The sequence below is a fragment of the Lysobacter sp. CA199 genome (assembly GCF_052078715.1).
Classification (GTDB): Bacteria; Pseudomonadota; Gammaproteobacteria; order Xanthomonadales; family Xanthomonadaceae; genus Lysobacter.
Genome location: NZ_JBQJIL010000017.1, coordinates 1 through 56,322, shown reverse-complemented (window position 1 = coordinate 56,322; position 56,322 = coordinate 1). Strand labels below are relative to the sequence as shown.

Here is a 56,322-nt window from a genome sequence, read left to right as displayed (position 1 = left end):
AATAAGCCAGGTGTTCGGCGGCCACCGCGTGGCTGATGTTGCCGATCTCCGGCGCGGAGATGTAGTTGATCAGGAAGCTGCCGATGGACACCTCGGCGCCGACGTAGACGAAGATCGCGATCACGCCGAACAACAGATGCTTCTGGCTCAGCACCTCGCCGAAGCTGTGATGCACCGGGTCGGCGCTCTCGGTGGCTTCCTTGAGCGAGGGAATGCGCATGGCGTAGACGAACACCGCCAGCAGCAGCAAGCCGCCGGCGATGATCATGTACGGCATCTGCACCGCGGCGGCTTCGTGGGCGCGATAGGCGGCCTGTTCGGCGACCGACTTGGCGGCCAGATCGGCCGCGCTGAGCACCGCGCCGGACAGGATCAACGGGCCGATCACGTACGGAAACACTGTGGTGCCCAGCGAGTTCAACGCCTGCGCCAGATTCAAGCGGCTCGGCGCGCCGGCCGGATCGCCGAGCAGGCTGATGTAGGGATTGGCCGAGACCTGCAGCAGGGTGATGCCGCTGGCGAGCACGAACAGCGCGCCCAGGAACAACGGATACGAGGGAATGCGCGCGGCCGGGAAGAACATCGCCGCGCCGATCGCGGCCACGATCAGGCCGATCACGATGCTGTTCTTGTAGCCGAACTTCGCCACCACCTTGCTGGCCGGCAGCGACATCAGGAAGTAGGCGCCGAAGAAGGTCGACTGGATCAGCATCGACTGCGCGTAGTTCATGTTGAACACGGCTTTGAGATGCGGGATCAGCACGTCGTTGAGACTGGTCAGGCCGCCCCAGGTGAAGAAGATGATGGTCACCACCGCCAGCGCGGCGGTGTAGGACATGTCGCGACGACTCATGCGGACTCTCCGGACGGCGGAACGAGCACCTCGCTGCTGCTGCGTGCCTGCAGCCGGACGGGGGCGATGGTGTGGGCGGGCGCCAATTCGGGTTCGCGCAGACGCTTGAGGATCAGTTCGGCGGCCTGGCGGCCGCGCGCGCGCGGATCGACCGCGATCGTGGTCAGGGTGGGCGAGGCGACCGAGGCTTCGGGAATGTCGTCGAAGCCGACCACGGCGAAATCGCCGCCGGCGCGGCGTCCGCGCGCGACCAAGCCCGCCATCAGGCCCAGCGCGACCGCGTCGTTGTAGCAGACCGCCGCGGTCGGCGCGGGATCGCGCACGAACAACGCGCCGGTCTGCTGCGCGGCCTCAAGACGCGTGGGCGCGCATTCCACCAGCCACTGCGGTTCGGGTTCGATCCCGGCTTCGGCAAGCGCTTCGCGGTAACCCTGGCGGCGTTGCCGGCACGAGGAGGAATCACGATGGCCGCCGAAGAACGCGATGCGGCGATGGCCGCGATCGAGCAGATGACGCGTGGCCAGGCGCGCGCCGTGGGTGTTGTCGAGGGCGAGGAAATCCCAGGCGGTGCCGTCGAGCTCGCGGTTGAACACCAGCACCGGCGTGCGTTCGCCGACCTGCTGGCGCACCCGCGCGCCGTCGCTGCCTTCGGCGGGCGAGAGAATGATGCCGGCCGGGTCGTGTTCCATCAGCGAGGTCAGCACCGCCTGCTGGCGTTCCACCGACTCGTTGGTGCTGCCCAGCAGGGTGACGAAGCCGGCCGTAGCCAGCCATTCGTCCACACCCGCGGCGAATTCGGCGAAGAACGGGTTGGACAGGTCGTTGATGACCAGGGCAACGCCGGTCGACACCTTGCGGCGCAGGTTGGCCGCGCCGCGGTGGTAGACGTAGCCTTGGCGCTTGAGTTCGGCCTCGACCCGGGCGCGGGTGTCGGAATGGACCAGCGGGCTGCCGCGCAGCACCAGCGAAACCGTCGCGCGCGACAGGCCGCAGGCGCGGGCGATGTCGGCCAGGGTGACCCGGCCTCGGGGGGCGGGCGCGTCGTTCATCTATGGCACCTCGCAAACGGTGGACGTTCGGGACTCATGGCGGGCCGGGCTCGGAAGCTTTTGGATCGTTCTAAATGCCGTCATCCTGCGGCTTAAGCCCTGTCCCCGCATTCTGCAATGCAGCATGAACGCGGCCTGGGCGCGTGTTAGCTTGCCTGTATTTAGAACGATCTAAAAGTGGCTGTCCCGTCGGCACCCGTGCTGATCGGTGCGCCTGTGCCCAGTTCCCCGCCTTCCCCCAGTTTTGTACCAGACGGAGTGCCTCGGATGACCCTGCCGACCCAGTCCAGCTCCTCCCGTTCCGCGACCCGCGTCCGGCCCTGGCTGCGCCGACTGTGCGCCCTGGCCCTCGCCGCCTGCGCCTGGAACGCGGTCGCCGCCTCGGCCGGCGATGCCGGCCAGCGCGCCTTCGAGGCGGTCGACCCGTTCATCGGCACCGGCGGCGAAGGCCACACCTTTCCCGGCGCGACCGTGCCCTTCGGCATGATCCAGCTCAGCCCCGATACCGAGATCAAGCCGCGCAAGGAGGCCTACGGCTGGGCCGCCGGCTACCGTTACAGCGACAGCAGCATCGTCGGTTTCTCGCATACCCACTTCTCCGGCACCGGCCATTCCGATCTGGGCGACGTGCTGCTGATGCCGATCGCCGGTGAGGTCAAGCTCGATCGCGGTGATTCCAAGATCGCGCGCAGCGGTTACCGCTCCGCGTTCCGCCACGACGATGAAGTCGCGCAGCCCGGTTACTACGCCGTCACTCTCGACGACTACAAGATCCGCGCCGAACTCACCGCGAGCGAGCGCGTCGGCGTGCACCGTTACCGCTACCCGCAAGGCCAGGCCGCGCACGTGCTGATCGACCTGCGCACCAGCCTGTACGACTACCCCGGCAAGATCCTGTGGTCGCGACTGCGCCTGCGCGCGGACGGCACCGTCACCGGTTTTCGCGAAACCCGCGGCTGGGCGCCGGGGCGTCAGCTGTATTTCGCGATGCGTTTCTCGCGCCCGGTCAGCGGCCACAGCTTCAACGACACCGAAGCCGACGTGCTCTACAAGGGCTTTCCGCCGCCGGGCGAAAAAGATCCGACCCGGCGCGCGCAGATCGAAGGCCGACAGATCGTCGGCAGCTTCGATTTCAAGGATGCGCCGGGCAAGGAACTGATCGTCAAAATGTCGATCTCGCCGGTCAGCGAAGACAACGCGATCGCCAATCTCGATGCGGAAGTACCCGGTTTCGATTTCGATGGCGTGCGCGCCAAGGCGCGCGAGACCTGGTCGCAGGCGCTGTCGGCGATCGACGCCGATGCGCCCGCGCCGATGCGCAAGAGCTTCTACACCGCGCTGTATCACACGCTGATGGGACCGAGTCTGTTCATGGACAGCGACGGCCGTTATCGCGGCCCCGACAACGCCGTGCATCAGGCCCAGGGCTTCCGCTATCACTCCACGTTCTCGCTGTGGGACACCTACCGCGCGCTGCATCCGCTGCTGACCCTGGTCCAGCCGGAACAACGCAACAACGATTTCGTCAATTCGCTGCTCGCCTCGCGCCGCCACAGCCCCTACGGCATCCTGCCGGTGTGGGCGTTTCATGGCCAAGAGACCTGGTGCATGGTCGGCTACCACGCCGTGCCGGTGATCGCCGACGCCTACATGAAAGGCATCCGCGGCTACGACACCGCCGAAGCGCTCGACGCGATGGTCGCCAGCGCCAGCTACGGCCCTTACGACGGCATCGCCCAGTACATGGAACTGGGTTACGTGCCGATCGACGAAGAAGGCGAGGCGGCATCGAAGACGCTGGAGTACGCGTTCGACGATTGGACGATCTCGCGCGTGGCCGCGGATATGGGGCGTAAAGACATCGCTGCGCAATTTTCCAAGCGAGCGGGAAATTGGAAACATGCGTTCGACGCGTCGAGTGGCTTCATGCGCGCGCGCAAGCGCGACGGCAGCTTCCGCGAACCCTTCGATCCCACCGCCAGCGGTTACGGGACCGATTACACCGAAGGCAACGCCTGGCAGTACTCGTGGTACGTACCGCAGGACGTCGCCGGCCTGACGAAAGCGCTCGGCGGCGACGCCAAGCTGGTCGAGAAACTCGATCAGGTGTTCGACGCCAAGGTCGATCCGAAAATCTTCGAACACATGGAAGACATCACCGGCCTGATCGGCTGGTACGCGCACGGCAACGAACCCAGCCACCATGTCGCTTATCTGTACGGCTACGCCGGCCAACCCTGGCGCACCCAGGAACGGCTCAAGCAGATCATGGCCAGCCAGTACGCGCCACGTCCCGACGGCCTGGCCGGCAACGACGACCTCGGCCAGATGTCGGCCTGGTATGTGTTTACTTCACTGGGTTTCTATCCGGTCGCGCCGGTCAGCAACGAGTACGCGATCGGCCGCCCGTTCCTGCCGCGCGCCACGCTCAATCTGCCCAACGGCAAGCGCTTCAGCGTGATCGCCGACGGCCTGGACGAAGCCCACACCTACATCGGCTCAGCGACGCTCAACGGCCAGCCGTTGAATCGCAGCTTCCTACGGCATGAGGAAATCGTCGCCGGCGGCGAACTTCGGTTCGTCATGCAGGCGCAGCCGAACAAGCAATGGGCCAGCGATCCGAAGCTGCGGCCTTATTCGATGAGCATGGGTCGATGAGCACGCGTCGATGAGAGGCGCTTCGAAGAGCGGCGTTCGCTAATGGCGCCGCGTCGCAACGCACGGGACTCGCGCCGGCTCAGCGCCGTGCGTGGGTCTAATGCGATGTCGGCCGCGGATGGAACCAGTCGATGCTGATCAGGCGAATTTCGCCGGCGGCTTCCTGCACCAGGCCCAAGCGTCCCGACGGCGAATCCGGCGCGGGGAAATAAGACACGCTGCGCAGCGGCAGGCGGGAATCCAGCAACAGCCGCGCGGCGCCGAAACGGCCGGCGGCATCGCGCGAGAACGCGTACAGCTTCGACGCCGAAGCCTCACGCCACAGGCCGACGAATTCGCCCGCCTGCGTCCCGAGCGCGCCGGCTTCCACGCGAGTGGCCATCACGAACTCGCCGGCCGGCGCCTCGGGGTGCGCCTGTTGCGGGCCGATGGCGAACAAGGCGCGATAGGCCGCGGCATCGTCGCCGGCCGGATGCGGCTGTCCGTCTTCGCCCAGCCGCAGCGCCACCGCGCCGGACAAGTACAAATCCGCCATGCGAAAGGCCTGGAGCTCACGCGCGCAAGCCCCTTGCAAGCGCGAAACATCGCCGAGCTTGAGTTGATCCTTCGCGGCCAAGCTCAGACTGTCGCGCGCGCCCGCGGCATCGCCAGAGCTCAGGCGCAGTTCGCGCAGGGCTGGTGCACCGGCGGAGCACGTGGCACTGGAGGTTTGCTCGCCCGCGTCGGCGCGCGCCGCAGTGGCGCGTTCGCCGGACGCGCACGCCGGCAGGCAAAGGACCGCGGCCACCCCCAGCACGCAGGCGAGGCGCGGCGTTCTGATCGACATGCGGATTCGTCCTGGCCGATCCATCGCCATCACCGCCTCGGCGCGGGCGCGCCTTCGCCTTTCTGCGGCCCTTCGTCGCCCGGTTGCGGCGGGGCCGGCGTGTCGAAGCTGGGGATATCGGCGCTGTAGCCGCCCTGGGTCGGCGCGGTCGGACCGGTCGCCGGCAGAATGGACAGACCGCCGCGATGGGCGATGCCGCGCGCCACATCGTTGGCCAGGCGCTCGTTGGTTTCGTTCTCCTCGTGCGTCAGCGTGTCGTCGCGATGGACATCCGTGTTGGTCTCACGCCCGGCCACCGTCATATGGCCGATTTCGTGCAGGACCAGATAGTTCATCCCGCCGGGAACCCGGCTGTACTTGGTGAGATTGTCGATGTTGTAGCCGATCTGCGGATCGCCGCCGTTGTAATCGGCCTCGCCGCGAGCGGATTTGTTGCGATATTCGTTGTACCCGGTGTGATGGAGGGTGAACTGGGTTTTCGACCACATGTCGCGCAGTTCCTCGCCGCTGACCGTGCGGCCGTCGGCCAAGGTCATGCGAGCCTCATTGGGAATGCCGTTGATGGTGCGGGTCACGTCCCGGATCGAGGCATTGAGCGCGTCGACCGCACGTTGCTCATCGGCGTCCAGCGCGCGACCGACGTTCACGTTAACTGTCGGCGCCGTCACGCTGTCTGCAGGTGCAGGTGCAGGTGCAGGTGCAGGTGAGGACGTCGGTGCGGGCGCAGGTGTCGGCGTCGATGCCGGTGCCCTGGTCTGGGCCGGCGCCTGCGCGACCGTCGCACCCTTGCCGAGCGCGGCGTACTGTGCATTGAGCTCGGCGATCGGCGGCGCCGGCGTATTCAAGCCCACCATCGCGCCGAACCCGGGCACCGTGCCGACCGCGACGATGCGTTCATCGTGCACCTGCGCCCGCTGCAGCCTGTCCGGCCCCAGGATCCCGTTCTGCAACGCGCGCAGCGTGATCTCCGCGGTCTTGTCCTCGGGCACCCCGGGCAACTGCTCGCGCATCGAGGCATACAAGGGATGATTGGCGATCACATCGTCGGTGCGGATCGTGGCCATGAGAAAGTCCTTTATCTCCGATATGGAACTGGACATCGGCGAGGGTGCCGATGAAGCCTGCCGTGGCCGACCGCGCCACCGCTCAAAGTGAGGCCTGATCGATCATAGGACCGCCTTCGGCGAGGCGGCAATCGAGATCGGATGGGCGGTCGGGGCGAAGATGCGTCCGACGGCGGCCCGCGGCGGAGACGAGGCCGCAGCCTGACGATATACTTCCGCGTCTTCGATCCGGGACGCTCAGACCTCTCCGGAGACGCACCCGGCGGCTGTCCCAGCCATGCCGGCGGCGGATCGCACCGCAGCTTTGCGGGCCTATAGCTCAACGGTTAGAGCAGAGGACTCATAATCCTTTGGTTCCAGGTTCGAATCCTGGTGGGCCCACCACTCCTTGCAGAAGCGCGTTTATCTCCCCCTCCGCAGGTTGAGAAAATCCCCTTATTTTCGAGGGTTTCCGCGTAAGCCGTGGTTTCGGAGAGCAGGCGAAAAACGCGATTTGGCGAAAAATTCGCCACCCAGTCCTCTCTCTTCTCCCTACCTGTGGTCTCGGAACCAAAGGCCCATTTTTTTGGGTCTTGTAAATCAATGAGTTACCCGTGGACTTTTTTGCGAGTTTTTCGGCGATCAACAGGTCAACAAAAGCGTAAAACTCGCCTTCGAAACCAGGGGCGCGGGGATGGAGAGTCGTCAAGTTCAATAACGGAAGCAGTTCCGCGGATACCGCAATGGATTGCCAGATGGCACTGAAAGAGCTGACCGGAATCCGACGTAAGCGCGATCGCGTCGCCTGAGCCGATGTCACACTCGCGCCGTGGCGTGCCGGAACGTTTCCACAGAAACCAGCGGGCGGCCTTGACTCCTGCTCGGCACCCGGTACAAGCTGCACTTAGTTTCATCTATTCCTCGGACGCACCCAACGTAGGTGCTCCCGCCTGACCCAATCCTTGACTAGCCCCTGTAGCGGGCATCCAGGTACTTACCGCGCATGACGTGCGGTGAGAGTGTTTACACGGGTCCAACACGGACAGTTCATGCGCCATCCCTGCTGCCGACCTCCTGCCAGTTTGCACCGCCCCAGTCCTGGGCGCGGAAGCGCGTTCCCGCGCCTACGAGCGGCAGCGCTTGGAGACGATCGATGCTGAAAAAGATTTTCTCGATCTTGTATGTGGGTACGGCGTGCCTATTGATGCCGTTGACCATCTGGAAATTCGACTGGCCACTGGGGATCATCCTCGCCTTCGGCGCTGCAATCGTTGTCATGCCGATATTTGCATTGGCACTCTTATTGCTTTCGACGCGCGGCATGAACAATCCGTGGCAGTAGCAGATTCAACCCCTTCCCGATTACCCACAGTATCGTCGCGTCAACGAGCCTCTTGTGTCTCTTGCAGCATTTTCCCCTAAGGACTTTAAGCATGAACACCCAAGCACCGAGCAATTCATCCCCAATGCCCTGGCCGTTGACCTTCGACTCCTTCTCGTTCGGGTCGCGGGTCTACAACACCCTTCGGTGCAGCATCCTATTCAATAACTATCAATTCGCGCTCGACGATGAACTCGACGTTCCTTCTGGGGAGCCCCGTTCGGCCGATTGGAAGGACCATTGGACCGCTTCGCACAACGTATTTTTCGACGATGCGGCGCCCGGCTCTGTCGAAGTCCGGTGGATGCCGCTGGACGGCGTCGAACGCACCGCTGAAATTGACCTTATCGAAGAGGTCGTGCCGAATCGAATTGTGCACCACAACGTCTCAAAGGCCGAGGTCAACGAGGATTGGGCGCGCTTCGACAAGGTTCATCCGGAGCTTCTTATGGAGGTCAACGATCGAGTCATCACGATCTACATGAAAGCGCGCATCCTCACCAATTCCTCCCGAGACCCCGAGCGACCGAACCTCAGAAGTCGCAACGAATTGGTGCAGGTCTGGTCCAAGACGTACTAAGGGAGCGCTAAGACATGGGAGGTCAGAAGAAACAAGTTGTCCATCTTGCTGAAGATGGTCTACCGATTGAAGATGTTTCGCATTTCGAAGCAAACGCTGATCGGCTAGCCAGCTACGACAGAGCTGCCGATGACCTGTACAAGTTCAAGGTCCCCGCCCTCTTTAGTACCAACGATCCTCATTCGCACCTTTTGGTCGGGTTGATGGACGGAACGGGAAATGATGTAAACCAGGACCCACTTCACGCTACCAGCGTTGCGCGCTTCGATGCCCAGATCCAGAAGCTCAAGCGTTCTGGCATTGACAGAATCGACGTTGAGTACATCGCTGGGGCAGGTACACAGACGAACCTTCCGGCATTCGTCTATGACTCGGCTCGCGGAAGTACCAGCCTCGATCGTGCAGAGCGAATGTATGACCGTCTCGTAACGCGTGCGCAAGATATCTACGAAAAAGACCCGCATGCGAAGCTGGCCATCCATCTAGAGGGATTTAGTCGCGGTGCAAGTCAGGTGCCTCTACTCGCACGGATGATTCATGATCGCGGCATTCCGGATCTTAGCCGGCCGGAATACGTGCGTGACGAACGAGGAGTGCCAACGCGGTCATATCCACACTTCCATCAGGAACCAGGGCTTACTCCGATGTCGGTTGGGCTCTACGATCCCGTGCCTACCGGGGTGATGGAAAGGTTTGATCGAAGACTTCCGCCATCCGTCGTGTCGGGGTTTCAGATCAACGCTGCTGACGAGAAACGAAACAAGTTTCCTGTCGACCGGATCATTCCGGAGGGGGCATCACAAGATGGTCGATTCCTGAGTGTGACTGTGGCGGGCGCTCACTCGAATATTGGCGGAAGCTATCTGCGAAACGGGCTTGGTACCAGAAGTCAGAACTTGATGACGGACTACCACAACGCTCTTTTCAGCGAACCGTTGCTGCATCGCCTTCCCGAGTCCTATGACCCTCGTCTCAATGTCGTGCACCGCTCTGAGGAAGGAAGCGTCTTTAAGTACATGGGCCATGCCGCCCGAGATACTCCTGAAGGTGAAGTTCGTGTCCTGGTTCCGGACTACTCGCGGGCCACTCCAGCCGTCACTCCGGCCGGGCAAGTGGTGCATACACCCGTCCACATGCCTGAAGAGCTTGGTGAAGATGTGGCACAAATCACTGAGCGCACACGCCCTGTTGTTCGTTCACTCCCAACCCAGATGGCTGCGCCGCCGGCCGAAGAGGCGATGGCGGACTTGCTGAAGAAGGCTGACGTCGAGGTCAGACCTTACCAGGCTCCCACGCAGATAAGTCCCGGTGCGAAGGTGCTAGCAGCGGCCGGCGTCGCCGGCATTGCAGCGAGTTTGGTGGACGCTAAGGCAAGCGCGGACCGCGTCAGCACACTGCTCTCACAAGACAGTCCACTGGCCGCGCAATCGGAACTGACGCACTACGCCGCGCGCGGCACTGGCGGCTGGATAGGTGGTGCCTCTGCCGGTTTGGTTGCCACCGCGGCTGCGACCGGGCCCGGAGTCGTGGGCTTCATTGTGATCGGCGGTGCAGCCGTAGCCGGCGCGCATGTGGGCGAGCATGTCGCTGAAGTTCTGGATAGTTATAAGACCTTCAAGCAGACCGTCGATGGCGTCAAATGGGAATCCAACGGGCGGCAATGGGTCCGACCGGATTTGGGCGACATGCTCGATGATGGCAAGAACAATCCCATCAAGCAGTCGTTCTCTGCCGATCCGGAAACGGCGGAAAAACTCAATTACAAGGCCAGCAACGTCGCGACGGAACTGGCGATGAGGAAGCTGGAACCGCCGCGCAATCCGTACTCCCAGCCTGCTGCCGAAGGCGATCCAGTGAGTCAGCAGCGGGCGGATTGGGAACGTGATGCGCAAACTGGCGCATGGAGCCGTCGAGTAGTCGAAGGTTACGAGCAACGTGGCGTTCCGATGATCCAAATGTATACCGCCAGTGCCGAGCGTGCGGCCGAGTTGGATAGCGCATCGCAACAGGTGATCCGCGACAACATCGCCAATGGTCCGGTGCCCATGGCGGCTCGCTATCAGATGGTGCACCGGAGCGAAGGCTGGGAACGGTTCGGGGTCATGCCGCCCTCCATTCAATCGGCGCTCTCGGATGACTCGCTAACCGCTTCGGACGGGAAGCTGTATCGCCGCATGGCGGATGGGCAGTGGCAGCGCAACGGTGAGTCCGTGGTGGCTTCCGGGAGTTTGCGTCAGGAATTGGAAAGCACGCGCGCGGTGCTGCAACCGCAGTTGGCTCAGCACGAGCAACAAGTCGCGGCGATTCCGAATCGGCAGCCACCGACCTTGGAGGACATTGAGCGTAAGGACTTGTTGGCGACCCACAACGTCCACAACGTCAATGCAACTCCAGAGCAGTTGGAGGCGACGCTTGAGGCGGTGAGGCGTACCCAGCAGGAATATGGCGTAGCTCCGCTGGCGACATCGCTGCACTTGGGGCTCAACACTGCGAGCGGCAAATTTGATATCAACAGCCCGATCGAGCACGTCGGTCGCGGCGCCGACGGTGCGAACCGTGTCGTTGCCGTCACGAGCGCACTGGAAGTGCAAATGGCGATGCTCGACTTGCGATCGCCACCTCCCGCAACGCCGGAGGCACCGGAGCTGCGGATCGCGAACTTGTCTCCGCAACAGCAAGCAGCCTTGGAGCAGGTCGTTCGCGAAGCGAATCGGTTAGGGCTGAAGCGCGATGATGTTCAGGCCTCAGCGTTGCAAGCGGTGGCCGGTGCGGCGGATGGGGAACCCGAAATTGTCATAGGCGCAATTGATGCAGATCGAGTGCGACCGCAGCCCAAGCCCGAGGCGGCACGCGAACCCGATGCGCCATCGCCCGCGCCAGTCAAGGCCGTGGCGGCCGAGGTGCCGTTGGAAAAGCCAAAGGATCTGCAGCCCGGGCAGGATGCCGAAGCAATGCGGACGCCAACCGAGCCGTTGGGCGTCGCGCAGCGAACCGCCACCGCCCCTCCGATCGATCCTATGACTGCGCCGCCCGTTCGCGATGCGCAAAACGGCCGTACGTTGGACGAACCGGAACCGCCCTCAGCACCGAAACAAGCCGAGCCAGCGCCGGTCGCAGTGGCGCCGGCCGAACCGGTTAGGCCGGACGTACTCATTGCCAAGCCGCCAGAACAGCAGGTGCCCGCGATACAGCCGGCGCCAGACGCGTCGGCGCCAACGCCTCCCCAGGCCGCTCCTCGCGTCGCCCCGGTCGCAGCCGAGGCCACGCCTACGCCGGGCACGCCCACTCCGACGCCTTCCCAGCCTACCCCTCAAGTCGTGCCGGTGGCGGTGGAAGCCGAACCTGCCCCGGATGATGGAACCTTGCGCCGCGGTGACCACGGGCAGGACGTCGAGATGCTGCAGTACCGCTTGCAGCGGGTCGGCTATGGTGGAACAGACGACGCACCCCTACAGCGGAACGGTCAGTTCGACGCAGCGACCGAGCAAGCCGTGCGCCAGTTACAACGCGACAATGGTCTGCCGGAGACGGGGAGCGTTGACCCCGAGACGGTCCATGCGCTTGCAGTTGTGCAGCGGGCGAAGATCGAATCGCAGAAGGTCGACAAAACCGCCGTACAAGCCCCCGCTGCCGAGACGGCCACGAAACCTGCCGAACTAGCGGCCGTGGCCAACGACGAGCGCACTGCCGAAACTACTACGGCATCTTTGACTTCCCCTCTAGCCGACGCGCGCCCGATCGAGACCAGCCGTCGAGTCGAGCCTTCGGCTGCGCCCAGCGAAGCGCACTCGAAGGAGCGACAACCACACTATGCGCAAGTTGGCGACAGTGCGACACCAGCCCCGGCAATGGTTGCACAGGATCTGGCGCGCATGCCTCCTGCTGACCAAGCCATGTTCGCGAAGATTCGCGCGGGTGCGCCCGGGCACGTTTCAGATGAAACGGTGGCGGCGGCGATGCTCTCGGCCAAGCGCGACAATATCCACGATGCAGGTAGCATCGCGCAGGTGGGCGTCGCTAACGGCAAGCTGTGGGTCGGCTCAACCACGCCCGGCTTTCATGGTGCGGTGTCGCTCTCAGAACAGCCGCCCGCGATACAGGACACCCTGCGCGAGACGCAGGCGGTCAATCAGCAACGCGAGCAGCAGCTGGCGCAGGAGACATCACAACGGAATCCGGATGACCCGAGCCGAGGACCGTCACGGTAATCGGAGGGGCGGATGAGTACGACCACCGGACCGCACATGGTCTACCTGCTCGCAGACCAGCGACGCGGTCCGTATGTCGTCGGCGTCGGCGGCCTAATCTCAGAGGTGCTGCAAGAAGTTAAACGGACTCATTTTAGGCGTACAGCGGTCGCCAACGACCCCGGTCTGGCGGCCTTCTGTCTAGTGTGGTTAGAACGAACGCAAACGCATGCCGCCGCCTGCGAACGAGCGGCGGAGATCCGGCGCTGGCCCCATCGTTGGCAACGTCGCTTGATCGAGTCGGAGAATCCAAACTGGTGGGAACGGTCTCAGATGGAAACTGACTTCCCACCCTCGTTTTGGCAATGCATTCCGGAGACGGTTCGTCACGGACAGTCTTCTAAGTAACGCGGGCTGGGTTGTGATCTTTCGGTTGTACAAGAGTGGAAGAACTCCCTTGCCATAGCCTAAACATCGCCCTCATTGGACTGAGGTGTTAGAACGAATGAAAAACTTTCCTGCCTGGTTAGTTCTCGTCCTCCTCATCACCGGATGCGGCCCGCGGCTGGCCGTTGAGCAGGTCACGGTTCAACTACATGGCCAAAGGCCGAATGCGGTAGTTGCTCAAATTGAAGAGAGACTGATAGCGCATGGCTTCGAAAGAGTTGGGGTCAGTCAACCCAACCGCCCGGGATCTCCACTGGAAACGTTCCGATACGAGGCTCCAGGCGACACCTATGCCTCGATATATATCGAGTCTCGAAATTGCGTCAGTTTTGTAACGCTGGTCGACATGGATGTTGAGGATCGTGCCCTGGCAAAAGAGGTGTTTTCCGATGCGATGAGGCACCTCAGGGAAGACAAGAAGCTGACGTACACCATCGGGCTTTGCTCAAATCCCTCTAAAGAAATAATTGACGGCGAGGCGGCGCCGCCAAGTGATGGCGGGGCGAGCACAGTCCGAGCGACTTGATCACGCTACGAACAGTTGCATCGAAGCTTAAGTGAGACCACAGAGGAGCGTTTAAGGATGAACGACGAAGCGAACGCTGTGCGCATGTTTACTGCGGAAGGATGCCTTCACTGCTACTCAAGAGATCCATTCTTGCTTTCGCCCGGAGATCTGCTTAAGGCGGATAGCGATCCAGAGATGCGCGAAGTCATGGAAGGCAGCAACATCTATGTTGTGGTGTGTCGAAGACGAATTCTGATATCTCCGGAGTCTTCATTCGATGGAACAACGCTGACGGGACAATTGGTAGTCATGCGGGACAAAGGCTGGACTGGAGTTCCGTTCAGTTTCGAACTGCCGCCGAATCTTGGATTCACCCCTCAAAGTGCTCGGGCATCTGTCTTGCCATCGGGGACGCACATCGAGCTAATCGACGATATAGCTGGGAAGAAGTATCTACTTGGAGCGTGCCAAATCGCTTCGGGAGCCATTACCCCGTTGACTGAAGACGAGCGCGATCTTCACGTCCTCTATGTCGGACAGTCGCAGGGTAGAAAGAAGGCGCGCATCGCGTTGGATCGATTGCGAAATCACCACACATTCCAGGCGATCCTTGCGGATTTTCACACCTTCCATCCCGAAATGGAGCTGCTCTTGTTGCTCTATCAGTTCGGTAGCTCGCAGAAATTTATCAGCAATGCTGGAGATTTCAGTCTCGACCCGTTGGCGACGCCGGACGAAGATCGCGCCCATCTTGAAAGAATAATGAATGCGCAAGTTCTGCGCAGGGATCGGGTTTCTCTGGTGGAGGCCGCGCTCATAAATTACTTCAAGCCTCACTACAACATAGTCTTCAAGCAGACCGATTTTCGGAGCGACGCCAAGAAGCTAAAGACGTTGCGCGCGGTGCTCAATACAGGATTGACGGGTTTGACCATCGAAATCGGTACCGCGAACATCAACTCGCGTTTGTACAGTGAGGCGCAGCTTTCCGACAACTCAGCCTATGAAACAGCGCTGGAGCTCCGTGATGCGCACGTCGCGAATCCGAGGGGACAGCCGTCGGAAAACGCGGAGGTATTTGAGTTTGTTCATAGAATGGCGCGAACACATATCGCTAAATTTGCGTTGACTACGGAGTCGGAGCGCGAAACTTTCATGCACGGAACCAAGTGGCATGGTGCAGAAGAACGAGTGCCTTTCATTTAAATTCCGCACTGAGCGCGTCAGCTGCGCGATTCGTTCTCTTTGCCGTAGTAGTCCTCACCCGCGCGCTTCTCACCTCGCCAGTATTCGATTTCATCGCCCACACTTTTCGCATCCCGCACCATGACATCGTAGGCATCGCCTCTACGCCAGTCATCGAACGTGCGTTCTTGCAACAGGCGTGTGACTACTGAAGTTGGAAGTGTTTGATCGATGATGCTTCTGTGCCCGAAAGCGAACCAATCCTCGCCCATGTCATCAGGCAGGTTGTCGATAACCCACTCGCCGGTGTAGCGCTCCGGGCTGTATTCCACGTGGTCCACTTCGTCCTGAAGCGTCCAGGTGCCTTCGGCAATGCCGCGTTCTCGACGTTCCTCATAGTCGCGGAAGTGTTCCTCGTAGCTGTAGATAGCGTTCGCATCACCTTTCCAGTCGTACCAGCGGACGCAGATGCCGACCTGGTCCCAGCGCGTCATTGCCTCGATGAGCGCCGCTTTCGTCGGTGCGAACACCCATTCGTATTGATTGAGGAAGCGCTGGCCTTCGGGGCAGGTCATACCATTGGCCACATATGGACGTATCGCCCTCTGCTGCGCCCAACACTCTTCCAATGATGCGAGCGTCGGCAAACGCACGAAAATCGCGTCTTCCGCGAACGGTTGATTCACAGGTAGCGGGATCTCTACCGGCAGGGGTTTGTGAGGAGGGCGGACCATGGAATTGCCATCAATAATCTAAAAGTGATGTTACCGGGTAGCGTCCACCGGTTGCACCCGCAAAACAGCCAAAAATCGGCTATTTCCAAACCGAAATCGCCTCGCGCCTCAGCTTGGTTCGGCTGGGCTCGCCCAATGAAGGCGGCCAATGCGTGGTCCGAGCTCCAAGCGCCAAGACGAATGCCGCGAGCGGTGATGGGTGGCCCATGTTCCGCCAAATGGGCCTTCGACATACAGGAGCTTTCGATGCACCAGTCGGCCCGGCTCACCCCATTCATCCGGCTCGCGCTCCTCCTCGATCACTGCCACCGATGTTTCCGGATCGTATTGGGCTGGGTCGCTTCGAGTGCGCAGCCAGCAGGGATAGCGGGATACACAAATCGGCATGGCGCGATGCTTTGCTGCGTTATCGGACATGCAACTATTTAACCCGAGACTCGGCTGCGGTTGTAGTCAGAGATCTCTGCAAGAATTTGCTCAGCGTATCGGCTGGCCCATGCGGCAACATATCGTGCGGCCGTGTTGCGGCTGAGAAATTCGCGATAGTGCTGACCGGAATGCAGCGCTCTGTGCGTGCCAACCAAGGTGCTCCACTTGCCCGTCCCTGCGCTAATGGACGCCACTGCCGGCTGATCCACGCCGACGATGATGAGCCGCGATTCCGGCACCAACCGCCGGTGTTGCTTCGCGTGGGGCAGGCACCACTGGAAAGGCGGCGACAGCACTGGGAGCCGGTCCAGGTCGGGCGGAATACGAGCGGGCGGGAGCGCGATCATGTCGCAACGATAGGTCTGGGTAGCCAATCGCTGGCTAGTTCCGCACGTACTGCGCCACCCTGGCTAGAGAGCCATCGCGCGACCCCGCCCAATGCGGCGGCGTCGGTGCGGAATGGACGGCTGACGTGCTCCCGCAGACCGAGATGGCGCCGGATAGTCGCGACAGCGGCCGTCTGACCGTGTGCGGGCGCGACGGTGGCGAGCCAAGCCTCGGGGTCGTCATCTGGCACCGCCACAAGGTGGGATGGGAAGATCGAGCCAGAAAAGGGTGCCTCCCAGTGAAAGCCGGGAGGCAGGCGTTGTAAGGGCGAGTTGGCGTTCATAACGCGGACGCTAGATGCCGCCCGTCTCGCGAGCCGAGATTGGACGGCTCGGGTTGAAACTGCGAGCGATCTATTCCTTGCTGGCTGCTGCCTTCTTCCTACCGATCTTCTTGGCCGCCTTCTTGCTGGGTTTAGGTGCGCTGTGTTGCTCCAGCAGCTCCTGAACCTGTGCCTTGCTCAGGCCACGAATCAGCGCAATCTTGTCGAGGAATTCCTGGCGCGGGCGGGTCTCCGTCTGCTCCCAGTTGTATACAGCTTGCGAGCTGGCTCCGATTAAAGGGGCAAAGGCATCACGAGACAGTTCCAGTCGCTCCCGCAATTTTCGGAGCAGCGCGCCGGAATACCGTGACGGTTTATCGGCTCGGTTCGGATCTGCCTTCAACTGAGGACCCGGGCGCGCTCCCTTGGAGAGTTTGCCGACATCGCGTTGTAAATGACTCAATTCTTGCTTGAGCGCCGTGATCACCTTTCGCTGCGCCAATAGCTGTGCGCGGAGTGGATCGATATGCACCCGCATTTCCTTTCGTGCTAGACGGGTGATCTCGTCCTTTAATACAGAAGCTATGTTCGGCATGAGCCCTTCCTTAAGTTAGAAAAATCAGGGTAAACGATTCACTTCCCCGCGCCAAATGGCGGGGTCGGGTACTAGGCCGACGTGATAGAGCTGTTCCTCCCACAGCAGCGGTGGGCTGACGGCAAGCCGGGTAAGACGAATGTCAGGAAGGGTGTCGTCAAGGATCGCCTCGATGATTTGCGGCGCGAGCAGTGTCACGTTGATCATCCGTGCGACATAACTATGGTCGGTCTTTTCTTGTGCGGCGATCTCTTTCATGGAGGCCACTTCACCCGCATCGAGCATTTCGCGCCAGCGAAAACCGCGCGCCAGTGCTTGTTGCATCGCTGATAAATCGGGTGCAGTGCCAGGGACGCCGACCTTGCCGGGATGCATTCTCCTGCGCCCTGATCGCCGACGTAGACGGATGGGAAGTGTGATCGTGGCAGCGCCGTCGCTGGTATAGAAGATACTGGCTTCGCCGTTAGGATGAATCACGTCGGAGGTCATGCGGCCTTCCTATGCAGGTCGTCGGCCAGAAGCCGGAAGCCCAGTGCGTGGAATCGAATCTCTAGACGTTCCGGGGCGACGATGATTTTTTCAATAAGTCGATTGGCGATGAGCTGCTGCTCGTCCGGGAAAAGTGAGTCCCAGATTCGATTCAAGTGCTGCATCGCAACGGTGATCTGTGCTTCATCCAGACCGTCGTCTAGCAAACTCGCCGAGAACCGGATGCTCTGAATCATCTCCGGCGCTTGAAGCGCCCTACGAAACTGCGCGACTACGATGGATTCCAGTTCATCAGCGGGCAAGCGCGGAAGAGGTGAATCCGATAGCTTGCCTCGGTCCAGAAGCTCCTTACTAAGATAGTACCGATAGAGTCGACCGCTGCGCTTTGTGGTGTGCCATGGAGTGAGCGCAGCGCCGTCCGAATCGAACAGCAACCCTCTCAACAGAAAGGTCACGTTGGCCCGAGAGTGATTCGCGCGTGTATGCGCGTTGACCGCGAGTACCTCTCGGGTTTGCTGCCACAGCAGCGCGTCAATGATAGGAGGGTGCGTGTTCTCGAATTCCGAATCGTGATGCTTAAGATGCCCAAGATAGGTTCGGTTGTGCAGGATCTTGTGGATTGCCCCCTTGTCTAAGACCTTGCCGGGGGAGTGCCGACCCGCAAGGCTGGTCCACGCCTTATTCCGGTACCCGGATTCCCGTGCTTCTTCCGCGACTTTCTGGAGCGAGCGGACATCTCGAAAGCGACGGTACACCCATCGAACTAGCTCGGCTTCTGCTTCGTTGATCACGAGGCGACGTTCCTTCACGTCGTATCCCAGCGGCGGTATGCCATGCATCCACAGGCCTTTTCGTTTGCTGGCGACAAATTTGTCCCGGATACGTTCGGAGGTCAGCTCTCGTTCGAACTGGGCGAAGGTCAGCATGATGTTCAGCACCATGCGTCCCATTGCGTCGGTCGTGTTGAAGTGCTGGGTCACAGCGACGAACGTGACGCCGAATTCCTCCATCACCTTGAACAGCTCAGAGAAATCGAATAGTGAGCGCGTAAGACGGTCGATCTTGTAGGTGACGACGATATCGATCTTTCCGGCACGGATATCCGCCAGCAGACTCTGAAGCGCTGGACGCTCCAGATTGCCGCCGGAGAAGCCCGCATCGTCGTAGAAGTCGCTGACTTGTACCCAGCCTTCCGAGCGGCGACTGGAGATGTACGCTTCGCCCGCGTCTCGCTGCGCGTCGATCGAGGTGTAGGCCTGACCGAGCCCTTCCTCGGTGGATACGCGGGTGTAGACGGCGCAGCGCTGTCGTTTCGATGGCGTGATGTTCATGCGGCGAGCAATACAAGTCGCGCAGGCTTCGTCTCACACTCGACTACGAGCACGTCATGCTTGTAGAAGTAGCGGAGCAACTGCTTGATGTCGGCCTCGCCGGTAGCCAGTCGCCCCCACTCGCATACGGCGATGACGTCGATTTTACGGGCAGCCACATCCAGCAGCAGGCGATGGAAGTCTGGCCGCACCTGCGTGTTTGCACAGAACCCATTGTCAACGTAGATGGTCAGGATGGGCGGCACGTCGGCACAACGTCGCAGGGTGTCGGCAATAACCGTTTTCTGAAAGCCGATAAGGTCGATATCGTTCCACAACGTCTGGCAGTACACCGCGACTCGCAGCGGCTCGCGCGGATCGGTGGTCGGGATGATGAAAGGGTCCATTACGAGTTTTCCTGGGTAGACGGATTGCGCAGTCCGAAGAAAGCGGGGCCGGACCAACGGGTGCCCGTGATCTTCCGGGCGATGACCGACAAGCTGCGGAACTGGCTGCCGGCGTACTCAAAGCGGCCGTCCTCCAGAATTTTGACGGAGTGCAAAACACCTTGATAGCGTCGAGTCAGTACAGCACCAGTACGAAATGCGGCGGCCTTCTTGGGTTGAATAGTTCCGGTTTCGAGCAAATGCCGAATTCGTCGTTCGTTGGATCGAAGCAGTGCCGCATGGTGCTCGCGTGCGGCGTCTTCTTGAATTCGGTGGGTCAACCGGCGCTCGACGTACCGGCGATTGTTGATGCCAGGGTCGCGTCCGAACAGATTGTTCCAAAGCGCTTTGAGTTCGTTCCACTTGAGGCCCTCCAGCGCCGCAATTTTCGCGGCCACGCTGCCGGGCGGGGTAGTTGAGCGATTCACGTCTTTCTCCGTTGGGGTTTGAAGGTGCGGTCATACACCCTCAGTTCGGAGGCGTTATCAAGGTCCACGGGCTCGCTATCGGAAACTTCCGGCTGCATGCGCATGCGAACCAAAGTGCAGGCAAGCAGGCACGCGACATCATGCAGTCGCGGGTGGACAGTGCAATCGGGATCTTCAATGGTTGTCATCGTTAGCTCGTTCTTTGAAGGAGCGAGAGGGACCGGCGCGTGAGCGCGGCAAGGCTTCCTTCCTGATCCACACGTCGCCCTTTGCTGTGTCGATGAAGCGAAACAGCTCAGGCGAGAAAGCTTGCGTTAGGCTCGTGTAATTCGCGTCATAGCCAGCTTGGCGCATCAGGTTTTTCCAGTTCACCGCTCGGTGCCCGGCCTTATGCGCTGCCGCAAGCAGACGCATGAATTCCTTCTGATTGCGTCGAAGTACAAGTACTTCGTTGCCGATGGTCAGCCGATCATTCGATGGGTCCAGGTCGAACCAAAGCGGGTAGGGCGCCGTGACGGCGTTTCCCAGTCGACGAAGATCAAGCCAGATGCCCTCGGTTTCCATGCGCGCCACTTCATCGATCGCGAAGATAGTGCGGTTCGTGTCGGCGAGCTTCTCGTTGATCAAGGGCGACGACGACAGGAGGATCTGTCGCCCAGTCGATTCTTCTTGGAGCTTGGACACAATGGGAGGCAGCGGCACATGCCAGCCTGCGCGAAGCAGATAGACCGGCACCTCGCCAGCCGATGTCGCTGCGTTAGCCAGGCGCCAGAGTCGGCGTTCCACCAGCGTCTGCGGAACCTTGTCGGGTCCTCCGAGGCGACGGGCGAGCACGTCCGCCAGCCAATCGAGTTTGATCTGCGTTGACATGTACTCAGTCGTAAATTTCACGCGACCGCCGCAGGCGACGCATTTCACGTCGCCTTCCTGCCACCCGTAAAGCTGCAGCGCGAACTCATGGCCGCAGTCCATGCACGTGATTTGCCGGGTACGCTGGATGGCCGACAGCGCACCCAACGTGACGAAATTGCTCATGGCCTCGCCGTCGTAAGGCAGCAAGGCGTCCGCCGGCTCGGATTCGAACCAGCTCAGGTATCGGTAAAGCACGATTTGTCCTTCGAAAAACTTAGGCAAAAGCTGCCCGTCAGGCCGGAAAGGCCTGGATACAGGTGCAGCGAATTAGACGACTCAGCGAATCAGCGAATCGCTAGATCCGGTATCGGTCGTCCCATCTGCGGGTTGCCATCTCGATGGCAAAGATCAACAAGATCGATGTTGCTCCGTACGTTCGGAGCGAAGGAGCGGCGAAAGCGCTGAGTAGATTCAATCGAGTAGGTCGCCGTCGAGGCGCGTTGAAACAGTCCGTTGTGCATAAATAAGGGCCTTTGGGGGGAAGCCGCTTCCAGTTAATTTTGCGTTGCTGAATGAAGCCTAGCCTGTGGCCGAAGCTGTGCGCAATATCACTTGCGCGTCCGTTGACACGTGATGCGCGATAGGGCTGATTCGGTTCATGCTTCGTTTGGATTGAGGACGTTTTTTGCAGGAGAGAGCTAGCAATCGGCTCCGATTCCTCACTGCACCTCATCGAACCCCACAAAATCTCTATCAAACTTCTAGCGCTAGCAATCGAAGCGCGATTGCTCATGCATTCCTCATGCATTGCTAGCTCGTTACCCCATTACATTGCTCACTGCATTCAACCGACGCTTCCTGCACGGCATGACACGCCGAAGACAAGGAGCATCACTGTGAGCAGTAGCTATTTCTCCCCCGAGGAGTTGTCGGCGCATTGGAGCGTGCCGACGAAGACCTTGGAGCGCTGGCGTTGCGAAGGCATCGGGCCGCGATTCTTCAAGATCGCGGGCCATGTCCGGTACCGGCGTGACGATGTCGCGCAGTACGAGTCCGCATCCATGCGTTCCTCCACGACGGACCGCGCCGCGCAGGTGTTGGCATGACGCCGCTGGAACATTGCGTAGCGCTTCCTGCATCCGAGCTTGCCGAACTCCCGCCCGAGCAGTTGCTTGATCTCAAGAAGCAGGCCGCTGATGCCGTGGCGATCGCCAAAGCGAATGCCGAGTTGATCGACCGGGCCGTCGATCTTCGCTATGGCCGCCTGGCCGCTACGGCTCGACTCACCGCGGGTAAGGATGCGGGCACCGTTCACCTCACCGATGGTGCGATCCGCATCAGCGTTGAGATGCCCAAGAAGATTGAGTGGGATCAAGCCCGACTCGCTCGGATCGTGGAACGAATCCGCGCTGCTGGCGAAGACCCGGCCGAGTTCGTGGAGGTGACGTACCGAATCAGCGAAACCAAATACACCGCGTGGCCCGCCACGATGCGCTCGACCTTTGATCTCGCGCGGACTCTGAGCACGGGCAAGCCGACCTACCGGTTGAGCGTAGCGGGTGGTGAAACGTGATCGAGTTCGCAAATTGCAAGTGGAGGCCCTGATGCTGCCTATCATCACTGCCGATCAGCGCCTGGCCGAGGTCCGCGGCGTAAAAGGTGTGCTCGTCGGTCGCTGGGGTCTGGGCAAGACCTTCCAGCTATGGACCTTGGATGCCGAGTCGACGCTGTTCGTGGACATCGAGGCCGGCGACCTGGCGGTCAAGGACTGGCCGGGCGACAGCTTGCGTCCGCGCACGTGGGAGGACTGCCGCGACATCGCCGTGCTGCTCGGTGGGCCGAATCCCGCCCTGCGCGACGGCCAATCTTTCAGCGAGGCCCACTACGCGCAAGCCTGTCGTCGTTACGGCGACCCTGGCGAGCTAAGCAAATACCGCACCGTTTTCATCGACTCCATCACCGTGGCCGGGCGGCTGTGCCTGCAATGGTGCAAAGGCCAGCCGCAGGCGTTCTCGGAAAAGACCGGCAAGCCGGATACGCGCGGTGCCTACGGACTGATGGGCCAGGAGATGGTGGGGTGGCTGACCCACATCCAGCACACCCGCGGCAAACACATCTGGTTCGTGGGCATCCTCGATGAGCGCACCGACGACTTCAACCGGAAGGTCTACGAACTGCAGATCGACGGTTCCAAGACCGGTTTGGAACTGCCGGGCATCGTCGATGAGGTGATCACGCTGGCCGAGATCACCAGTGGGGACGGGCCGCCTTACCGCGCGTTCGTCTGCCATACCGCCAATCCCTGGGGATTCCCCGCCAAGGACCGATCCGGTCGCCTCGACTTGGTCGAGCCCCCGGACTTGGGTCAGCTAATGCGCAAGCTCGGCGCGCCCGAAGCGGCAGCGCCCAATCCCCCTTCCATCCACTAATTCGCAGGAATCCTCATGTCGGTCTGGAACAACTTCAACGACGCCGAGAGTCCGGCGTTCTCGCTCATCCCTAAAGGTTCGTTGGTCAAGGTCCGCATGACCATCAAACCCGGCGGCTACAACGATCCGAACCAGGGGTGGCTGCACGGCTGGGCCACGCGCGGCGATACCGGCGCCGTGTATCTCAACGCCGAGTTCGTCGTGCTGGAAGGCAAGTACGCGCGCCGCAAGCTGTGGACGTTGATCGGTCTGTACAGCGCAAAAGGTCCGACCTGGGGCCAGATGGGCCGCAGTTTCATCAAAGGGGCACTCAATTCTGCGCTCGGCCTTCACCCCGACGATATGAGCGCCGCCGCGCAAGCCGGCCGTTGCATCGAGAGCTTCGCCGATCTCGACGGCTTGGTGTTCGTCGGCAAGGTCGATTGGGAAAGGGATGGTTACGGTGAGGACAAGGCAGTAATCAAGATTCCGATCATGCCCGACCACCCAAATTACAAAGAAGCGATGGGTGCGGTAGCGCCTACGCAGGGCGGGATTGGCGCACACGCGGCCCACGTGCCGGCGCACGCGGCTCAAACCGCACCGGCTTCCGCGCCGGTGGCCGGTCGACCGACGTGGGCGCAGTAACGGGGAGCTCCAGCCATGCCCCAAACCGTACTCCAAGATCGGTATCCGAATCGCGATGGAATCTTTACCGATCTGCGTTCGCTCTCCGCGGCTGATGTGGATGTGCAGATCCGATTTCATCAGGCGCTTGCGGTCCAGCATGAAGAACAAGTTGAAGCGTTGATCGACTACCGGAATCGCGTGTTCTACAAATCCCGTCATGGCAGATGACGGCGTGTTGGGGCTGCGGACGTCCCGCGCGCGGATTCGGTCATCTGGACCTTCGCCGCCGCATCGGTGATCCGCGGCGGGCACCGTATCGATGGGCGTTCTGCTCTATCACTTGTCAGAACGCCTTCCACCAACTCTACGACACCCGACGCCGGAGCGATCCGGCGGCGATGGAGGAGCTTTTGCCTGTGACACATCCACTTTCACATGAAGCCCAGCGCGCGTGTCTGCGAGCGTTGGCATCGGTCGCCGAACGAATTGGTTTCGACACTCCACTGGGCCACTACAACCAAGCACAAGCGACTGAAGTGATCGAGTCCGTTACGCAGGCATGCGAGGCGGCGATCCGAACGCAGTCAAACCCGGCCGCCTACAAGGTCAAGCCTCCGCTTGACGGATTCGAGAACGACTCAATTCCGTTTTGAGTTTTGGCGACAAACCCATGCTTGATTTCAATACGCACGATCTATCCGAGCATGTCGGCGCGCTTATCGACACGGCGATGGAGCGCGAGGCGACGTACCTGCCACCCCGCGCTTACCTCGGTGCATCCAGTCTAGGTGAGGACTGCGCTCGCCGCCTCCAGTTCCAATACTTCAACGCGCCAAAGGATGCTGGCCGGCACGTGCCCGGTCGCGTGCTGCGCGTATTCGCGCGCGGCCATCGTGTCGAGGATTGGATGGTCGAATGGTTACGCCTGGCCGGCTTCGATCTGCGCGACCGCAATGATCAAGGCGAGCAGTTTGGCTTCGTTGCCGCCGGTGGGCGTGTGCGTGGACATGCCGACGGCGTCATCGTTGCCGGCCCCGACAGCTTCACGTATCCCATGTTGTGGGAAACCAAGGCTGTCGGTGCAAAGACCTTCCGCGAGTTGCAGAAGAAGCGTCTTGCCGCCAGTCGGCCGGTCTACGCGACGCAGATCGCGCTGTACCAAGCGTACCTCGGACTGCATGAGCACCCGGCGTTGTTCACCGCAATCTGCACCGACGACATGTCGGTTTATGCAGAGCGGGTCACCTTCGATCGCGGTCTGGCGCAGCGCGCGTCGGATCGCGCCGTAGAGATTCTTCGCGCGTGCGATGCCTCCGATTTACTTCCCCGCGTCTCCACCACGCCAACCCATCAAACCTGTCGCCAATGCCCCTGGCAAGACCGCTGCTGGTCGCTGCCTTCCCCCGCCACCCTCCACTGAACTAGAGAAATTGCATGAGTACCCTCGCTGAACTCTTTGGACTCGACGCATTAGCAAGTGCCGATGATCTGCAGCAGGCCGCTGTGATGCTGCCGGAGATCCGGGATTACCACGCCGTCCCGGTGTCGGTCACCCCCGAGATCGCAGGCCACTGGCTGCGGCGCAATGCCAGCAACCGTCCTATTCGCAAGAAGGCTGTCACCCAGTACGTCAATGACCTGAAGAGCGGTCACTGGCAGCAGAACGGAGAGACGGTCAAATTTGGCCGTTCCGGACGCCTGCTCGATGGACAGCACCGAATCGCCGCCATCGCCGCCGCGGGTGTCGCCCAACCTATGCTCATCGTTACCGGCATTGCGGATGGGGCGTTCGATACGATCGACACCGGCCGTCGCCGTACCAGCACCGATGTGCTGATCATCGAAGGCATCGGCGTGTTCGAAGCCAAGATTGCTGCCGCGGCACTGCCCATGATCATTAATTATCGGCGCGGTCTGGCACCACACAGCTCCACGCGGTATCCCAACCACGAACTGCTGGACTGCTGGGCGAGCCAGCCAGAGGTCCGAGCCAGCAGTCAGTTCGTCACTAAGCTGCCGCACCGGATGATTCCAGTCAGCCAGTCAAAAGCGATGTTCTTGCATTGGGCCTTCGCACGTCACGATGTCGCTGCTGCCGACCAGTTTGTGGAAGGCTTGTTCGTGGGCGATCGGCTGGACCGTATGGGCGCAGTGTTCCATCTGCGCGAGCGGCTGCTGCTGGATCGCGTGGAACGACGCAAAGCCGAAGACGGCGCTCAGTTGCACGCCTGTATCAAGGCCTGGAACGCCGAGCGCGCACACAAGCGCGTGCGTGGATCGCGGGCATTGTTTCCTTCGTCCGACGAAGCCTTTCCGGAGGTGTCGCCGTGAGCTACGAATTTCATCCGTTATGCCTAGCCCTGCCAGATATGAACAAGGATCAGTTTCAGCAGTTGGTAGCGGACGTTCGAAGCAACGGGTTACTGCATCCGATCATGCTGCTGGAAGAACAGATCCTGGATGGGAGGCACCGCTATCGAGCTTGCTTGGAGTGCGAGATTGAGCCCCGCTTTGTAGAGTTCAATGGCAGCGATCCGCTTAGCTTCGTAATCAGCGAGAACGTGGCGCGTCGTCATTTGAACGATTCCCAGCGTGCAATGGTGGCTGCGCGGCTGGCTAACCGAAGCGTGGGGGGTGATGGCCATTGTGCAACGTTGCACAATGGTGTGGTGACTCAGACTCAGGCGGCACGACTGCTGTCGGTGTCAAAGCGCAGCGTCGTGAAGGCCGCGCAGGTAAAGGAGCACGGGACCGAGCCACTCATTGCCCGGGTCGATGCCGGTGCAATCTCAGTAAACGAAGCGGCCAAGATTGCCGAGCTAAATCCAAAAGCCCAAGCACGGCTAGTCGAAATCGATAACCGAAAACTTCGTCATCGAGAGCTGACGGCGTCGTTGAACCGCAGCGCAAGTCGAACGAAGACGCCGCGTGCGGAGTTCATGGAAACCGTGCCGGGAACCGCCTTCGTGCGCGATACGCTGAACAGACTGGACCAGATCACCAATCAACTGCTCGGAGCGGAGGGAAGTGCAGAAGCCTTCGCGACCCGGTTCTTGAGTGAGTTCGACTGGAACGAGCCGATCTTGCTGCAGCGGCTCGCTCACGCGCGTCGTGGCATCGAAGCCGTCGCCAAGCTCGAACAGGAACTGGAGCGGAGGTCGAAAGCGGCATGATGGATTTCAATGACGCCAACGCTCCGACGGACCACTCGGAGCCACAGCGACCATCGCGCGACGCGGTGCGCATGCTGTTGCTGCAACGCCTGGACGGCATCCTCCCAGCCTTGTACCCCAACGGTCGAGCGCGCCGCGGCCAGTTCAATATCGGCAATGTCCGCGGCGCGGCCGGCGATAGCCTGGAGATCGCTCTGGTAGGCGACAAGGCCGGGCTATGGAATGACCATGCCACCGGCGAGGGTGGTGACATTTTTGACCTGATCGCGGCGCAGGCTGGACTAGATGCGCGGCACGATTTCGCCGCGGTGCTCGACCGCGCCGCCGAGCTCGTCGGCCATGTGCCAGCGGTGCCTGTGGATACGCCCACCAAACGACGGCGGTCGGAACCGACCCTGGACGATCTCGGCCCGCACACCGCGCGTTGGGACTACCTGAGTGCAGACGGCGAGTTGATCGCATGCGTCTACCGCTACGATCCGCCCGAGGGCAAACAATACCGGCCGTGGGACGCGAAACGGCGCAAGCACCAGGCACCGACACCGCGTCCGCTTTACAACCAGCCCGGCATCACGGCGTCGAACGAAGTTGTGCTCGTGGAAGGCGAGAAATCGGTCGACGCGCTGACCGATCGCGGTACGTGCGCGACGACGTCGATGAACGGCGCGAATGCGCCGATTGAAAAGACCGACTGGTCGCCGTTGTGCGGGAAGCATGTGCTGATCTGGCCGGATAAGGACAAGCCCGGCTGGGAGTACGCGATGCAAGCGGCGCAGGCGGCGTTCCAAGCCGGGGCGGACTCGTGCGCAGTGCTGCACCTGCCCGAGGAAAAGCCATTGGGGTGGGATGCAGCCGACGCCGCCGAGGACGGATTCGATATCGACGGCTTCTTGCGTGCGGGCGAGCGTACCTTCCTGTCGCCCGGCAACGACGCCGCGCCGCCCTCGATCAACTTCGATGGCTTGGACTGGAGCAGCGACGACGGCCTCGGCCTAGCCTTCACCCGCCACTACGCCGACGATTGGCGCTACTGCGCGGCCTGGGGCCAGTGGTTGAGCTGGACCGGCATGCGCTGGAACCCGGATCGAACCCTCGTCCTGCAGCACTTGGTGCGTGGTGTCTGTCGCGCGGCGCAGGTGTTTGCCGACAAGCTGTCGCAGCGTTCCAAGCTGGCGTCGGCGTCGACGGTTGCTGGCGCCGAACGCCTGGCGCGCAGCGATCCCCGCCACGCTTCCTCGGCCGAGGATTGGGACCGCGACCTGTGGGCATTGAACACGCCGCTCGGCATCGTGGATTTGCGCGACGGGGAGTTGCGTCGCCATGCTCGCGGCGAGCACATGACCAAGCTGGCCACAGCCAGCCCCAAGGGAGCCTGCCCGACTTGGCGTCGTTTCCTGGACGATGTGACCGGCGGTGATGTCGAACTCGCGGCTTACCTGCAGCGCGTAGTCGGGTACTGCCTGACCGGTGTCACCCGCGAACATGCGCTGTTCTTCCTCTACGGCACCGGCGCCAATGGCAAGTCCGTGTTTGTGAACGCCCTCGCCACGATTCTGGGCGATTACGCCACGAACGCGCCGATGGAAACGTTCATGGAAAGTCGCGGCGAGCGTCACCCGACGGACCTGGCTGGATTGCGGGGTGCGCGCTTTGTCGCCGCGAGCGAGACCGAGCAGGGGCGGCGTTGGAACGAATCCAAGCTCAAAGCAATCACCGGCGGCGACAAGATCAGCGCGCGCTTCATGCGTCAGGATTTCTTTGAGTACATCCCGCAGTTCAAGTTGGTGATCGCGGGAAACCACAAACCCGCCATTCGCAACGTGGACGAGGCCATGAAACGGCGACTGCATTTGGTGCCGTTCACCGTCACCATTCCGCCTGAGCGGCGTGACGGTCGCCTCACTGAAAAGTTGCTGGCCGAGCGCGATGGAATCATGGCTTGGGCAGTCGAAGGTTGCTTGCGATGGCAGCAACTCGGCTTGCGCGCGCCGCAGTGCGTCATTGACGCGACCGACGAATATTTCGAAGGCGAAGACGCGTTAGGTCACTGGATCGAAGAACGTTGCTACGTGCATGCACAAGCCAGAGCCAGCACCGCCGACCTGTTTTCCGACTGGCGGGAATGGGCCGACATCAGTGGAGAGTTCGCCGGCTCCATCAAGCGTTTCTCTGATCTGCTGATGGCGAGGCAATTTGAAAAGCATCGGGGTGGTAAGGGCGTTCGCCAGTTCATCGGGATCAGTCTGAAACCCAAGGCGTTAACTCAGTTCGGGGGCGCGAGCCATGAATGAAATCAAACAGTTGCAGAGTGAGGTGACAGGTGAGACAGGTGTGCTAGTTCCCCCTTATGTGTGCGTGCGCGCGCACACACGCGTATCAACCGGCAAGCCAGTCACATCCGTCACCCAGCCGGTAGACATCGATTCGCCGCTCATCATTGCGCTCGACCTGGGCACGTCGTTGGGGTGGGCCATTCGCCTTTCCGGTCAGGCTATGAGTGGCACCGAGCACTTCAAGGTCGGCCGCTTCGAAGGTGGCGGCATGCGTTACTTGCGCTTCGTGCGCTGGCTCGATGATCTTTGGCGCTTCGCCGGTCCACCCTCCACGCTCTACTTCGAGGAGGTGCGCCGGCACCGCGGTGTCGATGCAGCGCATGTCTACGGCGGATTCTTGGCGCAGCTCACCGCATGGTGCGAGAGACATGCCGTTCCGTATCAGGGCGTGCCAGTCGGCACGATCAAGAAATTCGCCACAGGCAAGGGAAACGCTGATAAAGCAGCGATGATCGAAGCGGCGAAGCGGCTAGGCCATGAGCCGGCCGACGACAACGAAGCCGATGCGTTGGCGCTTCTGCATTGGGCCATCACCCAGGAGCAGGCCCGTGTCTGAGTGGACGATCCAAAGCGTCGCCGACCGATTCCACGAAGCCGCGGTCACTGCACGTAGGCTGCCACCGGTTCGCGTGCAGGGCTATGCCTCGTACTGGCCCGACATTCAACGACAGTCGTGGGAGGGCTATGCCGATGAGCGCATCGTCCTGCGCTTCGCCGCAGCGCCAGCAGCAATCGATCGGTTCGGCGAGACCGTGCGGTGGCTCAAGTGGCTGGACGAGGACCAACGCCGCCTAGTCTGGCTGCGGGCGCAGCAAGTTCCGTGGCGCGAGATCTGCACGCGGACCGGTCTGATTCGCAAGACTGCGTGGCGCCATTGGCAGCACGCGTTGGTGCTGGTCGTAGCGCACCTCAACGGGCCGCTGCCCCATTTCGCTGAGTCGTTACCGGCACGATCGGAAGCGAAGTCGATATGACTTTGTGCCATTGGGGGTAAATGAGGGTAATTGGGGGCCAATGCGAAGATTGGCGATGTCCCACTAACCCCGGTTTTGCCCTAGCCTAGTCGGTATGCTGATCGTGGTGCATCGGTTCTCTCATAGGCGCAGCGCTGACATCCAATTCACCGGGCAGATCCAGGAGCTCTAAGCTCACCCAGGTCAATCCGAAGTGATTGAGATGACGCTCCAGAACGCAAGTAAGTCGATACGCGTCGGCCCAGAAGGACGCTTCAACGCCGACCTGCGAGCGCCCCACTATTTCGATGCCTGAGCATTCCGGAATTTCTCTCAGTGCAAGCGTTACAAGCTCGCCGATTGCCGCTTCACCCTGCTTGCGGCCATTCCGCTGAATCGTTACTCGGTAGCGTTGCTTGAGTGAGCGGGGAGAAGCGGGCGCTTGCATGGTGTCTCTGTTCAAGTTTGAGGGCATCGGCAGTTCCCACGGATTGCAGCCAGAGCTGGTCGAAGCTCCTAATGACATCGCGCAGCAAAGTTCACTCCGCGCAAGTAAGTCCATGCCGATTTAGGTGACATTCGACAGCATCGAAATGCTGAACCCTGTAGCTATATTCGATGCGGATCGCATCCGCCCGAGCAAGCAGAACCACAACACATGTTGCACTCGGCAAGGTTCTCATTGCAGCCAACGCAGCTTCTCGCACAGGCGCTGTGCAGTGCTCATCAATCGATAGGCGTCTGATAATCAGCTTGGGCATATCACTTGCCTGCGGTGCCTGTCGTTACACAAAGCCTAGCAAATTAGTAGAGAAATAAGCATTTCCAAAATACGCGTAAATGGTGCGGTCGCGTGACGGTTGTCGAAGATGTTTGCTGCGCTTCGATTGCGTTAAATGAAATGTGTTCTGCGCCGCATGGCGATGTGCGCGAGGTGCCCTTTGTACTACCTCGTGACAACATGCCTAAACAATCTTGTTCCAAAGACGACATCTGCCTAATCCAGTTGGGTACGCGCATCACTGAGCGTTGCTATGGCTCCGATTATTTCGGGTGGCGACACAGGTCCTACGTGCGGCGCGCCGACAGACCGCCGCCACTGCATCACCTCTCAGCCGCGCGGCCCACACGCGCCGACACAGCGCGCGACGCGGCAATCGGCGGGTCCTTCCCCGGTTCGAATCCCTGCGGGGGGCCAAGCCGCAAAACCTCGCTAGCGTCAATCTTTTTGTTCGGGTTTGCAGTCCCTGCAACCCGGTTCGCACTCGGATATCCCTTGAGCCTTCAGATCGAACAGCGCCCGATCGAGGCGCTCATTCCGTTTGCGCGCAATGCACGCACGCACTCGGACGCGCAGGTCGCGCAAATCGCCGCCAGCATCGTGGAGTTCGGCTGGACCAACCCGATCTTGGTCGACGGCGACAGCGGCATCATCGCTGGCCACGGTCGGCTGCTCGCCGCGCGCGTTCTCAAACTCGCACAGGTCCCGGTGATCGAACTGGCCCACCTGACCCCGGCACAGAAGCGCGCCTACGTCATCGCCGACAACCGACTGGCTGAGAACGCCGGTTGGGATGAGGAACTGCTGCGGCTCGAACTGGCTGAGCTTCGCGACGCGGAGTTCGATCTTGACCTGCTGGGCTTCACCGAAGACGAGTTGGACGACCTTCTGATCGATGACCAAGCCGGGCTGACCGATGACGACGAAGTTCCTGAGCCGGCCGAGCATCCGGTCTCGCGCCGCGGTGATGTCTGGATCTGTGGTGGCCACAAGGTGCTGTGCGGCGACGCCACCAGCGCGCAGGATTACGCCGTGCTGCTCGGCGACGAACTGGTGGACATGACCTTCACCGATCCGCCGTACAACGTTGATTACGCCAACAACCCGAAGGACAAGCTACGCGGCAAGCATCGCCCGATCCTCAACGACAACCTCGGAACAGATTTCGGCGCGTTCCTCCAAGCCGCCTGCCAACAGATCCTGGCCGCGACCAAAGGCGCGGTCTACATGGCGATGTCCTCGTCGGAGTTGGATCGTTTGCAAGATGCGTTTCGCGCAGCGGGCGGTCGCTGGTCCACCTTCATCATTTGGGCCAAGAACAGATTCACGTTGGGTCGCTCCGATTACCAACGGCAGTACGAACCCATCCTTTACGGGTGGCGTGATGGCAACGATCGCTTCTGGTGCGGCGACCGCGATCAGGGTGATGTCTGGTTCATTGATCGCACCAGCAAGAACGATCTGCATCCGACCATGAAGCCGGTGGCGTTGGTCGAGCGCGCGATCCGCAACAGCAGCAAGAGCCGCGATCTGATCCTCGATCCGTTCGGCGGATCGGGAACGACACTGATCGCTGCCGAGAAGACCGGTCGACGCGCACGGCTGATCGAACTGGACCCTAAGTACGCCGACGTGATTGTTCGGCGCTGGCAGGATCACACCGGCCAAGCCGCGATGAGGCAGAGCGATGGAGTCTTGTTCGATGCGGCTGCACCAGCCGAAGAAAACACCGTCGCTGGGGTCGAATGACCCTACCGGCGTACTACAACGAGATCGACCCCTACCTGTGCGACTGGCTACGCAGCCTGATCACCGCGGGCTTGATCCCGGCCGGCGACGTCGATGACCGCGACATCCGATTTGTTTCCGCAGACGATCTGCGCGGTTACGGCCAATGCCACTTCTTCGCCGGGGTCGGGGGTTTCGCCTACGCTTGCCGGCTCGCAGGCTGGCCCGACGACGAAGAAATCTGGACGGGCGGCTTCCCGTGCCAGCCCTTCAGCGTCGCGGGAAGACAGCGCGCGCAGGCGGATGACCGTCACCTCTGGCCGGAATTGCATCGGCTTATTGCATGCGCGCGACCCGCTGCATTCCTGGGCGAAAACGTTACTGGCCTCGTCGCGCTGGCACTCGACGGAGTTCTGTCTGATCTGGAGGGCGAAGGCTACGCCAGCCGGGCGGTTGTTGTTCCAGCTTGCGCCGTCAACGCCCCGCACCGACGCGACCGAGTCTGGATTGCCGCTCGGCGTTTGGCCGACCGCGGTGGCGAACGACGACAACAAGACGCCTGCCGGGCATCTGGCGATGAAACAGCGAATGCCAGGCGGGCCGCGCCAAACGATCACCAGCTTGCAGGTGGCAGTGAAGGCGGTATGGCCGACCGCGACGGCGAACGACGCGGAGAAGCGCGGCGACTTTGCGGCCGAGCGGCGCAACGGCCTGCCGGGGGTGGCGAAGGCGGTATGGAGCACGCCGCGCGCGAGCGACGGCGCGAAGGGCAGTCCCGGCCAGCGGTTCGGCAGCGGGGCCATGCTGCCGTTGCCGGCGCAGGCAGTGTGGGCGACGCCAACAACGAGGGATCACAAAGACGCATCGAGCATTGGCAGCGCACCGGAGAATGCGCTGCTTGGGCGACAAGTCAAACCCTCGCCGGCCGGCGGATACCTGAATCCGGAATTCGTCTTCTGGCTCATGGGATACCCGCCAGAATTCCTCGCCTGCGCGCCGCCGGCAACGCGATCGTCCCGCAGGTCGCCGCCGAGATCCTTCGCGCCTTGCGCCGCTGACGCTGCGCTTGCGCGCAGCGCCAGGGTGGACCCGCTTCAGTCTGTGTCGGTGAAGCCGGCGTAGCGCGCGTAGTCGTAGCCATCCGGCCGGATATACAGGTCAATGCGGGCGGGTGCGCGCACCACAATGCATTGATCACCATTCCCCTTGAAGCTGGCAATCCAGTCCTGTGTGCTGGTTAGATCGCGCACATACGCGTCGTACTCAGCGGCTGTCATAGTCTTGATCGAAATGACCCGCACGCGCTGCTCGTCGATGTAGTACCCGCCGTGCTCGCGCAGCATCGCGCGCAGGCTGGTCGGCTTACGCGAGAATCGAACATTAACTAGGTAGGGCCTGCAAATCGTGAGGGTCATGACGCGTTCCGTGGTTGGTGTGGCGTCATGAACGCTTCATTCCAGACGGAAGCCAAGCAACTGATCGCGCTGTTCTCGCACTGAAAAAAAGCCGTTTAGGTGTCGGACAAGAACGATAATTCTCAGAACGAAAGCGGCGCGCATGATCTGCGCGCCGACTCGTGATCGAACCGTTAGGCAGGCTCAAGCCACCCGGTTTTCGGATTGAAATTTAGGGCTTCACCCGCGCGTATCGGCGTTGCATCCCCCCAGCAGAAGTCGGTTGCGTAGGCTCTGCGATACAGCACTGCTCGTTCCGCCTGCGCGGCGGTTAGACCACAGGCGATGAAGTAATCCCGAAGCTCTTCGTCGCTCGCAGATTCATTGTTGCTGAGTTGGTCTTCTATTAGGATCAACAGAACTTCGGGCAGCGATGCGAGTACCGGGTCGGGGCCTGTTTTTTCGTTCTGGATCATGGTGTGGTCTCCGTGTTGGGAGCCCATGAACGCTTCAATTCAAAGGAACATCAAGCGGAACAGCGGCGATGGACTCGGCCAACAGCTGAAGATTCGTTGGCGCGGACAGCCGTCGTTTATGGTCGAATCCAAAGAACCAAATCCCGACCAACGATAAGTTCCCATTCGCATCGGGGTGCAGATAAAGCGTGGGGCGCTCCGGTGTAATCACAGCCACATATCGTTTCTGACCCAGTGCGTCGACCGCGACGAAATCGCTCGGCCATGGTCGCCGTTCCGATAAGTGGCGGACGAAATCGTCATACGCGTCCGGTCCATCCAACTGGACGACCGCGCCAATGACGCCATCTTCGTACCAGAACACGGCTTCGTCAGACAGAATCCACGTCAACTGGAACGCGGTGGGCGGCGGCAGGCAGACACGCAGGGTCAGAGATTGACCTACGGTAAATGAGCTGAGAAAGACTTCGCGCAAGGCGACAGCCTCCATAGCTTTGCGGGCGTTGCGTTTCATAGGATGTCCTCTTAGGGCGAAGCGGCCGGGCGGTTGCCCAGCCGCGCTGCATCACTCTTCTTCGTCGGAGGCGACTTCGGCTACCACCGCTTCCTCGGCCTTGATCCGGTAAATGCGGTCTTCTTTGCCGCTCTTCACGCTGATCAATTCGTATCCTTTCTTCTTTAGCGTGCCGGCAAAGAAGCCTCGCACCGAATGCTGCTGCCAGTCGGTTACGGCCATCACTTGCGGGATGGTCGCGCCTTCAGGCCGAAGCAGCAGGGCGATTACTTGGTCGATGCGGGTTTCCTTGCGCTGCTTCGGCGGCGCGGTGGGTTTCGCTGTGACCACGGCCTCGTTGTCTTCTTCATCGTCGTCCCCTTCGGCATCCGCTTCGTTATCGACATCGCCCGCGTTCTGGTTCTGATCATCGGCGTTGGCTTCCGCCCCGGTGTCGACTTCGTCGCTACCCTCGCGTTCCTCATCGTGCACATGCCTTGCGGCATGCGGCTTTGCCCCCACCGCTTCGTAGCCCGCCTCGGTGAGCGCGTAGCCGGTACCTTGCGATTCGACCAGCCCGTGGACCAGCAGACCGCGTGTGACCGCCGAACGCGCGCCGCCCTTGAGGTTGTCGGGGAAGTTCTCGATGCGGCCTTCGGTCTCGACGGCGAGGAGGATGAGCGCGCGCTGGTTGTCGGTAAGCTGGGTCACGGTTATGTCCTAATGATTGAGGTTTTGTTTTTGGAGAGGCGCGCCCCGCAGGGGCGAGGCGCGCAGGCCGGTTAGCCGGCGAGCACTTCGTCGATGGCTTGTTGGACGTTCACCTCGCCGTTGGCGATGGCGAGCATCAGGTCGTCGTTGAAGGTGTTCAGGACGAGGTAGGCGCGGCGTTCGAGTTCGTGCTGCGCCGCCGCGTGCCAGTTGTGGATGCCGCGCAGCTGCATCAGCGCTGCGCGGTTATGCCGCTTCATTCCGCCGAGGTAGTCTTTCAGGGCTTGCGTTTGGTCTTGCATGTCTGGCCTCCGTGGCCGCTGTGGTGTGGGGCCATGAACGCTTCCTTCCGCAGCGAAGCCAAGCGGGTTCACCGATAAAGAACGTGCGTTCTCAAACGCAGACAGGTGTCGGACAGGAACCACGCGAAGAAACGAAAACGCCCCCGCATAGCGGAGGCGTTCGGTTGATTCGCAGTGGAGAATTAGCGTTATCCGGCGCCGGACTCGGCGCATACCTCGGTCATCGCCTGCCGGGTATCGATCATGTCGAAGGCCATCTTTTCCAGAAGGTCAGAGGGGAAGGCCCGAAGCGCTCGGGCAGCGCGTCGTTGCAGTTCGATCATCGCGATCTCCCGCCAATCTTCCAGGGCGATGAGTTCGGCGAACGAGGTTTCGTTGGCTTGCCGGACGCTACGTAAGCACGTCTTCAAGCGTTCTAAGCTGGCTTCGTTATCGTCGTGCATCCTGAGTCTCCGTTTTTTTGTGGTGCAATGAACGCTTCCTTCCACAAGGAAAGCAAGCAAATAGCTCATTCTCATCGGTCGCGGTGAAGACTGTCGGCGTCTTAAACAGACCGAGCGAGTTGTCCCAGAAGGCGAATCATTGGCTTGGCTTCTCGGCGGAAGGAAGCGCTCATGTGCTCGCCGCAACGACGCGGCGAACTTGAGAGAGCAACGATGGCGAATATGTCTTACTGCCGATTTCAGAACACTGCGCTACACCTGAAGGTGTGCGAGGAAGTCCTGGAAGATTTGGCCGATGGCGATCCCGAGCGGCTCAGTGAGGAGGAGTTGGAGGCGGCGAAACGGCTGGTTACCAGTTGCCTCAACATCGTCCAGCTGTTGGCTGAGCGTGGCTCCTTGGAATTCGAATCGGACATGGACCTTGCAACGGTAGTCGAGGAGTTGAACGAAGCCGCAAAGTAATGAGGTGAGAGCGACTGCCCCAGCGTCCAGTGGACGCTGGGGCATTTCCTCTTCCTCGCCCCCCTGCGAGCCTGTCTGCGTGCTGTCCACGTTCCAGGACGGGCACAAATGTACTTGCGATGTTCCGGTACCGAAGCGTTCATGACGCCGCCGCAACAACGCGGTTTGACAGGGACGAGCCGATGAATCAGAGCATCATGATTTCCGACGCCGAGCTTCGAAGCTTCAGCGATTACGTGGAACGGATACTGCGGTCTGGCCATACATTCTCACAGCCCGACGCACGCTTAACTTTGTTCGCCTGCTATGGCTTGGCCAGCATCCTTGCCGAGCGCACGGATACGATCAAAACGCGCCGCCTCGACCCGGAAGTCGTTGGGCGACTGGTGAGCGAGTGCCGTATAGAACTGGCCTCGGTGGAACGTGCCATCGATCAGACCGGTAGCTGGCATGCGAAGCGCTGGGTTCCGAGCGAGATGTGCGAGGACGAGACGACATTGCGCTGGCTGCATGACGAGATTGCGCGCTGCTTTGATGGACTGGAGCCGGAATACGCGGGCTTGCCGGTGCATCAACTCAACCGAGCGGTGCAACAAGCCCGGCTGATGCAGATATGGGACGTAGCGGACGCCAAATACCAACCTAGCCTGCGCGCGGCCATTCGTCATTTGGAGCAGGCGATTATGGCGGCGATGTGCGCGCCGCGTAACTGACCGCCGCTGCGTGAGAGCGCACACCCTTGCTCCCGATGGGAGCAGGGGTGTTCCCTCTTCCTTTCACCTGATCTGCGCCGAAGGCCGGCGGTCGCGGAGGCTGACCCGAATCGAACCTTGACGTGGGAATTTCAATTCGTGCTTACGGCCGCCATCGCGGCGTGTCGGACACCGCCGTGCGTAAGGCCATTGCTGCCGGCCGCATCACCGCCGAGGCGGACGGCACCATCAACGCCGCGCGCGCGGATGCCGAATGGACCGCCAGTACCCGCACGCCGGATGCGCCCCTGGCGGCGTCGGCCCGGCCGGCGCGAGCACGCCCAGCAACGAGGTCGGGCGCAGACGACGCCGTCGCCGTAGCGCCAACCAGCGCGGCAGGTGGTGGCAATACCTACGCTCAGGCCCGCACCGCCAATGAGGTACTCAAGGCCCAGCACCACAAGCTGCGCATCGCGCAACTCAAGGGCGAGTTGATTGACCGCTCTCAGGTGATGGCGCAGGTCTTCGCGCTGGCTCGCGCTGAGCGTGATGCTTGGTTGAACTGGCCGGCGCGCGTCAGTTCGATGCTCGCCGCTGAATTGAACATTGACCCGCATGTCATGCACGTCGCGCTGGAGCGCGGTGTGCGACAGCACTTGGCCGAGCTCGGCGACTTCAACGCGCGATTGGATTGACCCTTGTACGACGGCTTTGACGACGTTGCGCGATTCTGGCGCGACGGCCTGACGCCCGATCCATTCCTCGATGTATCCGATTGGGCGGACCGCGACCGGGTCCTGTCCAGTACGTCCTCGTCGGAGCCGGGCCGCTGGCGCACCGCGCGTACCCCGTACCTGCGCGACATCATGAATGACTTGTCGCCGGCCTCGGCGACCGAGCGTGTCGTCTTCATGAAGGGCGCGCAGGTCGGCGGTACCGAGTGCGGAAACAATTGGATTGGGTACGTCATCGCCTGCGCGCCGGGGCCGATGATGGCCGTGGCGCCCACGGTCGAGATGGCCAAGCGCAACTCGAAACAGCGTATCGATCCGCTGATCGAGGAATCGCCATCGCTGCGCGCGCGCATTGCGCCCTCGCGCGCGCGGGATGCCGGCAACACGATCCTCGCCAAAGAGTTCCGTGGCGGCGTGCTGGTGCTGACCGGAGCAAACAGCGCGGTCGGTCTGCGATCGATGCCGGTGCGCTATTTGTTTCTGGATGAAGTGGACGGCTATCCGCGCGACGTCGAAGGCGAGGGTGATGCGGTCGCGCTGGCGGAGGCCCGAACCCGTACTTTCACGCGTCGCAAGATCTTGCTGGTCTCGACGCCGACCATTGCCGGTGCGAGCACCATCGAGCGCGAGTATCTCGCGTCCGACCAGCGACGGTATTTCGTGCCGTGTCCGCATTGCGCGGAGATGCAATGGCTCCGATTTGAGCAGCTGCGGTGGACCTGGGGCGATTCGCGCTCCGCGCGCTACATCTGCGCCGGGTGCGAGCAGCTCATCGGCGAACACCACAAGACCGCGATGCTGGCCGGTGGTGAGTGGCGAGCGACGGCGCCGCAGAACAAAGGCAAGACTGCCGGTTACCACCTGTCGTCGTTGTACTCGCCGGTGGGCTGGCGCAGTTGGGCCGATATCGCGGCCGCGTGGGAAACCGCGCAGGGCTCGGCGACTGCGCTCAAGGCATTCAAAAACACCGAGTTGGGCGAGACCTGGGAAGAGGAAGGCGAAGCGCCGGATTGGGAGCGGCTGCAGGATCGTCGGGAGGACTACCGCATTGGCACCGTGCCAGCGGGCGGTCTGTTACTGGCCGGCGGCGCCGACATCCAGAAGGACCGCATCGAGGTCTCGGTATGGGCGTTTGGGCGCGGTCGGGAGACCTGGCTGGTCGAGCACCGCGTGCTGATGGGCGATACCGCTCGCGCTGCGGTCTGGAATGAACTCGGCGCGATCCTATCGGAACACTGGACCCACGCCAGCGGTGCTTTGCTGCCGCTGACCCGCCTGGGTTTGGACACCGGCTTCGCGACGCAGGAGGCCTATGCGTTCGCGCGCTCAGCGGGCGATCCGCGCCTGCTACCGATGAAGGGCGTTGGCAGCGGCGCGGCGTTGATCGGTACGCCGACCGCCGTCGATGTCAGCGTGCTGGGCAAGCGTATCCGTCGCGGCCTCAAGCTGTTCGCTATCGCGGGTGGCATCGCCAAGCTGGAGTTCTACAACGCGCTGCGACTATCGATCGAGATCGGTCCGGACGGGCAGCCGGCTTTTCCGGCGGGCTATGTCCATCTTCCAAAGATCGACGGCGAGTTCTTGCAGCAGCTGACCGCCGAACACCTGATCACTCGCCGCGATCGCCACGGCTATCCGCAGCGGGTATGGGAGAAGCGCCGCGACCGCAACGAGGCGCTCGACTGTTACGTGATGGCGCGCGCCGCCGCGATGCAGGCCGGCGTCGATCGCTTCGAAGACCGCCACTGGCGGGAGCTGGAGCGGACCTTGGGCATGCAGGCGTCCGAGCCGCCATCCGTGTCCGGACCACCATCGCCGTATCCCTCTCAACAGGCCGCCCCACCAGGCGGTCTTTCCGTTTCTGATCCACGCCGAGGGCGTCGAGTCATTTCGAGCCGCTTCATGCGCTGATCCAGTCCGCAAACCAGCGCGGTCGCATAGTGCTTATGGGCATCGTAGAGTTAGAACATCGCATTCACGGTAGCCTCTAATGCCGCAAGACAATATTGACGACTTCAATCGTGTGGCCGCCCATATCTTCGGCCGACTGTATGCATCCTTTCCTCTCCGAATCTCGCTAGAACCGCAAGAGGGAGCATTGGCACCCCGCTTCGCCGAATCTGATCCTAAGGCAATTCAAATGGAGATCATCTCGCGACAGCACGCTCTTTGGCGGATCTATTTCGATACTGCTTTGTTCCTGCTCGAAGAGGGATACATACGAGGAAATGTGACCGGAGACAGCGTCGTACTTACGGAATGTGCACTGACCGTCAAGGGATTGCTCGCGCTTCAACGAATGCCCGAAGCACTGATCCAAGAGAAAGAGAAGACTCCTGGAGATTGGTTAGTCAGTGTTGCTAAGGACACTGCAAAAGAAGTTCCCAAGGCGTTAGTAAGCGGAGTGATCAAGGCGGTACTTGCCTAGCCTGGGTAATTCCACTTCCGGTTGCCGCTAGCACCATTTAGACCGGTCATAAAACCACTGAACGAAGCCGCCCTTGAGGCGGCTTCGCCGTATCTGCGCGTCCGATATTTACATGAACGAACTACCTTATACCCACGAACAACTACAGGCACTGCGCAACGCTCTCGCGCGCGGCGAACGCCGCGTCAGCTTCGGCGACCGCCTGGTCGAGTACCGCAGCGTCGACGAATTGCTGGCCGCGATCCGCGAGATCGAAGCGGCCCTGGCCGGCACCGAAGACCAACCCCGGCGCCCGCGCCGACTTTTGACCACCACCAGCAAGGGATTCTGATGAGTTGGTGGTCGCGCGTCCGAACCGCGATGTTCGGCGGCTCGCCCGTGCATGAGGTCGCAGGTCACGGCCGGCGGTCGACGGCATGGCAGCCCAGCAATCCCGGTGCGATCGCAGCGCTCGTAGCGACCGGCGATGCGCTGCGCGTTCGCTCGCGCGATCTGGTTCGCCGCAATGCCTGGGCGAATGCCGCGATCGAGGCGTTCGTAGCCAATGCAGTCGGAACCGGCATCAAACCGCAATCGCTGATTGCCGACCAAACCCAGCGCGAAGAGTTGCACGTGCTGTGGCGCGACTTCGTGGACGAGGCCGACGCCGCCGGGCTGACCGATCTGTACGGCTTGCAAGCACTGGGATGCCGTGCACTGCTGGAAGGCGGCGAATGCTTGGTGAGATTGCGCCCGCGCCGCGCCGAGGACGGCCTGGCCGTGCCGCTGCAATTGCAAGTGCTGGAACCCGAACACTTGCCGCTGACCCTTAACCGCGAGGAGCCCAACGGCAACGTCATCCGCGCCGGAATCGAGTTCAACCGGCTCGGGCGGCGGGTCGCGTATCACCTTTACCTGTCGCATCCGCAAGACGGCTCGATGGCGCCGATGAGCCGGCAGGGGGGACTGGACACCTTCCGTGTTCCCGCCGCCGAGGTGCTGCACATCTTCCGGCCGCTGCGTCCGGGGCAGATCCGTGGCGAGCCGTGGCTGGCGCGCGCGCTGGTCAAGTTGAACGAGCTGGACCAGTACGACGATGCCGAGCTGGTGCGCAAGAAAACAGCGGCCATGTTCGCCGGCTTCATCACCCGCGATGGCCCAGAAGACCCGCTGCCGGGCGATGCACCACCGGACGACCACGGCAATGCGCCGCTCGGCTTGGAGCCGGGCAGCCTGCAAATTCTGGAAGCGGGCGAGAGCGTTACATTCGCCCAGCCGGCCGATGTCGGTGCCAGCTACGACGCGTTCCTGCGCTCGCAATTCCGTGCGGTCGCTGCCGCGATGGGCATTACCTACGAGCAGCTGACCGGCGATCTGACTGGGGTGAACTACTCGTCCATCCGCGCCGGGTTGCTGGAGTTCCGGCGTCGCTGCGAGATGGTCCAGCACTCGGTGCTGGTGTTCCAGCTGTGCCGGCCGATCTGGAACGCGTTTGTCGATGCTGCGGTGCTGTCGGGTGCGATCGAACTGCCCGGCTACCGGCGCCGTAAGCGTCAGTACCGCGCCTGCAAATGGGTGCCGCAGGGCTGGAGCTGGGTAGACCCGGAGAAGGAATTCAACGCTCTGATCCTGGCAATTCGCGCCGGCCTGATCAGCCGTAGCGAAGCCATCGCGAGTTCGGGATACGACGCCGAGACCATCGACCGCGAAATCGCCGCCGACGCGCAACGTGCCGACGCGCTCGGTCTGGTCCTCGACACAGATCCCCGCGTTGTTGCGCGCAATGGCGTGAAGCACGCCCCACCGCCGGTCGAAGAGCCGGCCTTAGATGCGAAGTCTACCGAATGATCGAACTGCCTCATCTGGCGGCGCGTGTGTTCAACACGCCGCTGCTGATTCAACGCGCCAAGCTGGAAGTCATCCTGGGCGTGCTTACTCCGAAGTTTGAGTTGCAAACACTGCCGCCGCCGCAGATGGGGCCGCCCACGCCGACACCCTCGTTGGCGACCGAGCAAGGTATCTACGTGCTGCCGATCCACGGCACGTTGGTACAGCGAACGGTGGGATTGGACGCGCTGTCCGGTCTGACCAGTTATCTCTCGATTGCGCGCCGCCTCGATGCGGCCCTGGCCGACGACTCGGTGCGCGGCATCTTGCTGGAAATCGATAGCCCCGGTGGCGAGGCGGCCGGGGTGTTTGATCTGGCCGACAAGATCCGGGCGGCGAGTGCCGTCAAGCCGATCTGGGCGGTGGCAAACGACGCAGCGTTCTCTGCCGCGTACGCGCTGGCGAGTGCCGCGAGTCGCCTGTTTGTTACGCGAACTGCAGGCGTTGGCTCGGTCGGCGTCATTGCGCTGCACGTCGATCGATCGCAGTCGGACACGAATGCTGGACTCAAATACACGCCCATCCACGCGGGCGCGCGCAAGAACGACGGAACACCGCACTCGGCGCTGACGGACGAAGCGCGCGATTCGATCCAAACCGAGGTTAACCGTCTCTACGAACTATTCGTCCTGACCGTCGCAGACCAACGCGGCTTGAGCGCCGAAGTAGTACGCAAAACCGAGGCCGCGCTCTACTTCGGTCAGGACGCCATCAACGTCGGCTTGGCCGACCGCGTCGGCACGCTCAGCGATGCCGTGCAGCAGATGCACACCGAACTCGACGCCGCCGCGCGTCCAATCTTCCTGGAGAACCCCACGATGTCCCAATCCGAAGCGACGGCGCCCGCCGTCAATACCGAAGCCGTGCGTGCACAAGCCCACGGCGATGCGCTGGCGATCGCCGAGTTGTGCGAACTGGCTGGTCAGCCGCAGTTGACCGCGACGCTGCTGGCCGAAGGCGTGACCCCTACGGTTGCGCGCCAGCGCTTGCTCGCGGCGAGGGCCGAGTCGCCGGAGATCACCAGCCATCTGTCGCCCACCGCGCCGTCGGCGTCGGCGCCGCAGTCCCTGGACGAGAACCCGCTGATCCGCGCCGTCAAGGCGCGTGCGGCGCTGGCCAAGAAGGAGCGTTGAGATGCGACTGACCACCTATCCCCCGATCCGAGAAGGTTTGAACCTGGGCGATCTGCTCAAGTTCGAAGCTGACAACCTGTACTCGCGCGATCGCGTCATCGTTGCCGGCAATCAGACGCTGTCGCTTGGTCAAGTGGTTGGCCGACTCACGGCCAATGGCCAGATCGCGGCCCTCAATCCCAGCGCGACGGATGGCAGCGAAGTGGCCGCCGGCGTTGCGATCGTTCCGATCACGACCGGCGATGCGCCCAATCCCGATGGCCTGATCGTGGCGCGCCACGCCGCTGTCGCCGACCACGCGCTGGCCTGGCCCGCCGGCATTACCCCCGAACAGAAGGCCGCAGCAGTCACGCAACTGCACGCGGCCGGCATTCTTGCGCGTCACGGAGTCTGACCGATGTCGATGAACAACCCGTTCCATAATCCGGCGTTCTCAATGAGCGCACTGACTGCCGCAATCAATTTCCTGCCCAACCAGTACGGTCGTCTGGACGAACTGAATCTATTTCCAGTAAAGCCGGTGAGGACGCGCCAAGTCACGGTTGAAGAACGCAATGGCATCTTATCGTTGCTGCCGACGCAACCTGTGGGGTCGCCGGGCACGGTTGGCAAGCGAGGAAAACGATCGCTGCGTGCTTTCAATGTGCCGCATATCCCGCACGACGACGTAGTTCTGCCCGAAGAGGTCATTGGTGTGCGTTCCTTTAGCACCGAATCCGAGTTGGAAACGATTGCCGGGGTCATGGCCGATCACCTGCAGACCATGCGCAACAAACACGCTATTACGCTGGAGCACTTGCGTATTGGCGCCCTCAAGGGAGTGATTCTGGATGCCGATGGAAGTGAGCTGGCCAACCTTTTCGATATCTTCGACATCACACCCAAGGTATTCGATTTCCAGTTAGCGAATAAGGAAACTGACGTCCGTCAGAAATGCATCGACCTCAAACGCTACATGGGTAAGTCGCTTAAGGGCGAGCGCATGAGCGGAATTCATGTTTTGGTTTCGCCGGAGTTCTTTGATGCGCTGTCGGGACACGACAAGGTCAAAGAGGCTTACCATCTATGGCAAGAAGGCGCGGCCCTGCGCGACGACATGCGGTCGGATTTCCGCTTCGCTGGCGTACGTTTCGAGGAGTATTCCGGAGAGGCGAGCGACGCGGATGGTAAAAGCCGTCGCTTCATTGAGGCCGGCGAGGCCCATGCGTTCCCGTTGGGTACCCTCGATACCTTCGCCACCTACGTGGCGCCGGCCGATTTCAACGAAACCGTCAATACGCTCGGACAGTTGCTCTACAGCAAGCAGGCACCGCGTAAGTTCGATCGCGGTACCGACCTGCATACTCAGTCCAATCCGCTGCCGATGTGTCATCGCCCGGCGCTGCTGGTGAAGCTGAAGGCCTAAGTCTGTGGACGTGTTCTCCAAGGCCGACGACGTAGTCTTCGCCGCGCTCGGCGTCGTCGCACAAATCCAGCGTCTGCCTAATCCCCCGGCGCCGATCACCCTGGTCGTGCGCGACGGCGTCGAGCGCCTCGGAGAGTTCCAGCAGGTCGTCGGGCGAGCGCGGCACGTATGCGCCCGCAACCGCGAATGGGTGTTCCGCCGCGGCGACGAAGTTGTGTTGCCTGATCGTATCCAAACGGTTGAGGCGATGGTGAAGAACGACGGCATGGTCAACGAAGCGGTGCTGCATGGTTAGCGCCGCGCCGAGTTGGGTGTTGTTGCAGCGTGTGGCTGAGCGCTTTACCGAGATTCGGACCGCAAGTGGTTACCGCACCGATATCGGCTCGGCGGTTGCGCTGGAACCGGCTCAACATCCTGACGAATCGGTCATGGGTTTAACCCTGGCGTCGCTCGGTATCCAACGCGATGCGAACAAACCGCACGGCCGGCATCGACTGCTCCAAGGTGTAGCGGAAGCCATGCTGCCGGCGTCGCTGACCGATGCCCACGCACTATCGCACGCCATCGCCGCTGACATCGAGGACGCCCTCGACGACTGGATTCCGCTGCCGAACGCCCTGCCGGTGCAGGTCGAGGACATCGTGTTCTTGGATCGGCCCGAAGGGCTTCCCGTCGTGGCCGTCCAGGTCGCCCTGACGATTCGCTATCGCCGCTGATGGACATCTTCATCGACGCCAATGCCGTGCTGGACGCGGCCAAGCGTGTGAGCGAGATCCCGGCCAAGGTTGCGGTGAGCCAACGGCGCGCGCTAGGCACGTTGCGTCGCCGATGGCCGGTCATCGCCCGACGCGACATTCAAGCCGAATACGCATTGTCGGCCCAGCGCATCCGGGCTGGCATCAGCGTGCGGACCAGCCGCGAGGGCGTCGAGTTGGTTGGCGTCGCGCGCGGCGTGGGCCTGCGCAATTTCGGTACCCGCAAAACGGCCGATGGCCTGAGCTACACCGCACTGCGCGGCCAGCGCGGCTTCCGGCGCAAAGGCTTCGAGAACCGCTACCGCGGTACGCCGATTGCCTTTGAGCGAACCCCGATCTCCGGGGACAAGCGCGTTCCACGCACGCCGATCCGTCGCCTGTATGGCCCGTCGCTGGCGCAGATGTTGCGCAAAGACGACCGGCCCGAGCGCGTGGCCCAAGCGGGCCTGGACGTGATCACCGCCGAGATCGACCGGCTGCTACTGCGCTCACTGCGCCGCTGATTCCGCTGCCCTACGGGCAGCCACACACTATTGATAGGAGCAACGCGACCGATGGCCGCGCAGGACCTGTTTTCGTTTCAGGGCAAGGTTTACCTCGCCCAGCGCCAATCCAATGGCAAGCCCGGCCCGCTACGGTGGGTAGGCAATGCGCCCCAGCTCCAACTCGCGCTGGAGGTCCAGAACTCGGACAAGACCGAGTCGTTCAGCGGCAACCGCATGCTGTACGGCCGCTTGGTCCAGAGCAAGACCGCCAATATCAACCTGACGCTTGATGAGGCGACCCCGGAGAACATCGCGGAGGGTCTGTACTCGATCCCGGCGGCCTTGCCGGCCGGTGCGGTCAGTAATGAGCTACTACCGCCGGGTCTGAAGGCCGGCGACCTGATCCGTCTGGATCGCGGTTGGGTCAGCGAACTGGCGTTGACCGACAGCGCCACTCCTCCCGTCACCGTGCCGGCCGCGAATTGGTGGACCGAGTCGGCGTCGGCAGGGGTGATTGGGTTGCGCAAGGTGGAAGGTTCCGTCCAGCCGTTTAAGGCGACCTACCAGCACGGCGCAACGATCAACATCGCGCTGTTCAACACGCCTCCGCCCGAGCGAATGCTGTTCCTCGACGGCATCAACACCGTCAACGGGCGGCGCGTCAACGTGACGCTCTACCGCGTCGCGTTCAATCCGATTGAACAGCTGGATCTGATCTCGGAGGAGTGGGGCAGCCTGCAGTTGTCGGGCGCATCGCTGTTCGATGAGACCCGCGCGCAGGACGCGGCGCTGGGTGGGTTCGGCCGGATCGAGATGGTGGGCGGTTGATGGCGCGCAAAATCAAGCCACGCCCGTCGCCAGCGCCGGACGAATTGGCCGTGTTGCAGTCCAGCCGCACGCTACCGCTGGGCGAGCGCACCGTGACCGTGCGCGAGTTGGGCTTCTTCGAAAGTCTGCGATTGCATGAATCCGTGGCCGCGCTGGTCGGCGGCCTGGTTACGCTGACCGACGATGGCAATGTAGACCTGGGCAAGCTGCACCGGGTCTGTGCATTGCACCCGGACGCGACCGTTGAACTGCTGGCGCAATCCAGCGATCAATCCGGCGAGTGGGTCCATTCCTTGAATGCCGCGCGCGGCGACCTATTGCTCATGACGTTCTGGGCGGTAAACGCAGATTTTTTTCTGCAGCGCGTTCTCAGCGCGCTGGAACTGCAACGCCAGAACACGGCGACGACTGGCCCCACGTCCTCGCCACCCTGATCGCGCACGGACACGGCTGGTCGTGGATCGAGGGCGCGACCGCGCGTCAACTGTCTCTTTTCTATCGCGCCGCGGTGCAGCGCGAGCGCGCACTTCGCGCCGATCGCGTCGAAGACGTCAACGCCGGCTTTGCCGGTGGCCGTGAGGTCACCGCCTTCATTCAAAAACTACGGAATCCCTTATGAAACTGATCGATAACTGGCGCTGTGCTTGGCGCTTCGCGAGTGTGCGCGCAATGAGTGCAGCGCTCGCCATTCAAGCGACGTGGTTGTCGCTTCCCGATGATCTGCGCGAGCGCATTCCGCTTTGGGTGACAGCCAGCGTCACGGGTGTTCTTCTCATCACCGGCCTGATCGGTCGGCTGTTCCAGCAGCGAGGGCCCGATGGCACACCTCTCAGCTGAGCAGGCCGGCGACCAGAACGTCGTCGCCTTCCTCGACATGCTGGCGCACGCCGAGGGCGTGGAGCGCTTCAGCGAGCATGGCGGCTATGACGTACTCGTCGGAGGCCGCCGATTCACTTCCTACAGCGAACACCCACGCAAGCTGGTATGGCTGCCGAAGTACCGCATTCATTCCACCGCTGCCGGCCGCTATCAGTTCCTGTGGAAGACCTGGGCCAGCTTGCGCAACCGTCTCAGGTTGCCCGATTTCGCTCCAGCATCGCAGGACCGTGCTGCGATTGAACTGTTGCGTGAGACCGGGGCACTGGCCGACATCAAGAAAGGCTGGATCACTAGCGCAGTGCGCAAGTCGCGCAAAACGTGGGCGTCATTACCGGAGGCCGGTTACGGCCAGCGCGAGGTGCCGTTGGAAACCCTTCTTGCCGTGTACCAGAAGGCAGGAGGGCAGATCGCATGATCGCATTGAAAGTCTGGATGACCACGGTATTGGCCGCGCTCGCCGCCGTGCTCGCGGCGTTCGGCTGGGGTCGATGGAGGGGAACCCGTCGTGCTCGTAAAGCGGCCGACGAGCGCGTTGCGTCGAGCGAGCACCGCGCGGCAGTCGCCGAGCAGGTGTCCGCCAACACCGAAGTACGAACCGAGGTAGAAACCGATGTTATGCATTTTCCGAGCAGCGACGATGGGGCGGTGGCGGACACCGTGCCTGGCTCTGCTGCTGACCGCCTGCACGACTCCTGGTCGCGTGACTGAGGTCACCTCAGGGTGTGAATGGGCGAAGCCGATCCTGGTGTCCCGCCAGGACGTTCTGACGGATCTGACAGCCCGACAAATCCTGGCTCACAACGAAACTGGCCGGCGGTTGTGCCACTGGCTGCCTCGGTCACAGGCAGGGGAGGCAGAAAACGAAGCGCGGGGAGGTAATTAACAAAAATCTTGGAAAAATCCAAGATTTAGCTGGCAATCAGTCGTTAAATCGCGTCGTGCCTGCGGCGTTGCCAGGGAACCGTGACCCGGTGCTCCACCGGACGACGACACCGTGGCTATCCTCGTCGCGTCAACGAAGACGAGTCGGCGGGATATGGAGAAACCCAGGATTCACTACTGGCACTATTTCCTGGTGCTGTATCTGCTGCTGACCCCAGCGGTTGTCAGCGCCCAAGGCGTGGCGCTCTCGCGCCTGGATGTTCCTGGCGCAGCAACGGCGGATGTCGTCGCTGGCCGCCACAATGAATCGTTTAGGCCAGTGGCCGGCCAAGAGATCGCATCAGTCGATCGCCAGCCGCATTGGTGGCGCATTACGGCGCTGAGCGATTTTGGCGAGTTGGACAGCCCGCAGTTCGTTATGAATCAACCTTCGCGCAAGCAGATTGAAGTCTGGCGTCCGGGCGACGTCCAAGGCCAGCGTCGGTCCATGTACGGACCCGACGCGGACATGTCGCATTCCACCCGCTTCCACGTGGTACCTCTCTCGCAGGGGCTGAAGAAGGGGGCGTCGATCTACCTGCGCGTCACTTCTGCTGACGTCACATCGTCGCGCATCTCTATCGAGCCTGCAAAGGAACTTCTCGCGCGCGAGATGTCGCACTTATATCTACGCAGCTTTGTTCTTACGGCATTGAGCATCATCGCAATGTTGGCCTTTGGATTCTGGGTTGGATTCGGTGAGCGCGGTTACGCGTATCTGGGATTGACGCTGATTGCGCAGACACTGAGTGTTGCCTTTGTTGGAGGCGAAATGCGGTGGCTGTCTTGGCTCGCGCCGCTTGCCGATGATCGGCGCACCTACATCATCCTCAACACGGCTGCCGTCCTCGCGAGCCTGCGCTTTCTCAACTTCTTTCTAAGCCTGCCGCAGAATCAGCCTCGTCTTGCCAAGATGCTGGATGTCTGCAGCGCATTACAAGGTGGGTTGCTGGCCCTGAGCTTCTATGGTGTGTGGCCAGCCAGCGCTATTTTCGGAAACGTTGTTCTCTTGGCGTCGATCGTCGTGGTCGCCATCGCGATAGTTAAAGCCATAAGTCGAAATCAGCGCGAGGCAAGGTTCCTCTTGCTCGCATGGATGCCGCTTATGACCGTGCTTGTAGTCCTAGTGGGCGCGTACCAGAAGTGGTGGCCCGCTTTCGATTGGCTCGAAGTCGCGTATCCGTCTGGATTGGCTTTTGGCGGGCTAGGCCTGCTCATGGGTTTGACGAACAAGGTGCAGCAGCTGCGAGTAGATCGCGATTTCGCTCATCTACAAGCGACCTATGATCAATTGACCGGCGCCATGACCCGAGCCGCACTAGAAACGGCACTACGGGCTGAGACGCAGAATGCCCATCGTGCTAAACGTCCGTTATCGGTGGTGTTCTTCGACATTGATCACTTCAAGCGCATCAATGATGAGTTCGGCCATCACGCAGGGGATGAGACGTTGCGCTATGTCGCGCAGCGCGTAAGTGGTCGCCTGCGCACGCAAGACCTGTGCGGGCGGTTCGGTGGCGATGAAATGGTGGTGGGTCTTGTGGGGGCTGATTTTCATCACGCGGTAAACATCGCCGAGCAGTTGCGACGCAGAGTGGTGGACAATCCGTTGGAGATTGATGGACGCCAGCTGACGGTCGATTTAAGTCTGGGCGTGGCTGAGCTGCAGCCCGGAGAAACGGTCGAGGCGCTGCTTAAGCGGGCCGATGCTGCCCTGTATGCCAGCAAGGCAGCGGGCCGAGGAAGAGTGACGGGCTTCTCCGGTTCTGAGCCAGTCACCGTGGTTTAGCGCTGGCCCCTGATGCCTTCTGGTCAGAAACACGGGACATTATTCCAGGATTGATACTTGTGACCCAGCGCCAATAGGGTGTATCTGGCCTAGATTGCGCTGTGCGCCCCTCCGTCCTGGACGTCATTACCCTATTGAGACAGGGCGGAGCGCACACCTCCATCATTACCCGTCAATCTAGGATTGCCACCATGAAGCTCACGCATGCACTCTCCATCGCCGCCGTCCTATCAGCGCTTGCTTGCAGCGGGTGCACCATTCCCACCGAGTTGCAGCCGTCCGAGGCGGTTGCCGCAGCGCCAGCGTCCCAGCTACTCCACAGCAGTGATTCACCGTCTGTCGCTAAAACGCCGGTCAGTAAGGAGTCGATGGTCCCCGCTGGATAAGTAGGCACTATTCGAGCCCTACTGATTGAATCCAAGCCGCGGTTAACCCGCGGCTTCTCTTGTTCTACCTCTCAACTCGCGTGCATGCAGCCGCGAGGCGCTGCCATGCGCCTTATCAGGACTCATGGCCAATCGCGACACCACGATCACGCTCCTGATCAAGGCTAACGCCGCACAACTCAATCAGGCTCTGGAACAAGCGGGTGTCCGTGCGCGAGTCTTCGGCAATGAGGCCGAGAGCGCGGCCCGACGCGCCGGCAGGTCATTCGATGGCTCGCGCGGCAGTGTCGAGGCCATCGGACGTCAGCTCGGCCAAGCCAAGGCGCAGCTTCTGGCTTTTGTTGGTCTGCAGAGCGCCGGCACTGCCATCGGCGGCTTGGTGCGCGCGGCAGACGGATACGCGAATCTGTCGGCCAAGATCAAGCTCGCCACTACATCGCAGGCCAGCTTCAATCTAGCCGAGGACGCTGTCTTCGCGATCTCGCAGCGCACTTCGACGTCGCTCGACGCCACAGCGACATTGTTCGGTCGCCTCAGCAGTGCACTGAAAGATCAGGGGGGATCGCAGCGTGAAGTGCTCGGCCTGACCGAGACCATCAACAAGGCGCTGGCTGTGTCCGGCGCAACCGGCGCGGAAGCGGCATCGACGATCCTGCAGCTCAGCCAGGCCTTCGCCTCCGGCACGCTACGCGGCGACGAGTTCAACTCGGTCAATGACGCTGCGCCGCGTCTGATGAAAGCTCTGGCCGCCAGCATGGGCGTGCCAATCGGCGAACTGCGAAAGCTGGCCGAGGCCGGCAAGCTGACCAGCGAGCAGCTGCGCGTTGCTTTCTCGGGTAAAGAAGCGCAGACGATCGCCGCAGAGTTCAGCCAACTTCCACTCACTGTCGAGCGCAGCCTCACCCAGCTCGATAACGCATTTACGCGATTTATAGGTCAACAAGACCGCGCCAGTGGCGTATCCACCGCCGTTGCGGGTTCGATCCAAGCGTTGTCGCAGAACTTCGACGGCTTGGCCAACATGGTCGGCGTTGTGGTCGTGGCCGGACTGAGCCGGCTGATTGCAACGCTCGCCACGGCTGGCGCTGCGAAAGTGTCCAACATCCAGAAGACGCAGCGGCTGGCACAAGAGGAACTGGCGCAAGCGCGCGCGGCGGAGGCGGCAGCGCAGGCAGAACTCGCTCGCGCTCGCGCTCTGACGATGTCGGGTTCGGGCGCCGCGCGAGTGGCCGCCGCCGAGGGCAACCTAGCCGCCGCCCAGGCGCGCACGGCTGCGGCTACGCAGGTGGCGACAGCCGCGGTGGGCGCAAAAGCGGTGGCAGTGCGCGCGCTGTCTTCGGTATTGACTCTCATGGGCGGCCCGCTCGGTTTGGCAATCACAGGTGTCACCTTACTGGCGAGCGCGTTTGCCACTGCCAGTGCGAACGCCAAAGCGGCCAAGGTTGAATTCGAGAACACGATCAAGGCCGCGCAGCGATTTCGCGAGCAGCAAGACATCGACACGGGCGTTGATGCCGGCAAACGCCTGATCGCGCAACGCGAGCAGCTCCAAAAGGAGTTGAGCGATCTGGAGTTCATCAAGCAGGGCTGGGCCGGCGGTCACTTTAACGAAGGTCAAAGTTCGGGCCGGATCCTCTACGGCGAGGAACTGGACGGTGAAATCAAGCGCGTCCGATCACAGCTTGCACGCACCAACGAGGAGTTCAAACAGGTCCGCGACTCGCTGGCCGAACTACGCACGGCTCAGGCCAGCGGTGGCCGAACGCGACAACAATCAACCAAAGACGCCACGGACTTTACGAAGGCGTTGGCGGACCAGAACGAAAAGCTAAAGATCGAGCGGATCGAGCGCGAAAAGGGTCTGCGAGCCGCGTTGGAATACCAAGCGGTCAAGGCGGCGGGTGTCAAGGACACCACGCATCTGACCGAAGCTACGCGCAAGGCCATCGATGAGCAGGTCCGCGAGCGAGACGCCGCCAAAGCCTCGACCGATGCCGGTCGCGCGCAGACCAAAGCCGTGCGTGATGCGGAGCGCCAGCGGAAAGCCGATGAGCGCAAGCTGCGGCGCGAACAAGACAAGCAGGGGAAGGCAGATAGAAAGGAGACCAAGGACGACGAAGCCTTGGGCCGAACCGTTCAAGAAGCCGACGTCGCCCTCATGCGCAACCGCGGCGAAGGCGCGGCGGCTCGGAGGAAAGAGCTTGATCTTGAGTACAAGAAGGCGCTCGCCGATCTGCAGGCGAAGGGGAATACCGCCGACGCCCTGAAGATCCAGCTTCGCATCGACACTGATGTTGCGAAGGTCGAGCTGGAGGATCTGCAAGCGCAAGTCGATCGCGTGTTCGGTCAGCAGTCGCGGGATGAGCAATCGATTCAAACCCGTCAGCAGGCAGGATTGCTAACCGAGATCGGCGCGCGCCGTGAGCTGATCGATCTACATGCGCGAACCGCTTCAGAAGTTGACCAACTTCTGCCGAAGATGGATGCGCTGGCCGCCAAGACCGGTGCTCCGGAATCGATCGAGCGGGTCAAAGATCTGACCGCCCAAGTCGCAGCGCTCAAGATTCAGTCGAATGAACTTGTCGTTACGCTCACCAATGGCTTCGAAAGTGGTCTGAGCAATGCGCTGGAAGGACTGGCCACCGGCACTCTGACCCTACGCCAAGCTCTGACCGGGCTGGTGCAGGACATGGCGAGGTCGCTGGCGCAGTTGGCAGCGCAGCAGTTGGCGGCGATGGCAACCGCGAAGTTGATGTCCGTTGTCGGGAAACTGGCCGGCGGGAAGGGCGCGCCGGATTTGGCTCAGCCCGATCCGGTTCAAGCTGCGGCGGCCGGCGCTGCCTACGCTGTCCCGATCACAGGAGCTTCTGTTGCATTAGGAGCTGCGGGCGCGGTGGTGATGAATGCGGCGGTCGCTATGCAGGCCGCCGCCACTACGATGCTGGCGGCCAATGCCACCAAGTCAATGTCAGGATTCGCCTCGGGCGGCTTCACCGGCATCGGACCGAAGTACGCCCCTGCGGGTTTCGTCCATCGTGGCGAGTTCGTGCATCGACGCGAAGTCGTGCGGCAACCGGGCGCACGTTCATTTCTTGAACGATTTAACCGTGTGGGCATGTCGGCGTTGGAAGGATTGCGCGGCTACGCAACAGGCGGCTTTGTCAGCCCGGCGCCGCGCGCGCCGGTGCCGACGCGTGGTCCGATCTCTGATCGCACTGCCACAGCAGCGCAAGGCGAGCGCCGAGGTTCACAGATCACCAACGTGCTCTACCTCGACCCGCGCGAGATCGTGAACGTGATGAGCACGCAAGCGGGTCGGCAGGTGATCTTGTCCACCATTCGCGCGAACGCACCGACCGTTCGTCAGGACTTGGGGTAGTTGTCGCAGCAAATGCGATCGTCGATCCCGATACTACGCCCGGCGGTTCAGATCCCCCCTGTTCTCTACCGCCATACGCGCCCGGCCCCCCGCCGGGCGCGTTTTCATTTGCGACCATGACACTTCGAACCGGTATCGCCAGCGACTATTACGATTTCCTCAATCAGCTCGAAAGCGCTTTATGCCGAAAGGGGCATGCCTGGGGTCTGCTCTATGCCGGCGCCGGCAACGGCAGCCTGACCGATGTCGACGGTGGTGTCGGCGGCTACCGCGGCGGCGCTGTCTCGGTTGCCGAGGCTTTCACCGTCACCGCTTTGGATGCCCAGCGCTTCCAAGTGATCGGTGCGCTAGCCGGCGACCTGGGCGTCGCCACCGTTGGCCAACCCTTCGAACACGAGCGGCTTCGCTTTCGAGTCAACGCAGGATCGACGGCGTTTGCGGCCGGCGATCGTTTCACCTTGAACACCTCGCCGCCTTGGACCCTGGTGCGCCGATGGGGCGTGAGAAACCCGAACTTTCGCACCGGCAATTTCGCCAGCCAGTCCGCGTTGTTTGATAACGCGATGGACACCTCGGGCACTCGCGCGGTCGCTGATCTCCCAGCCATTGCGGGGATCGAAATGATCGGTCCCGCCTCCGTCCGTGCCGTCACGATGGGCATCGGCGACTCGAGCGCACGTGGCGCGGCGGCTTTCGAGTTGCAGCGCTCGGACGACGGGGCGGTCTGGACGCCGGTGCAGGCGTGGTCTGGAGTGCGGTGGCCTTCGGCGCGTGCGCGCCAGACCTTCATGGTGACGGGAAACTCACCGGCAGCGCGGTTCTGGCGTGTCGTGTTCTCGGCCGCCAATGGGGCGACCCCGCTGGAGTGCAACGATCTGTCGTTCCAGACCGACGTCAATGCCGATTTCGAACTGGAGGACCGCGCCCAATGGATCGTGAAGGCGCCGGGCCTGGATGGCCGGCAATCGATCTTCATTGGCGCCGAGTTGTTCGAAGATCCCGCGCGCGCCGCCTACAACTTGAATTGGTACGGATTCCGAAGCCTCAATCCATTGCTAAGTTTGCGCACGCAGGTCAACAACAGCGGACTGCGCCAACTGCCCCTGCGCAACGGCCCGTTCGCCTATTGGCTCGCCGTTAACGGTCAGCGCGTGGTGATCGTCGCCCGCATCGGCACGGTCTATGTCAGCGCGTACCTGGGTTACGCGACAGCGTACGAGCCGCCTTCGATCCATGAGTACCCGTTGGTCATCGGCGCCTGCGGCTCGACAGAGAACGGAACTCCCGACGCGACCGACGCTAACTTTCGCGGCTTCTTCGATCCCGGCCGTTACGGCTTGGCGGCGAACTATCCCGACAATCTATGGCGCATGCACTGCAATCGCTATGCCTCGGGTGCCAATGACTACGGCGACAGTGAGACCTTCGGCAAGGTCTACCCAAGCGCGATGTCGACCAGTGGGGATCGCGCCTATCTGCGCGACAACCTCGATGGTTCATCGCCGTTGTTCCCGCTGATTCTTGGAACTGCGCAGCCACGCCACAGTTGGGGCGAGTTCGATGGCTGCGCCTGGACGACCGTGACTGGCCTGCGTTAACTGGTCCAGAAGTAAAGTTAGTTTAAGCGGCTAAACGTGGATGTGCACTTGCGTTGGCAGGCATGAAGGCCTCGGGCGCTGGTGGTCTGTAGTTCAAGGCGCTGTGCG

Annotated in this window: 60 protein-coding genes and 1 tRNA gene (1 of these 61 only partly in view); 41 read left to right on the top strand and 20 right to left on the bottom strand. The window is 61.7% G+C overall.

What is annotated here, in order from left to right:
* Both ACTOWJ_RS27005 and ACTOWJ_RS27000 read right to left on the bottom strand, forming a co-directional pair.
* A protein-coding gene (locus ACTOWJ_RS27005) for a sugar MFS transporter (RefSeq protein ID WP_441337725.1) crosses the window boundary here: on the bottom strand, window positions 1-853 show its 5' portion. 446 nt of this gene lie to the left of the window's left edge; only the first 853 of its 1,299 coding nucleotides appear in the window; it begins with the start codon at window positions 851-853; its stop codon lies beyond the left edge, outside the window.
* On the bottom strand, window positions 850-1,902 hold the full coding sequence (locus tag ACTOWJ_RS27000; RefSeq protein ID WP_441337724.1) for a LacI family DNA-binding transcriptional regulator: 1,053 nt from the start codon (window positions 1,900-1,902) through the stop codon (window positions 850-852). The genes ACTOWJ_RS27005 and ACTOWJ_RS27000 overlap by 4 nt, the downstream gene beginning before the upstream one ends.
* A 267-nt stretch (window positions 1,903-2,169) precedes the next feature.
* On the opposite strand from ACTOWJ_RS27000, the gene ACTOWJ_RS26995 reads away from it, so the two are divergent.
* Window positions 2,170-4,560, top strand: a complete 2,391-nt coding sequence (locus ACTOWJ_RS26995) for a GH92 family glycosyl hydrolase (protein ID WP_441337723.1) — start codon at window positions 2,170-2,172, stop codon at window positions 4,558-4,560.
* A gap of 97 nt (window positions 4,561-4,657) precedes the next feature.
* Here ACTOWJ_RS26995 and ACTOWJ_RS26990 read toward each other — a convergent pair whose 3' ends face one another.
* Window positions 4,658-5,386: a hypothetical protein gene (locus ACTOWJ_RS26990; protein WP_441337722.1), complete on the bottom strand. Its 729-nt coding sequence runs from the start codon at window positions 5,384-5,386 to the stop codon at window positions 4,658-4,660.
* Between the two features lie 29 nt (window positions 5,387-5,415).
* Window positions 5,416-6,450: a hypothetical protein gene (locus ACTOWJ_RS26985; RefSeq protein ID WP_441337721.1), complete on the bottom strand. Its 1,035-nt coding sequence runs from the start codon at window positions 6,448-6,450 to the stop codon at window positions 5,416-5,418.
* Window positions 6,451-6,758: 308 nt separating this feature from the next.
* Between ACTOWJ_RS26985 and ACTOWJ_RS26980 the strand changes: the two genes are divergently transcribed.
* A tRNA-Ile gene (locus ACTOWJ_RS26980) sits at window positions 6,759-6,834 on the top strand.
* 642 nt (window positions 6,835-7,476) lie between these two features.
* Here ACTOWJ_RS26980 and ACTOWJ_RS26975 read toward each other — a convergent pair.
* A complete protein-coding gene (locus ACTOWJ_RS26975; protein WP_441337720.1) occupies window positions 7,477-7,752 on the bottom strand; it encodes a hypothetical protein in 276 nt (91 codons plus the stop codon).
* Window positions 7,753-7,862: 110 nt separating this feature from the next.
* Between ACTOWJ_RS26975 and ACTOWJ_RS26970 the strand changes: the two genes are divergently transcribed.
* From ACTOWJ_RS26970 to ACTOWJ_RS26955, 4 genes are all read left to right on the top strand, one after another.
* Window positions 7,863-8,390, top strand: coding sequence for a hypothetical protein (locus ACTOWJ_RS26970; protein WP_441337719.1), 528 nt, complete (start codon window positions 7,863-7,865; stop codon window positions 8,388-8,390).
* 14 nt (window positions 8,391-8,404) lie between these two features.
* Window positions 8,405-12,598, top strand: a complete 4,194-nt coding sequence (locus tag ACTOWJ_RS26965; RefSeq protein WP_441337718.1) for a peptidoglycan-binding protein — start codon at window positions 8,405-8,407, stop codon at window positions 12,596-12,598.
* Between the two features lie 484 nt (window positions 12,599-13,082).
* Window positions 13,083-13,550 carry a hypothetical protein gene (locus ACTOWJ_RS26960; RefSeq protein ID WP_441337717.1) on the top strand — a complete coding sequence of 156 codons (468 nt, stop codon included), beginning with the start codon at window positions 13,083-13,085 and terminating at the stop codon, window positions 13,548-13,550.
* Between the two features lie 57 nt (window positions 13,551-13,607).
* A complete protein-coding gene (locus ACTOWJ_RS26955; protein WP_441337716.1) occupies window positions 13,608-14,738 on the top strand; it encodes a hypothetical protein in 1,131 nt (376 codons plus the stop codon).
* A gap of 17 nt (window positions 14,739-14,755) precedes the next feature.
* Here ACTOWJ_RS26955 and ACTOWJ_RS26950 read toward each other — a convergent pair whose 3' ends face one another.
* The 8 genes from ACTOWJ_RS26950 to ACTOWJ_RS26915 form a co-directional block, all read right to left on the bottom strand.
* Window positions 14,756-15,403, bottom strand: coding sequence for a hypothetical protein (locus tag ACTOWJ_RS26950; RefSeq protein WP_441337715.1), 648 nt, complete (start codon window positions 15,401-15,403; stop codon window positions 14,756-14,758).
* Between the two features lie 473 nt (window positions 15,404-15,876).
* Window positions 15,877-16,254: a hypothetical protein gene (locus tag ACTOWJ_RS26945; protein WP_441337714.1), complete on the bottom strand. Its 378-nt coding sequence runs from the start codon at window positions 16,252-16,254 to the stop codon at window positions 15,877-15,879.
* 366 nt (window positions 16,255-16,620) lie between these two features.
* Window positions 16,621-17,124: a helix-turn-helix domain-containing protein gene (locus ACTOWJ_RS26940; RefSeq protein ID WP_441337713.1), complete on the bottom strand. Its 504-nt coding sequence runs from the start codon at window positions 17,122-17,124 to the stop codon at window positions 16,621-16,623.
* 24 nt (window positions 17,125-17,148) lie between these two features.
* Window positions 17,149-17,613: a hypothetical protein gene (locus ACTOWJ_RS26935; RefSeq protein WP_441337712.1), complete on the bottom strand. Its 465-nt coding sequence runs from the start codon at window positions 17,611-17,613 to the stop codon at window positions 17,149-17,151.
* Complete coding sequence (locus ACTOWJ_RS26930) at window positions 17,610-18,944, bottom strand: recombinase family protein (protein ID WP_441337711.1); 1,335 nt, start codon at window positions 18,942-18,944, stop codon at window positions 17,610-17,612. Before ACTOWJ_RS26930 ends, ACTOWJ_RS26935 begins: the two co-directional genes overlap by 4 nt.
* Entirely contained in the window at window positions 18,941-19,330 is a 390-nt protein-coding gene (locus tag ACTOWJ_RS26925; RefSeq protein ID WP_441337710.1) for a recombinase family protein, read from the bottom strand. The genes ACTOWJ_RS26930 and ACTOWJ_RS26925 overlap by 4 nt, the downstream gene beginning before the upstream one ends.
* The gene (locus ACTOWJ_RS26920; protein WP_441337709.1) at window positions 19,330-19,797 is read right to left on the bottom strand and encodes a DUF2924 domain-containing protein; all 468 of its coding nucleotides are present in this window, start codon (window positions 19,795-19,797) and stop codon (window positions 19,330-19,332) included. Before ACTOWJ_RS26920 ends, ACTOWJ_RS26925 begins: the two co-directional genes overlap by 1 nt.
* Before the next feature lie 174 nt (window positions 19,798-19,971).
* Window positions 19,972-20,904, bottom strand: a complete 933-nt coding sequence (locus tag ACTOWJ_RS26915; protein WP_441337708.1) for a hypothetical protein — start codon at window positions 20,902-20,904, stop codon at window positions 19,972-19,974.
* A 641-nt stretch (window positions 20,905-21,545) separates the two neighbouring features.
* On the opposite strand from ACTOWJ_RS26915, the gene ACTOWJ_RS26910 reads away from it, so the two are divergent.
* The 12 genes from ACTOWJ_RS26910 to ACTOWJ_RS26855 are packed head-to-tail and all read left to right on the top strand — an operon-like array spanning window position 21,546 to window position 30,167.
* Entirely contained in the window at window positions 21,546-21,755 is a 210-nt protein-coding gene (locus ACTOWJ_RS26910; RefSeq protein WP_441337707.1) for a helix-turn-helix transcriptional regulator, read from the top strand.
* A complete protein-coding gene (locus tag ACTOWJ_RS26905) occupies window positions 21,752-22,222 on the top strand; it encodes a hypothetical protein (protein ID WP_441337706.1) in 471 nt (156 codons plus the stop codon). The genes ACTOWJ_RS26910 and ACTOWJ_RS26905 overlap by 4 nt, the downstream gene beginning before the upstream one ends.
* A gap of 19 nt (window positions 22,223-22,241) precedes the next feature.
* A complete protein-coding gene (locus ACTOWJ_RS26900) occupies window positions 22,242-23,078 on the top strand; it encodes an ATP-binding protein (RefSeq protein WP_441337783.1) in 837 nt (278 codons plus the stop codon).
* Between the two features lie 15 nt (window positions 23,079-23,093).
* On the top strand, window positions 23,094-23,705 hold the full coding sequence (locus tag ACTOWJ_RS26895) for a hypothetical protein (RefSeq protein ID WP_441337705.1): 612 nt from the start codon (window positions 23,094-23,096) through the stop codon (window positions 23,703-23,705).
* 15 nt (window positions 23,706-23,720) lie between these two features.
* Entirely contained in the window at window positions 23,721-23,915 is a 195-nt protein-coding gene (locus ACTOWJ_RS26890) for a hypothetical protein (protein ID WP_441337704.1), read from the top strand.
* Window positions 23,912-24,340 (top strand): DUF6511 domain-containing protein, encoded by a 429-nt coding sequence (locus tag ACTOWJ_RS26885; RefSeq protein WP_441337703.1) that lies wholly within the window; start codon window positions 23,912-23,914, stop codon window positions 24,338-24,340. The genes ACTOWJ_RS26890 and ACTOWJ_RS26885 overlap by 4 nt, the downstream gene beginning before the upstream one ends.
* A gap of 17 nt (window positions 24,341-24,357) precedes the next feature.
* Window positions 24,358-25,107 carry a PD-(D/E)XK nuclease family protein gene (locus ACTOWJ_RS26880; protein ID WP_441337702.1) on the top strand — a complete coding sequence of 250 codons (750 nt, stop codon included), beginning with the start codon at window positions 24,358-24,360 and terminating at the stop codon, window positions 25,105-25,107.
* 14 nt (window positions 25,108-25,121) lie between these two features.
* Entirely contained in the window at window positions 25,122-26,018 is an 897-nt protein-coding gene (locus ACTOWJ_RS26875; protein WP_441337701.1) for a hypothetical protein, read from the top strand.
* A complete protein-coding gene (locus tag ACTOWJ_RS26870; RefSeq protein WP_441337700.1) occupies window positions 26,015-26,860 on the top strand; it encodes a ParB/RepB/Spo0J family partition protein in 846 nt (281 codons plus the stop codon). Before ACTOWJ_RS26875 ends, ACTOWJ_RS26870 begins: the two co-directional genes overlap by 4 nt.
* Window positions 26,857-29,151: a phage/plasmid primase, P4 family gene (locus ACTOWJ_RS26865; RefSeq protein WP_441337699.1), complete on the top strand. Its 2,295-nt coding sequence runs from the start codon at window positions 26,857-26,859 to the stop codon at window positions 29,149-29,151. Before ACTOWJ_RS26870 ends, ACTOWJ_RS26865 begins: the two co-directional genes overlap by 4 nt.
* Window positions 29,144-29,749 carry a crossover junction endodeoxyribonuclease RuvC gene (locus tag ACTOWJ_RS26860; RefSeq protein WP_441337698.1) on the top strand — a complete coding sequence of 202 codons (606 nt, stop codon included), beginning with the start codon at window positions 29,144-29,146 and terminating at the stop codon, window positions 29,747-29,749. Before ACTOWJ_RS26865 ends, ACTOWJ_RS26860 begins: the two co-directional genes overlap by 8 nt.
* Entirely contained in the window at window positions 29,742-30,167 is a 426-nt protein-coding gene (locus ACTOWJ_RS26855; RefSeq protein ID WP_441337697.1) for a DUF6362 family protein, read from the top strand. Before ACTOWJ_RS26860 ends, ACTOWJ_RS26855 begins: the two co-directional genes overlap by 8 nt.
* 85 nt (window positions 30,168-30,252) lie before the next feature.
* On the opposite strand, the gene ACTOWJ_RS26850 is transcribed toward ACTOWJ_RS26855, so the two are convergent.
* On the bottom strand, window positions 30,253-30,594 hold the full coding sequence (locus tag ACTOWJ_RS26850; RefSeq protein ID WP_441337696.1) for a hypothetical protein: 342 nt from the start codon (window positions 30,592-30,594) through the stop codon (window positions 30,253-30,255).
* A 405-nt stretch (window positions 30,595-30,999) separates the two neighbouring features.
* Here ACTOWJ_RS26850 and ACTOWJ_RS26845 point away from each other — a divergent pair, with 405 nt between their 5' ends.
* Together ACTOWJ_RS26845 and ACTOWJ_RS26840 are read left to right on the top strand one after the other, a co-directional pair.
* Window positions 31,000-32,676 (top strand): site-specific DNA-methyltransferase, encoded by a 1,677-nt coding sequence (locus ACTOWJ_RS26845; protein ID WP_441337695.1) that lies wholly within the window; start codon window positions 31,000-31,002, stop codon window positions 32,674-32,676.
* On the top strand, window positions 32,673-33,713 hold the full coding sequence (locus ACTOWJ_RS26840; protein ID WP_441337694.1) for a DNA cytosine methyltransferase: 1,041 nt from the start codon (window positions 32,673-32,675) through the stop codon (window positions 33,711-33,713). Before ACTOWJ_RS26845 ends, ACTOWJ_RS26840 begins: the two co-directional genes overlap by 4 nt.
* Window positions 33,714-33,749: 36 nt before the next feature.
* On the opposite strand, the gene ACTOWJ_RS26835 is transcribed toward ACTOWJ_RS26840, so the two are convergent.
* From ACTOWJ_RS26835 to ACTOWJ_RS26810, 6 genes are all read right to left on the bottom strand, one after another.
* Complete coding sequence (locus ACTOWJ_RS26835) at window positions 33,750-34,070, bottom strand: hypothetical protein (RefSeq protein ID WP_441337693.1); 321 nt, start codon at window positions 34,068-34,070, stop codon at window positions 33,750-33,752.
* A gap of 173 nt (window positions 34,071-34,243) precedes the next feature.
* A complete protein-coding gene (locus tag ACTOWJ_RS26830) occupies window positions 34,244-34,525 on the bottom strand; it encodes a hypothetical protein (RefSeq protein WP_441337692.1) in 282 nt (93 codons plus the stop codon).
* Between the two features lie 34 nt (window positions 34,526-34,559).
* The gene (locus ACTOWJ_RS26825) at window positions 34,560-35,039 is read right to left on the bottom strand and encodes a hypothetical protein (protein WP_441337691.1); all 480 of its coding nucleotides are present in this window, start codon (window positions 35,037-35,039) and stop codon (window positions 34,560-34,562) included.
* Between the two features lie 51 nt (window positions 35,040-35,090).
* The gene (locus ACTOWJ_RS26820; RefSeq protein WP_441337690.1) at window positions 35,091-35,729 is read right to left on the bottom strand and encodes a DUF3489 domain-containing protein; all 639 of its coding nucleotides are present in this window, start codon (window positions 35,727-35,729) and stop codon (window positions 35,091-35,093) included.
* Window positions 35,730-35,800: 71 nt separating this feature from the next.
* On the bottom strand, window positions 35,801-36,031 hold the full coding sequence (locus ACTOWJ_RS26815) for a hypothetical protein (protein WP_441337689.1): 231 nt from the start codon (window positions 36,029-36,031) through the stop codon (window positions 35,801-35,803).
* A gap of 188 nt (window positions 36,032-36,219) precedes the next feature.
* Window positions 36,220-36,474, bottom strand: a complete 255-nt coding sequence (locus ACTOWJ_RS26810; RefSeq protein WP_441337688.1) for a hypothetical protein — start codon at window positions 36,472-36,474, stop codon at window positions 36,220-36,222.
* A 171-nt stretch (window positions 36,475-36,645) separates the two neighbouring features.
* Here ACTOWJ_RS26810 and ACTOWJ_RS26805 point away from each other — a divergent pair, with 171 nt between their 5' ends.
* The 21 genes from ACTOWJ_RS26805 (at window position 36,646) to ACTOWJ_RS26705 (ending at window position 56,214) form a co-directional block, all read left to right on the top strand.
* Window positions 36,646-36,936, top strand: a complete 291-nt coding sequence (locus ACTOWJ_RS26805; protein ID WP_441337687.1) for a hypothetical protein — start codon at window positions 36,646-36,648, stop codon at window positions 36,934-36,936.
* A gap of 182 nt (window positions 36,937-37,118) precedes the next feature.
* On the top strand, window positions 37,119-37,649 hold the full coding sequence (locus ACTOWJ_RS26800) for a hypothetical protein (protein WP_441337686.1): 531 nt from the start codon (window positions 37,119-37,121) through the stop codon (window positions 37,647-37,649).
* A gap of 122 nt (window positions 37,650-37,771) precedes the next feature.
* Complete coding sequence (locus ACTOWJ_RS26795; protein WP_441337685.1) at window positions 37,772-38,323, top strand: elements of external origin; 552 nt, start codon at window positions 37,772-37,774, stop codon at window positions 38,321-38,323.
* A gap of 3 nt (window positions 38,324-38,326) precedes the next feature.
* The gene (locus ACTOWJ_RS26790) at window positions 38,327-40,273 is read left to right on the top strand and encodes a phage terminase large subunit family protein (RefSeq protein WP_441337684.1); all 1,947 of its coding nucleotides are present in this window, start codon (window positions 38,327-38,329) and stop codon (window positions 40,271-40,273) included.
* A 79-nt stretch (window positions 40,274-40,352) separates the two neighbouring features.
* On the top strand, window positions 40,353-40,790 hold the full coding sequence (locus ACTOWJ_RS26785; protein WP_441337683.1) for a hypothetical protein: 438 nt from the start codon (window positions 40,353-40,355) through the stop codon (window positions 40,788-40,790).
* A 112-nt stretch (window positions 40,791-40,902) separates the two neighbouring features.
* On the top strand, window positions 40,903-41,121 hold the full coding sequence (locus tag ACTOWJ_RS26780) for a phage head-tail joining protein (RefSeq protein WP_441337682.1): 219 nt from the start codon (window positions 40,903-40,905) through the stop codon (window positions 41,119-41,121).
* Between the two features lie 29 nt (window positions 41,122-41,150).
* Window positions 41,151-42,617: a phage portal protein gene (locus tag ACTOWJ_RS26775; RefSeq protein ID WP_441337681.1), complete on the top strand. Its 1,467-nt coding sequence runs from the start codon at window positions 41,151-41,153 to the stop codon at window positions 42,615-42,617.
* A gap of 26 nt (window positions 42,618-42,643) precedes the next feature.
* A complete protein-coding gene (locus ACTOWJ_RS26770; RefSeq protein WP_441337680.1) occupies window positions 42,644-43,789 on the top strand; it encodes a S49 family peptidase in 1,146 nt (381 codons plus the stop codon).
* 1 nt (window position 43,790) lies between these two features.
* On the top strand, window positions 43,791-44,183 hold the full coding sequence (locus ACTOWJ_RS26765; protein ID WP_441337679.1) for a head decoration protein: 393 nt from the start codon (window positions 43,791-43,793) through the stop codon (window positions 44,181-44,183).
* Window positions 44,184-44,186: 3 nt separating this feature from the next.
* Complete coding sequence (locus ACTOWJ_RS26760; RefSeq protein WP_441337678.1) at window positions 44,187-45,194, top strand: major capsid protein; 1,008 nt, start codon at window positions 44,187-44,189, stop codon at window positions 45,192-45,194.
* A 4-nt stretch (window positions 45,195-45,198) separates the two neighbouring features.
* Window positions 45,199-45,489: a hypothetical protein gene (locus tag ACTOWJ_RS26755; protein WP_441337677.1), complete on the top strand. Its 291-nt coding sequence runs from the start codon at window positions 45,199-45,201 to the stop codon at window positions 45,487-45,489.
* Complete coding sequence (locus tag ACTOWJ_RS26750; RefSeq protein WP_441337676.1) at window positions 45,482-45,910, top strand: hypothetical protein; 429 nt, start codon at window positions 45,482-45,484, stop codon at window positions 45,908-45,910. The genes ACTOWJ_RS26755 and ACTOWJ_RS26750 overlap by 8 nt, the downstream gene beginning before the upstream one ends.
* 26 nt (window positions 45,911-45,936) lie before the next feature.
* Window positions 45,937-46,452, top strand: coding sequence for a hypothetical protein (locus ACTOWJ_RS26745; protein ID WP_441337675.1), 516 nt, complete (start codon window positions 45,937-45,939; stop codon window positions 46,450-46,452).
* Between the two features lie 51 nt (window positions 46,453-46,503).
* Entirely contained in the window at window positions 46,504-47,262 is a 759-nt protein-coding gene (locus ACTOWJ_RS26740) for a hypothetical protein (RefSeq protein WP_441337674.1), read from the top strand.
* Window positions 47,262-47,696 carry a DUF6631 family protein gene (locus tag ACTOWJ_RS26735; RefSeq protein ID WP_441337673.1) on the top strand — a complete coding sequence of 145 codons (435 nt, stop codon included), beginning with the start codon at window positions 47,262-47,264 and terminating at the stop codon, window positions 47,694-47,696. The genes ACTOWJ_RS26740 and ACTOWJ_RS26735 overlap by 1 nt, the downstream gene beginning before the upstream one ends.
* Before the next feature lie 181 nt (window positions 47,697-47,877).
* On the top strand, window positions 47,878-48,099 hold the full coding sequence (locus ACTOWJ_RS26730; RefSeq protein WP_441337672.1) for a DUF7940 domain-containing protein: 222 nt from the start codon (window positions 47,878-47,880) through the stop codon (window positions 48,097-48,099).
* Entirely contained in the window at window positions 48,080-48,556 is a 477-nt protein-coding gene (locus ACTOWJ_RS26725; protein ID WP_441337671.1) for a glycoside hydrolase family 24 protein, read from the top strand. The genes ACTOWJ_RS26730 and ACTOWJ_RS26725 overlap by 20 nt, the downstream gene beginning before the upstream one ends.
* Window positions 48,553-48,849, top strand: coding sequence for a hypothetical protein (locus tag ACTOWJ_RS26720; protein WP_441337670.1), 297 nt, complete (start codon window positions 48,553-48,555; stop codon window positions 48,847-48,849). The genes ACTOWJ_RS26725 and ACTOWJ_RS26720 overlap by 4 nt, the downstream gene beginning before the upstream one ends.
* A 286-nt stretch (window positions 48,850-49,135) precedes the next feature.
* Entirely contained in the window at window positions 49,136-50,851 is a 1,716-nt protein-coding gene (locus ACTOWJ_RS26715; RefSeq protein WP_441337669.1) for a sensor domain-containing diguanylate cyclase, read from the top strand.
* A 510-nt stretch (window positions 50,852-51,361) separates the two neighbouring features.
* Window positions 51,362-54,616 (top strand): tape measure protein, encoded by a 3,255-nt coding sequence (locus ACTOWJ_RS26710; protein WP_441337668.1) that lies wholly within the window; start codon window positions 51,362-51,364, stop codon window positions 54,614-54,616.
* A gap of 116 nt (window positions 54,617-54,732) precedes the next feature.
* A complete protein-coding gene (locus ACTOWJ_RS26705) occupies window positions 54,733-56,214 on the top strand; it encodes a hypothetical protein (RefSeq protein WP_441337667.1) in 1,482 nt (493 codons plus the stop codon).
* Window positions 56,215-56,322 lie beyond the last annotated feature (108 nt).

Coding starts and splice junctions, on each gene's coding strand:
- ACTOWJ_RS26990 (WP_441337722.1), bottom strand. CDS start 5,386: ATGTCGATCAGAACGCCGCGCCTCGCCTGCGTGCTGGGGGTGGCCGCG.
- ACTOWJ_RS26985 (WP_441337721.1), bottom strand. CDS start 6,450: ATGGCCACGATCCGCACCGACGATGTGATCGCCAATCATCCCTTGTAT.
- ACTOWJ_RS26805 (WP_441337687.1), top strand. CDS start 36,646: ATGTGCTCGCCGCAACGACGCGGCGAACTTGAGAGAGCAACGATGGCG.
- ACTOWJ_RS26780 (WP_441337682.1), top strand. CDS start 40,903: ATGAACGAACTACCTTATACCCACGAACAACTACAGGCACTGCGCAAC.
- ACTOWJ_RS26775 (WP_441337681.1), top strand. CDS start 41,151: ATGTTCGGCGGCTCGCCCGTGCATGAGGTCGCAGGTCACGGCCGGCGG.
- ACTOWJ_RS26895 (WP_441337705.1), top strand. CDS start 23,094: ATGTCGGTCTGGAACAACTTCAACGACGCCGAGAGTCCGGCGTTCTCG.
- ACTOWJ_RS26885 (WP_441337703.1), top strand. CDS start 23,912: ATGACGGCGTGTTGGGGCTGCGGACGTCCCGCGCGCGGATTCGGTCAT.
- ACTOWJ_RS26940 (WP_441337713.1), bottom strand. CDS start 17,124: ATGCCGAACATAGCTTCTGTATTAAAGGACGAGATCACCCGTCTAGCA.
- ACTOWJ_RS26935 (WP_441337712.1), bottom strand. CDS start 17,613: ATGACCTCCGACGTGATTCATCCTAACGGCGAAGCCAGTATCTTCTAT.
- ACTOWJ_RS26995 (WP_441337723.1), top strand. CDS start 2,170: ATGACCCTGCCGACCCAGTCCAGCTCCTCCCGTTCCGCGACCCGCGTC.
- ACTOWJ_RS26740 (WP_441337674.1), top strand. CDS start 46,504: ATGGCCGCGCAGGACCTGTTTTCGTTTCAGGGCAAGGTTTACCTCGCC.
- ACTOWJ_RS26705 (WP_441337667.1), top strand. CDS start 54,733: ATGACACTTCGAACCGGTATCGCCAGCGACTATTACGATTTCCTCAAT.
- ACTOWJ_RS27000 (WP_441337724.1), bottom strand. CDS start 1,902: ATGAACGACGCGCCCGCCCCCCGAGGCCGGGTCACCCTGGCCGACATC.
- ACTOWJ_RS26825 (WP_441337691.1), bottom strand. CDS start 35,039: ATGAAACGCAACGCCCGCAAAGCTATGGAGGCTGTCGCCTTGCGCGAA.
- ACTOWJ_RS26975 (WP_441337720.1), bottom strand. CDS start 7,752: ATGCCGCGCGTCGAAAGCAATAAGAGTGCCAATGCAAATATCGGCATG.
- ACTOWJ_RS26965 (WP_441337718.1), top strand. CDS start 8,405: ATGGGAGGTCAGAAGAAACAAGTTGTCCATCTTGCTGAAGATGGTCTA.
- ACTOWJ_RS26835 (WP_441337693.1), bottom strand. CDS start 34,070: ATGACCCTCACGATTTGCAGGCCCTACCTAGTTAATGTTCGATTCTCG.
- ACTOWJ_RS26765 (WP_441337679.1), top strand. CDS start 43,791: ATGCGACTGACCACCTATCCCCCGATCCGAGAAGGTTTGAACCTGGGC.
- ACTOWJ_RS26875 (WP_441337701.1), top strand. CDS start 25,122: ATGAGTACCCTCGCTGAACTCTTTGGACTCGACGCATTAGCAAGTGCC.
- ACTOWJ_RS26710 (WP_441337668.1), top strand. CDS start 51,362: ATGGCCAATCGCGACACCACGATCACGCTCCTGATCAAGGCTAACGCC.
- ACTOWJ_RS26905 (WP_441337706.1), top strand. CDS start 21,752: ATGACGCCGCTGGAACATTGCGTAGCGCTTCCTGCATCCGAGCTTGCC.
- ACTOWJ_RS26960 (WP_441337717.1), top strand. CDS start 13,083: ATGAAAAACTTTCCTGCCTGGTTAGTTCTCGTCCTCCTCATCACCGGA.
- ACTOWJ_RS26955 (WP_441337716.1), top strand. CDS start 13,608: ATGAACGACGAAGCGAACGCTGTGCGCATGTTTACTGCGGAAGGATGC.
- ACTOWJ_RS26785 (WP_441337683.1), top strand. CDS start 40,353: ATGCCGCAAGACAATATTGACGACTTCAATCGTGTGGCCGCCCATATC.
- ACTOWJ_RS26890 (WP_441337704.1), top strand. CDS start 23,721: ATGCCCCAAACCGTACTCCAAGATCGGTATCCGAATCGCGATGGAATC.
- ACTOWJ_RS26800 (WP_441337686.1), top strand. CDS start 37,119: ATGAATCAGAGCATCATGATTTCCGACGCCGAGCTTCGAAGCTTCAGC.
- ACTOWJ_RS26730 (WP_441337672.1), top strand. CDS start 47,878: ATGAAACTGATCGATAACTGGCGCTGTGCTTGGCGCTTCGCGAGTGTG.
- ACTOWJ_RS26815 (WP_441337689.1), bottom strand. CDS start 36,031: ATGCAAGACCAAACGCAAGCCCTGAAAGACTACCTCGGCGGAATGAAG.
- ACTOWJ_RS26720 (WP_441337670.1), top strand. CDS start 48,553: ATGATCGCATTGAAAGTCTGGATGACCACGGTATTGGCCGCGCTCGCC.
- ACTOWJ_RS26925 (WP_441337710.1), bottom strand. CDS start 19,330: ATGGACCCTTTCATCATCCCGACCACCGATCCGCGCGAGCCGCTGCGA.
- ACTOWJ_RS26840 (WP_441337694.1), top strand. CDS start 32,673: ATGACCCTACCGGCGTACTACAACGAGATCGACCCCTACCTGTGCGAC.
- ACTOWJ_RS26725 (WP_441337671.1), top strand. CDS start 48,080: ATGGCACACCTCTCAGCTGAGCAGGCCGGCGACCAGAACGTCGTCGCC.
- ACTOWJ_RS26830 (WP_441337692.1), bottom strand. CDS start 34,525: ATGATCCAGAACGAAAAAACAGGCCCCGACCCGGTACTCGCATCGCTG.
- ACTOWJ_RS26750 (WP_441337676.1), top strand. CDS start 45,482: ATGGTTAGCGCCGCGCCGAGTTGGGTGTTGTTGCAGCGTGTGGCTGAG.
- ACTOWJ_RS26970 (WP_441337719.1), top strand. CDS start 7,863: ATGAACACCCAAGCACCGAGCAATTCATCCCCAATGCCCTGGCCGTTG.
- ACTOWJ_RS26735 (WP_441337673.1), top strand. CDS start 47,262: ATGGCGCGCAAAATCAAGCCACGCCCGTCGCCAGCGCCGGACGAATTG.
- ACTOWJ_RS26930 (WP_441337711.1), bottom strand. CDS start 18,944: ATGAACATCACGCCATCGAAACGACAGCGCTGCGCCGTCTACACCCGC.
- ACTOWJ_RS26810 (WP_441337688.1), bottom strand. CDS start 36,474: ATGCACGACGATAACGAAGCCAGCTTAGAACGCTTGAAGACGTGCTTA.
- ACTOWJ_RS26865 (WP_441337699.1), top strand. CDS start 26,857: ATGATGGATTTCAATGACGCCAACGCTCCGACGGACCACTCGGAGCCA.
- ACTOWJ_RS26880 (WP_441337702.1), top strand. CDS start 24,358: ATGCTTGATTTCAATACGCACGATCTATCCGAGCATGTCGGCGCGCTT.
- ACTOWJ_RS26860 (WP_441337698.1), top strand. CDS start 29,144: ATGAATGAAATCAAACAGTTGCAGAGTGAGGTGACAGGTGAGACAGGT.
- ACTOWJ_RS26850 (WP_441337696.1), bottom strand. CDS start 30,594: ATGCAAGCGCCCGCTTCTCCCCGCTCACTCAAGCAACGCTACCGAGTA.
- ACTOWJ_RS26760 (WP_441337678.1), top strand. CDS start 44,187: ATGTCGATGAACAACCCGTTCCATAATCCGGCGTTCTCAATGAGCGCA.